Below are 57,095 nucleotides of genomic sequence, written 5' to 3'. Positions count from 1 at the left end.
CGCACGGCGTCTTATCGGCAATCCTGCTGAGGATTCGCCTTATCGCCCCACGGCGTGCAGGGCGCCGCCGTGGTCGCGCAGCCATTTGCGCCAGGGTTTATGGTCCCCGACCAGCCGTTCGACCACCGACCAATAGGCCGGGCTGTGGTCGGCGTGGACCAGGTGGGCGACCTCGTGGGCGGCCAGATAGTCGATGACCGGGGGCGGGGCCATGACGACGCGCCAGGAATAGCGGATAGTGCGGTTGTGCGGGCTGCACGAGCCCCAGCGCGAGCGGGTGTCGGCGATGGAGACCTGGACCGACCTCTGGCCCAGCGTCCGCAGATGATGGTCGGTGCGCTCGACCAGGGTCTGGCGCGCCTCGCGTTTCAACAGGTTCTCGACCCGGCGGGCATAGGCCTCGCCCTCGCCGCCCGAGCGGATGACCGTTCCCTCCTCGACCAGGCGCGCGGCCCCGGCGCCGGGGACGGCCTCCAGCCGCACGGGGCGGCCGCGCAGAGAGATGACCTGACCCGGCTCAAGCGGCCGACTCTTTGGGCGGACCGCCAGCCGTTCGCCGATCCAGACGGCCTTGGTGCGGGCGAAGGCGACGGCCTGGGTCAGGCCGCGTTCGGTGGGGGCGATCACCACCGCCTCGCCCGCGCGCGCGTCGATCCGCACCGACAGGCGCCGGGCGCGCGGATTGACGGACAGTCTCAGGATCGGGCCGGAACCTGAGTCCCCGCCCGCCGCGTCAAGCGGCAGTCGCTGACCGTTGCGATACGCCACTCAGGGCCTCGTTCTGGGCGATGAAATCGCGGACGCGGGGATAGATCTCGTCGCGGAAGCGACGGCCGTTGAACACGCCGTAGTGGCCCACGCCCGGCTGGACGTAGAGGACGCGGCGATCCTGGGGGATATTGGAGCACAGGCCGTGGGCGGCCTGGGTCTGGCCGACGCCGGAGATGTCGTCCTTCTCGCCCTCGACCGTCATCAGGCCGATGTCCGTGATCCTGGTCAGATCGACCTTGCGTCCCCGGTGCTCCAGCAGGCCCCGCGCCAGCAGATGCTGCTGGAACACGATGTCGATGGTCTGGAGATAGAATTCCTCGGTCAGGTCCAGCACCGACAGATACTCGTCGTAGAATTCCTCGTGCTTCTCCACCCCGTCGCCGTCGCCGGCGATCAGGCTGTTGAAATAGTCCCAGTGGGCGTCGCGGTGGCGCGCCTCGTTCATCGACATGAAGCTGTAGAGTTGGACGAAGCCCGGATAGACCCGCCGCCCGAACCCCGCATAGGGCAGGGGCACGGTGTGGATCATGTTGGACTTGAACCAGGTGAAGGGTTTTTCCTCGGCCAGTTGGTTGGTCACGGTCGGGGACAGGCGGGCGTCGATGGGCGAGCCCATGAAGGTCATGGACAGGGGCCGGTTCTCGTCCCCGTCCTCGGCCATCACGGCGGCGGCGGCCAGGACGGGCGGGCCGGGCTGGCAGACGCCGACCACGTGGGGGCGGCCGCCCATCTCGGCCAGCATCAGCCGGATGTGGTCGATATAATCGAAGAAGTCGAACCGCCCCTCCAACACCGGAACCTGCCGGGCGTTGGTCCAGTCGGTGACATAGACGTCGTGGTCCTGAAGGAAGGCCTCGACCGTGCCGCGCAGCAGGGTGGCGTAGTGGCCCGACAGCGGCGCCACGATCAGGACCGCAGGTCCGGCGGCGGACTTTCCAGCGCGTTTCAGGTCGCCGATGTTGCGCGCGAACCGGATCAGGCGGCACCAGGGGCTTTGCCAGATGACCTGCTCGGCGGTGCGGACGGCCTTGCCGCCGATCTCCAGCGTCTCCAGCCCCCAGGCCGGCTTGCCGTAGCGCCGCGTCACGCTTTCGAACAGTTCGGCCGAGGCGTAGGCGGTGCGGCCGATGGCGGTGTCGGCCGCCGGATTAAGCGGCGAGGTCCAGAAGCTTCGGGCCATCTGGGCGCCGATGCGGAACGGCAGGGCCGACTGGTAGGCGAGTTCGTGAAAGGCGTAGAGCATGACGATCCGTTACGGCCTGGCGCCGCTCTGACGCAGGGCAACATAGAACGCATCGTCCTGCAAAAGGATTATGGGGTGGGCCTTATCCCCGCGCCATGGCCTGTTCGATGATCCTGGTCGTCTTGTCGGGTCCCATTCCATAGGCGACGGCCGTGCGGAACCGTCCGTCCGGCCCCATCAGATAGACGGTCAGGGAGTGGTTCATCGTATAGGTCTCGCCCTCGCCGACCTTCTGGTAGAAGGCGCGATAGGCCTTGGCCGCCTGGGCCACCTGTTCGGGCGTGCCTGTCAGACCGATGGTCCCCTTGGGAAAGCCGTCCGACGACAGATAGTCCTTCAGCATCTGCGGCGTGTCGCGCTCGGGATCGACGCTGACGAAGACGATCTGGAGATCACGCGCCTTGTCGCCCAGCCGCTGCTGCACCGCAGCCAGTTCGGCCAGGGTGGTGGGGCAGTATTCCGGGCAGTAGGTGAAGCCGAAGAAGACCAGGCTCCATTTGCCGTTCAGCATCGTCTGGTCGACCGTCCGGCCGTCCTGGTTCACGAGCTGGAAATCGCCGCCGATCAGGGGTTGTCCGGTCGAGGCGATCTCGGCGCCGTTCGACGGGCCGCCGCGGCCGCTGACCACCACCACGGTGACGATGGCCAGGGCGACCGCCACGGCGATGCAGGCGCCGGCGAACAGCAGTATGGAACGACGCGGCATGACGACCCTCTCACGAAACGGCTTCGACCGGTCTATAGAAGTCGCGTGACCTCGACAGAAGCCCGCATCGCGCCGCATGGCGCCTCATCGCCCCAGGCTTTGGCGCCCTTCGCCCTGGCGTCCGATCCGCTGGAGGGGTGGCGCGACGCGCCGCGCCGGGGGCGGGGATTTTCGCTCAGGACGCTGATCGTGCTGCGCTGGCTGACCATTCTGGGCCAGAGCGCGGCGATCCTGACGGCGCACCAAGTGCTGCACTTCCCCCTGCCGCTATGGCCCTGCCTGATCGTGATCGCCGTCAGCGCGGCGGTGAACGTGGGGGCCATGGCGCGGGTCAGGAGGCTGGAAGCGAGCCTGCCCGACGGCAAGCAGACCGCGATCCACCTGGGCTTCGATATCTTCCAGCTGGGCGTGCTGCTGGCCCTGACCGGGGGGCTGGAAAACCCGTTCTGCCTGCTTCTGGTGGCGCCGGTGACGATCGCGGCGGCGGCCCTGCCGGCGCGCCAGGCCCTGATGCTGGGGGTGCTGGCCCTGGTGGCCGTGGGCGTCCTGTTCTTCTGGTCCGAGCCGCTGCCGTGGCGGCCCTACGAGGATTTCCACCTGCCCCTGCTCTATCGGCTGGGCATGGCCATGGCGCTGGTGACGGGGGTGGTGTTCACCGCCGGCTACGCCTGGCGGGTGGCGGCCGACGCGGAAAAACTGGAGTTGGCCCTGGCCACCACCCAGGACGTGCTCCAGCGCGAACAGCGGCTGGCGGCCTTGGGCGGACTGGCGGCGGCGGCGGCGCACGAACTGGGCACGCCGCTGGCGACCATCCAGGTCGTGGCCAAGGAGCTGCAGCGGGCCTCGGCGCCCGACAGCGACGCGGCCGAGGACGCCGCGCTGATCCTGCAACAGGCCGAACGATGCCGGGGCATACTGACCCAGTTGTCGCAACAGCCCGAGGGCGACGACGCGCTGTACGCCGACGTGTCGCTGAAGGCCCTGCTGGAAGAGGTGGTGGAGCCGCACCGGGGGTTCGACCTGGCCTTCGACGTCCTGGTCAAGACCCCGCCCGGCCAGCCGGCGCCGCGCGTGCGGCGGATGCCCGAGGTGGTCCACGGCCTCTCCACCCTGGTCGAGAACGCCGCGGACTTCGCCGCGACCACCGTGCGGGTCCAGGCGGTGGTCGACGCCGGCTGGATCGAGATCGACATCCTGGACGACGGGCCGGGCTTTTCCAGCGACATCCTGCCCCGGCTAGGCGAGCCCTATGTCACCAGCCGGCCCCAGGGCAAGGCGCGCCAGGCCCTGGCCGCCCAGATCGCCGCCGCCGCCCGTTCGTCCAGGCGCCGCGCCCCCGCGACGGGCGGTCTGGAGGCCCCCGTCGCCCCCAGCCAGGGCGGCATGGGACTGGGCTTCTTCATCGCCCGCACCCTGTTGGAACGCACCGGCGGATCGGTCAGCGTCGGCCAGGGCCTGCCCCAGCCCGGCGCCGCGCCCGAAGCCAAGGCCGTCCCGCGGGGCGCGCGCGTCGCGGTGCGCTGGGCCAGGCCCGCGCTGGAGGTTGCGGCTTGACCGGACGCTGGGTCGAAGCGTCGCAGGCCAAACCCCGGCCTTGACCCGCGCGTCGCCGCTCCCGACTTGAAGAGGCAGGAGAAATCACGACCATGTCCGAACTCGAAACCCGCATCGCCGCCCTGCCCGACAAGTCGCTGTTGCTGCTGGACGACGACCAGGCCCTGCGGACCCGAATGGGCCGGGCGCTGGAGGCGCGGGGTTTTCAGGTGACTACCGCCGAGTCCGTTTCCGAGGCGACGCAGCTGTTGCGCGACGCGGCCCCGGCCTTCGCCGTCCTGGACATGCGGCTGGAGGACGGCAACGGATTGAAGGTCGTCGAGGCGGTGCGCGAAAAGCGTCAGGACGCCCGCATCGTCATGCTGACCGGCTATGGCGCCATCGCCACCGCCGTCGCGGCGGTCAAGGCCGGCGCCGTCGACTATCTGTCCAAGCCCGCCGACGCCGACGACGTCGTCAAGGCGCTGCTGGCCTCAGGCGAGACGCCCGAGCCGCCGGAAAACCCGATGAGCGCCGATCGGGTCCGCTGGGAGCATATCCAGCGCGTCTATGAATTGTGCGACCACAATGTCTCGGAGACCGCGCGGCGCCTGGGCATGCACCGCCGCACCCTGCAACGCATCCTGGCCAAGCGCGCGCCGCGATAAGCGGGTTCAGTCTTCGTCATCCACCGCGTCTGGGATTTCCGGCGTGACGACGGTCGGGGCGATGGTCCTGATCTCGCCCAGCTTGGCGCCGGGGAAGGCCATGAGAACGGCCTGGACGAAGGGATTGGCCTCCACCTCCGCCCGTTCGGCGGCGCGGGCCTTCTTCTGCTGTTCGATCAGGGTCTCGCCGCCGCCCTGGCCGTTGGCGGCGATCAGCCATGTCCGGCCGGTCCATTCGCGCAGGCGCGCGGCCAGTTTGCGCGCCAGTTCGACCGGCGCCCCCTGGACGCTTTCGTAGACGATGGCGCCGGGCTTGAACGAGACCGGCTTGACGAACCGCTCCACATCCATCTGCAACCCGACCTCGCGCTTTTCGCCGATCAGGGCCACGACCTGTTCGAAGGTCTGCGGATCGGGCAGAGCGGGGGCCATGACCGGGCGCGCCGCCAGTTGCGCCGAGGTTCCGCCGCCTCCGCCTGCGCCGCCGCGCGGGCTTGCGCCGCCGCCCAGCGGTTCGCCCGACTGAAGCCGTTTCAGCGCCTCTTCCGGGCCGGGCAGGTCGGCGGCGTAGGCCAGGCGGACGATGGCCATTTCGACCGCATCGGCCGGATTGGGCGCCCGCCGCACCTCGTCCAGCGCCTTCAGCAGCATCTGCCAGGTGCGCGACAGGGTCGCGGCCGGAATGGCCGCGCCCAACGCCGCCAGCTTCTGCGCCTGGTCGTTCGGCAGCCGCGTCGCGTTCGGCCCCAGCATCTTGGCGACCGAGGCCGCGTGGCAATGCTCCAAGAGGTCGTTGGTCACCTGAACCGGATCGGCGCCGAAGCCGTACAGGGTGCGGAAACTCTCCAGCGCCTCGGGCGTGCGGCCGGCCATGACGCTTTCGAACAGGGCGATGGTCTGGGTGCGGTCGGCCAGCCCCAGCATGTCGCGCACCGTATCGGTCTTGACCGTCTCGCCCCGCTCGGCCTGGACCAGGGCCTGGTCCAGCAGCGACAGGCCGTCGCGCACCGACCCTTCCGCCGCGCGCGAGATCAGGGCAAGCGCATCGGCCTCGATCTTCATGCCCTCGCGGTCGGCGATCCGGCCCAGGTGTTCGACCAGTATCTCCGGCTCGACCCGGCGCAGGTCGAACCGTTGGCAGCGGCTCAGGATCGTCACCGGAACCTTGCGGATCTCGGTGGTGGCGAAGATGAATTTGGCGTGGGGCGGGGGCTCCTCCAGCGTCTTCAGCAGGGCGTTGAAGGCCTGCGTCGACAGCATGTGGACCTCGTCCAGCACATAGACCTTGTAGCGCGCCTCGACCGGCGCATACCGAACGCTTTCCAGAATGTCGCGGATGTCGTTGACGCCGGTGTGGGACGCCGCGTCCATCTCCATCACGTCCATGTGCTGGCCGGCCATGATGGCGGCGTCGTGCCGGCCGTGGGCGGTCAGGGCCAGCGACGGCTTGTCGATGGTCTCCGTCTCGTTGTTCAGGGCGCGGGCCAGAAGGCGGGCGGTGGTCGTCTTGCCGACCCCCCGCACCCCGGTCAGCATGAAGGCGTGGGCGATGCGGCCGGTGGCGAAGGCGTTGGTCAGGGTACGGACCATCGCCTCCTGCCCGATCAGGTCCTCGAAGGTGCGCGGACGGTATTTGCGGGCCAGGACCTGATAGGCGGCGCCGTCGTCAGGCGTCGGCTCGGGAGACGGCTTGGCAGGCGCGGAGGCGACGGCGGGCGCAAGCGTTTCGGGCGCGGCGGGCGGCGCGCCGAACATGTCGTCGGTGTTCTGATCCCGCTCGGCGACCTCGTCCTCTTCCCAGGGCGGGCCGTCCAGATTCGTATCGCTGTCCGTCATGGCGACAGTCTTACAGCGGGTCAGGTGCGGGGCGAAGCGATTCCCGTCTTCTTGGACGGCTCGATGGCGGCGTCAGAGATCAAGCGCGTGCTCGGCGGCCAGATCGGCCAGCCTGACCATCGGCCGTGGACCCCAATGGGCGATGACCTCGCTGGCGGCCAGGGAGCCCAGCTTTCCAGCCTGTTCCAGGGGCAGGCCGCGCGCCAGCCCAAGCAGGAAGCCGGCGGCGTACTGGTCGCCGGCGCCGGTTGTGTCGATCACCTTGTCGACCGGGCAGGCGGCGACGGCGACGCGATCGTCGCCCCGGATCACCACCGAGCCGGCCGCGCCGCGCGTGACGGCGGCGATCTCGACGATGGCGGCCAGTCGCGCGGCGGCCGCGTCGAAGTCCTCCGTCTCGAACAGGGCGCCCAGTTCGGCCTCGTTGGCCAGGACGATGTCGGCGGACTGTTCGATGAAGGCGAGCAGTTCGGCGCGCCAGCGGGCGACGACGAAGGTGTCGGACAGGGTGATGGCGACCTTGCGGCCCGCCTTGTGCGCGGCGGCGGCGGCGCGTTCGAAGGCGGCGCGGGCGGGCGCCGGATCGAACAGATAGCCTTCCAGATAGACGATCTCGCTGGCGCCGATCAGGGCCTCGTCGATATCGTCGGCGTAAAGCTGGTTCGCCGCGCCCAGGAAAGTCGCCATGGTGCGCGCCCCGTCGGACAGGACGTTGATCAGGCAGCGGCCGGTGCCGAAGCCCTGGTCGGCGCCGCCGGTCAGGACCGGCGTGTCGAAGTGGACGCCCGCCGCGCGGATGTCGTGGGTGAAGACCTGGCCCAGCACATCGTCCGCCACCTTGCCGATATAGGCCGCGCGGCCGCCGAAGGAGCCGACGCCCGCCACGGTGTTGCCGGCCGAACCGCCCGAGGCCTCGACCCCCGGCGCCATGGCGTCGTACAGGGCGGCGCTGCGTTCGGCGTCGACCAGTTGCATGGAATTGGGCGCCAGGTCCTGGGCCGTCAGGAAGGCGGCGTCGCAGGGGCTGAGGACGTCGACGATGGCGTTGCCGACGGCGCAGACGTCGTATCGGGCGGTGTTCTGAGTCATGGTCGCGCCTTAGCCTGCGGCGGGCCTCGCGTCATCCGAAATCATATAAGGAAGCCCTTATATGGCCGACCCCGCTCCGGTATGAGGACGCCATGACCCAGATCGCCGTCCTGATCCCCGATCCGTCCGACCGCTCCTATATCGGTCGCTGGCCCGAGGTGCTGGACCGGCTGAAGGCGGTGCTGGAGCAGACGGGCGCGACCGTCACGGCTATACCCTGGACCGATCATGTCGAGGACGCCGCCTTGCTGGGCGACTATGATCTGATCCTGCCGGTCATCGCCTGGGGCTATCACCGCGATCACCCACGCTGGCTGGCGGCGTGCGGGACCTGGAGCCGGGCGAGCCTGCCGGTCGCCAATCCGGCCGAGGTGCTGCGCTGGAACTCGGACAAGACCTATCTGGCCCGGCTGGCCGACAAGGGGGCGCCGATCCCGCCGACCCGCTGGACCGACAGCGTGACCCCGGACCAGGTCGCCGCCGCCTTCGCCGAGACGGGCGCGCCGATGCTGATCGTCAAGCCGACGGTGTCGGCCGGGGCGTTCCGCACCCTGCGCCTGTCGCCGGGCGAGCCCCTGACCGAGCCGCCCCAGGGCGCGGCGATGATCCAGCCCTATCTGAAATCCATCGAGACCGAGGGCGAGACCTCGCTGCTGTTCTTCGGCGGTCGCTTCAGCCATGCGGTCAACAAGCGGCCCGTGCCCGGCGACTTCCGCATCCAGATGCAGTTCGGCGGCCTCTATCGGGCCGTGACCCCCGACGCCGAGGCGATGGTCTTGGCCGAACGGGTGCTGGCCGCCATCGCCGAGCCGCTGCTCTACGCCCGCATCGACCTGGCGCGCGACGACGCCGGGCGCTGGGTGCTGATGGAGGCCGAACTGATCGAGCCGGACTTCTATCTGGACCACGACCCATCGGACGGCGCGGGTCTGGCCCAGGCGGTCGCAGAGCGTCAGACCGCGAAAGAGCGGGCCCGAGGCGCGCGGGCGTCTTGATCTGGGGCAAGGCCGCCCCACCTCAAGCGTGGCAGTGAAGTCGGTATTCAAGGGGCGAACGACCATGACCACCTCCTATCGCAAGATCGCCGTCTTTGCGGATGCGACGCCCGAGGGCCTGCGGCTGTTCGGCCGGGCGGCGCTGCTGGCCAGGCGTCTCGGCGCGGAGCTTATCGCCGTCTATGGCGGAGAACGCAGCCCGCTGACGCCGGACGAGACCTTCACGCGGGGAATGAAGGCGATCACGGAGGTCGTCCGACGCCACGATGCGGCCGACCGCGCACACGCGGCCGAAGAAATGGAACCTCTGCGCATGGCCGCCGAGGCGCTGGGCCAACCCGTCGAATTTCAGGTGGTCTGGTCGGGCGGCGAGGACGAGGCGCTGCGCTTTCTGGACTGCGATCTGATGGTCGCCGCCCATCCGTCGCCGCCTCATCTGCCGCCCAGCTGGACCGCCGAACGTCTGCTGAGCCTGAACGGCGGGCCGATGCTGCTGCTTCCGTCGGTCTGGCCGGGCGATGACCATGGCCGTCACGTCGTCATCGCCTGGAACGGCAGCCGCCAGGCCCGGCGGGCCGTTACCGAGGCCCTGCCCCTGCTGTCGCGGGCGTCTCGGGTCACGATCCTGGTGGTCGACGGCGACCGATACGCCCTGGAGGCGGGCCATGTCCCGGGGCAGGATCTGGCCGAGTATCTGGCCCGGTTCGACATTCAGCCGGTCCTGCATTCGGTCGCCTCGGGCGAGGCCGGCATCGCCGATACGATCACGCGCGAGGCCGTCGGCCTGGGCGCGGACATGGCCGTCATCGGCTGCTACAGCCGCTCGCGGACCCTGGAGACCATTTTCGGCGGCGTCACCCGCACCCTCTTGCGCGACACGACCATGCCGCTTTTCCTGTCGTTCTGACCCTCAGCGCCCAGGATCCGGCGCCGTTTGACCAAGGACGGCCAGCCCAGCCCGAGACGGACACAGGTCGGCGATGACGCAGGCCAGGCAATTCGGCCTTCGGGCCGTGCAGGTGTAGCGGCCATGCAGTATCAGCCAGTGGTGCGCCTTGGGCAGCCAGGGCTCGGGCACGACCTTGAACAGCTGCGCCTCGACCTTGTCGGGTGTTGCGGCGTTGGCGAGGCCCAGCCGGTGCGAGACGCGAAAGACATGGGTGTCCACGGCGATGGCGGCCTCGATCCCCAGTTCGTTCAGCACCACCGAGGCGGTCTTTCGTCCCACGCCGGGCAGGGCCTGCAGGTCGGCGCGGTTCAGCGGGACCTGGCCGCCGTGCTGCTCCAGCAGGATGCGGCTCAGGGCGATGACGTTCCGGGCCTTGCCGCGATACAGGCCGATGGAGGCGATGTATGGGATCAGCCCTTCTTCCCCCAAAGCCAGCATCTTCTCGGGCGTGTCGGCGACCTTGAACAGCCGCTCGGTCGCCTTGTTGACCGAGACGTCCGTGGCCTGGGCCGACAGCGCCACGGCGACGACCAGAGTGAAAGGATTGGAGAAGTTCAGCTCGGTCCTGGGGTCCGGCATGACGCCGGCCAGCCGTTCGAAAATGCGCTCCACCCGGTCCTCGTCGGGCGGCCAGCGCAGGATGGGTATGGCCGCCCCGGTCATCACCGACGGCCGTTTCGGCGCCGGCCTCGACAGGGGCCTTACGGGCTTCGGCGATTTCACGACGGGACCTCGCCCGGGTCGCACGGCGCAAGGCCCAGGGCGGCCAGGGCCGCGTCGGCCGCGCGTCGGCCCTCCATCCAGGCGCCGTGGGCCGTGCCGTAATAGACCGGCGCCGTCGCCTCGCCGGCCAGGAAGATGCGATCTTCGACCGGAACGCGCAGCCGGGCGCGATCCGCCGCATGGCCCGGCAGGGCGTGGGAATAGGCGCCCCGCGACCAGGGATCGACGCCCCAGCCGCTGACGGCGACCGCCTCCAGCCGCCGCCGCATCCCCGACCCCAGGGCGGAAACCAGTTCGGAGGCGGCGAAGTCGAACAGGGCGGCCGGGCCGTCGGCCTCCAGCCCCCAGGCCAGGTCCGCGCCGAAATAGGCCTCGATCATCGGCCGGCCGAAGGGGCGCAGATGGTAGCCGCCGGTCTGGGCCGTGTCGGTGCGGGTCCAAAGCTGGGTGTCGGGCTGGAAGTCTCCCGCGCCGCGCACCGTCATATGCACCTTGGACGCCAGGCCCAGCGGCACGCCGGCCGTCGCCTCCAGCAGGGCCGGAACCGGCGGACCGATGCGAATGGTCTCGTCGGCGATCAGACTGTTGGGGACCGTCAGGATCACGATCCGCGCGGTCAGGGCGCCCCGGCTGGTCTCCAGCCGCAACAGGGGCCCGGAGCGGTCGATGCGGCGCACGGCGCAGTCCGTCGCCGTGACCGGCGACACCGCCTCGCCCAGCCGTTCGATCAGCCGGCCATACCCCTCGCGCACTCGCCAGTTCACGCCCGTATCGCCATAGGCGTCGTAGTCCAGGCTGGAGACCTCCGCGAACCGGGCGCCGTTCAGGGCGCCCGATATGGCGTCCATATGGGCGTTCCAGCGACCGTCGGGATCGAAGAAGTCCGAGGCAGGACGATCCTCGCCCCGCGCCGCCGCCTCCGACACCCGCCGGTCGAACGCGGCGAACGCCTGGCCGAAGGCGTCCTGATCGGCCGGCGTCATCTGATGGTCGAAGGCCTGGGTGCGCCAGGGCGGCGGGGTCCGGTCCAGCGTCAGCCCCTCCGCCTCGACGCGGGCGGCCAGAACGTTGTCGTCGGCCGAGTGCAGCCAGCCGCAGCCCATATCCAGCCCTTCGCCTTCGGCCCGCTGAGTAAAGGCTCGGCCGCCGATCCGATTCCGCGCCTCCAGCATCAGTATCGACAGGCCCCGAGAGGCCGGATTCGCCCGCATCATCCGGCGGGCGGCGGCGATGCCCGCCGCCCCGGCGCCGACCACGACCACGTCGACCTGGGACGGCAGGGGATTGGAGGCCTTGGAGAAGTCGGTCATGCGGTGGCGAAGATACACGAAATCCCGCCCGCCCCGGCAAGCCGCAAAACATTCGCGCGGCGGCCCATTGATTTCTGGACGGCGCAGTCCATTTTAGCGCCGCTTCAATTGGTCGCACCCTTTGCGGATTTCGTCATGTCGCCTGAACTCAAGAAACGCCTGCCGCTGATCGCGGCGGGGATCGTCGGCCTGGCGCTGATCGTCGGCGGGGCGATCTGGTGGCTGAACGGCCAGCGTTGGGAGAGCACCGACAACGCCTTCGTCCAGGCCGACACCACCCTGGTCAGCCCGCAACTGTCGGGCCGCGTGACCGAGGTTCTGGTCGGCGACAATCAGCGGGTCGAGGCCGGGCAAATCCTGGTCAAGCTGGACGATTCCGACGAAAAGGCCCAGCTGGCCCAGGCCGAGGCCAATCTGGCGGCCGCCATCGCCGCCGTCGGCCATGTCGACGCCCAGGCCGAACAGGAAAAGGCCACCATCGCCGCCCGCGCCGCCGCCGTCAGCCAGGCCCACGCCCAGGCCGGCCTGGCCCGCGCCGAGGTCGACCGCTACGGCAAGCTGGCCGAGCAGGGCTGGGTCTCCCAGCAACGCATCCAGACCGAGCGGGCCAGCGCGGCCACCGCCGCCGCCAGCGTCGAACAGGCCCAGGCCGCCCTGGTCGCCGAACAGCGCACCGCCGGCGTGCTGGGCTCGACCCGCCAGCAGAGCGTCGCGGCCGTTGAACAGGCCCGCGCCGTGGTCGATCAGGCCCGCATCGCCCTGGACCGCACCGTGATCCGGGCGCCCGTGGCCGGCGTGGTCGGCGCCCGCAGCGTGCGCCCCGGCCAGTTCGTCAACGCCGGAACGCAGCTGCTGTCCATCGTGCCCCTGAGCCACACCTATATCGTCGCCAACTTCAAGGAGACGCAGCTGGACAAGGTGCGCCTGGGCCAGGCGGTCGAGATTTCCGCCGACGCCTTCCCCGGCCGCAAGATCGAAGGCCGCGTCGACAGTTTCGCCCCCGCCACCGGCTCGGAGTTCGCCCTGATCCCGGTCGAGAACGCCACCGGCAACTTCACCAAGATCACCCAGCGCGTGCCGGTGCGGATCGTGGTCAGCGGGGCGGATCGCAACCTTGCCCTGCGGCCGGGCCTGTCGGTCGACGTCAAGATCGACCTGAAGAGCCAGGGCGGTCAGAGCTTCGCCGAAGCCTCGACCGGAGCCGCGAACGGCGCGAACGGAGCCGCAGGCCAGTGAACGCCGCCAACCCCGCCGCGGTTCCCGCTGCGGGCGGGGGGCCCGTCGCCGGCCATCCCGAGATCAACTGGACCATGCTGCTGCTGGGTTTCGCCGGCATGGTGGTGGGCCAGTTCATGGCCATTCTGGACATCCAGATCGTCGCCGCCTCCCTGCCCCAGATCCAGGCCGGGGTCGGCGCCTCGGCCGACGAGATCAGCTGGATTCAGACCGCCTATCTGATCCCCGAGGTGGTGATGATCCCCCTGTCGGGCTTCCTGTCGCGGCTGTGGGGCACCCAGCGGCTGTTCCTGGCCTCGTGCGCCGGTTTCGTGCTGATGAGCATCGCCACGGGCCTGTCGTCGTCGATCGACATGATGATCCTGTTCCGGGCCATCCAGGGCTTCGTCGGCGGGGCCATGATCCCGACCGTCTTCGCCGTCGCCTTCACAGCCTTTCCGCCGGACAAGCGGGTCACGGCCAGCGTGGTCATGGGACTGATCGTCACCTTGGCGCCGACCGTCGGCCCGACCCTGGGCGGGCACCTGACCGAATGGCTGAGCTGGCGCTGGCTGTTCTTCATCAACGTCGGGCCGGGGCTGATCGTGCTGTTCCTGGTCGGACGCTACGGAAACTTCGACAAGGGCGACCCGTCCCTGGCCAAGGGGTTCGACTGGTGGGGGCTGGGTCTGATGGCGGCCTTTCTGATGTCGATGCAGTTCGTGCTGGAGGAAGGCGCCAAGAACGACTGGTTCGACGACACCCACATCCTGCTGCTGACCGTCGTCGCCGTCGTCGCCGGGCCGATCTTCGTCTGGCGTTCCCTGACCTATCGCCAGCCGATCGTGGAACTTCGGGCCTTTGGAAACCGCAACTTCCTGGTCGGTTTCATCATGACCTTCATCGTCGGTTTCGCCCTGTTCGGCGGCACCTTCCTGCTGCCGCTCTTCCTGGGCCGGGTGCTGGGCTATTCCTCGGCCGAGGTCGGCACCACCATGGTCGTCTCGGGTCTGGCCATGTTCGCCACCGGCCCCTTCGCCGGGCGGCTGGTGCGAAAGCTGGACGCGCGGGTTCTGATGTTCGGCGGCTTCATGATGTGCGCCTGGGGCATGTGGGAGGCCCGCCTGGTCACGGAGAACTGGGGCTTCTGGGAGTTCGCCTCGGTCCAGGCCTTCCGCGGCGTGGGCGTGATGCTGGCCATGATCGCCTCCCAGCAGGTGACGATGGCCACCTTGCCGCCGCACATGGTCAAGAACGCTTCGGGCCTGGTCAATCTGGCGCGCAACGTCGGGGGGGCCTTCGGCCTGGCGATCCTGAACACCAGCCTGACCTCCAACACCGCCCTGCACATGAGCGAACTGACCAGCGCCATCGGTCAGGGCGATCAGGCGATGCGCCAGATGATGGCCGGCATGGCCCAGCGGTTCTCCGGCTCCATCGATCCGGCCGCCTCGGCCATGAAGGCCATCTATGGCCTGTTGCAGAAACAGGCGACGACGATGGCCTTCGGCGACGCCTTCGCCCTGTTGGGGATATTGTGCGCCGGCGCGGCCTTCGTGACCCTGATGGCCCAGCCGGTCCGGGCCCAGGCCGGCGCCCCGCCCACGGACGCCCACTGATGGCGCGCCGCCGCGGTCAGGTGGATGAACGAAAGAGCGAGGCGATCCTGGACGCCGCCGCCGCCCTGTTCGCCGACAAGGGGCTGCAGGCCAAGATGGACGAGATCGCCAAACTGGCCGGGGTGTCCAAGCAGACGGTCTACAACCGCTTCGCCTCCAAGCTGGACATCGCCCAGGCCCTGGCGAGCAAGAGGGTGGAGGACATCGTCGCGCCCCTGCGCGCGGCGGGCGATCCGCAGACGGTGCTGGAGGCTCTGGCCCTGACCCTGCTGAACCGGGTGTGCAGCGCCGACAAGGTCGGCTCCATGCGCGGGGTGGCCCTGATCTCGACCGAGGCGCCCGAGATCGCCCACGCGATCTATGAGGCCGGACCGCGCCGCAGCCTGCGCGAAATGGCCCTGTGGCTGGCGGAACAGACGCGGCTGGGGCGGCTGGCGGTCTCCGACCCCGAACAGGCGGCAGAGATGTTCTCGGGCCTGGTGCTGGGCCACGCCCATCTGCGGGCCATGCTGGACGTGCCGCAACTGGCGCCCGACAAGCGCGCGGCGCGCGCCAGGGAGGCGGCCCGCATCTTCGTCGCGGCCCATGCGCCCGTCCCGCCGCCGTGCGAGACTTCCTGAGCCGGGCGCGCTAGACCTCCCGCCGTCCTGTAGATTGCGAGCGTCTCCATGCTGATCCACCTGTCCTCCTGGCCCGAGATCGACGCCCGCCTGAACGACGGCGGGCCGTTGTCCAGGACCGTGGTCGTGCCCATCGGCTCCAACGAACAGCACGGACCGACCGGCCTTCTGGGCACCGACTGGCTGTGCCCGGAGATCATCGCCCATGCGGCCGAGAAGACCGACGCCAACCTGATCGTGGCGCCGACCTTCAACATCGGCATGGCCCAGCATCACCTGGCCTTTCCCGGCACCATCTCTCTGCGCCCCTCGACCTTCATGGCCGCGATCACGGACTGGGTGTCGTCCTTGAGCCGACACGGGTTCGAGCGGATCTATTTCCTGAACGGTCACGGCGGCAACGTCGCGACCATCGAGGCGACGATCTCGGAGATCTACGCCGAGTGGAGCTTCGTCGAGGACAGCCCGCCCTTCATCCTGAAGCTGAGGAACTGGTGGGACCTGTCCGGCGTCAACGGCCTGTGCAACCGGCTGTTTCCGACCGGCCACGGCATGCACGCCACCCCTTCCGAGATCGCGGTGACGCAGGCCGCCTATCCAGAGCGGATCAAGACGGCCGACTACAGCCCCCGGATCGCGCCCAGCGGCCCGATCCGCGACGCCCTGGACTATCGCGCACGCTTCCCCGACGGCCGGATCGGCTCGGACCCGGCCCAGGCCAGCCCCGAGAAGGGTCAGCAAATCATCGATGCGGCGATCCCCGCCCTGCTGAGCGACGTCGCGGCCTTCGCCGCCGAAGCCCGACCGGAGATCGCGTCCTGAGCCGGCGGCCCCCCACGGTCGCGGACGCCGCCGTGGTCGGCGCCGAACTGCTGGCGGCCTCCGCCGAGGTGATCGCCGTCCGCACCGGCCGGATCGCGCACAGCCTGGCCGGCGCCAGGGGACCGGACCTGAAGGAACTGTCGCTGATGGGTTCGGAAAAGGCCGAGGCCCTGGCCGCCTCGGCCGGGGCGGCCCTCGCCAACGCCGAGGCCATCGGCCGGCGGCTGGGCCGGGCGGCGATGGACGAGGGCGCCCATGCGCTGCACGCCGCCGCCGCCATCGGCCAGTCGCGCACCCCGGCCCAGGCGGCGGAGGCCCAGTTCACCTATGCGATGGGCTGGTGCAGCCGGGCCGCACGCCAGGCCCTGACGCTGAACGACGCCTTGCTTACGGCCCAGGCCGAGACGGTGGCGCCGATCCACCAAACAGCCACGGCCAACGCCAAAAGGCTGCGCAAGACGACCTAGCGGGTTCCCGCTATCGGCCGAGCTAGACCGTCTCCACCACCTTCAGCTTGGGCTTCTTGATCTTGACGGGCTTGGCCGGGCGTTCGGCCTTTCGGGCGGCCTTTTCGGCCTTGCGGGTCTCTTTCTCGGCGGCTTTCAGGGCTTTTTTAGCGGCCTTGGCCTCGGCCCTGGCGGCGTCGGGGGCGGCGTCGGCGGCGGCGGCCAGTTCGGCCAGCTGAGACAGGAAGGCGTCGCGCTGGCTCTTGGGCAGCAGGCCCATGATCCGCTTGTCGGCCGCCTCCACCCGGGGGCGGGCGGCCTCCAGGCGGGCGGCGCCCTCCGGGGACAGGCGAACCGCCTTGGCGCGGGCGTCCACCGTCGAACGCTCGCGCTCCAACAGCCCCTTGGCGGTCATGCGGGCGACCAGGTCGGCCAGGGTCGAGCGGTCGATGCCGGTCATGCGGACCAGTTCGGTCTGGGTCAGGCCGGCCTTCAGGGACACCGCCTCCAGGACCGCGAACTGACGCTGGGTCAGGCCGTCGGCGCCGGTCTCCTCGGCGTAGATATCGAGCGCGAGCTGAAGGGCGCGGTGCATCAGATGGCTGGGCGACGTACCCAGCGGCCCCACCTTGCGCGCCGACTTGCCAGGCTTCACCATCGAACCGCTCCCCTTCAGTTTCGTCCGAACACGTATCAGCCCAGCTTTACGATTTGACGGGAAAAGCGCGTCGTTTCCGTGACAGTTCCGCTTGCCGATCTACAGGCCTGGATCGGGGGAGATCGGCCCCGGCGGCTCTTCCTTGATCATGTTCCTCATGATCAGCGGCACCTGCGACAGGCCGAAGACGGAGGCGGCGATCCACAGAACGCCCCGAAACCCGGTCCAGACGTCGTTGGGATTGGGCGTGTCGCGCCCCAAGGCGTGCCAGATCGCGGTCACGGCCTGGGGACTGCGGAACACTTCGTTCAGCACGGCGACGGTCAGGAAATACAGGCCGTAGCGCAGGGTCAGGGTGCGCCAGGCCGCGTCGTTGACCCGGATCGCCGAGCCCAGAAGGGCCTTGAACGGATACTTCTTCAGCGGGATCGACCCCAGCAGCACCACGGCCAGCAGGCCGTTCTGGACCGTCAGCTTCAGCTTCACGAACAGGTCGTCGTGGGTGAAGATGGTCAGAAGGCCGAACACCAGGGCGAACAGGCCGGTGATCAGCGGCAGGGGGGCGAAGCGCCGCTCGACCGCATAGCCGACCACCAGGGCCAGCGCCGAGGCGCCGACCAGCACCCAGGTCGCCAGGATCATGTCCCGGGTGACGAAATAGCTGACCATGAAGGCCGCCAGGGCGCCGAAGTCGACGGCCTGGCGGATCCACTGGCGGTTCTTCCGGGGGGCGGGCGCGGGGGCGGCGTCGGTCATCTCAGTCCTCCAGCCCCACCAGCGAGCGCGAGAAGGCGCGGGCGTCGAACGGTTGCAGGTCCTCCACTCCCTCGCCCACGCCGATCAGCATCAGCGGGGCGTCGGACGCCTGGGCCACCGGAACCAGGACGCCGCCGCGGGCGGTGCCGTCCAGCTTGGTCATGACGACGCCGGTGACGAAGGCGGTGCGGCCGAAAATCTGCTCCTGGGCCAGGGCGTTGCGCCCCACCGTGGCGTCCAGCACCAGAAGGGTGTCGTGCGGCGCCTCGGGGTCGATCTTCTTCAGCACCCGCACGATCTTGAGCAGTTCGTCCATCAGGGCGGACTTGTTCTGCAAACGCCCGGCCGTGTCGATCAGCACCACGTCGAAGCCCTCGGCCCTGGCCTTCTGATAGGCGTCGAAGGCCAGGCCGGCGGCGTCCGCGCCGTCGCGACGGCTTTCGAAATGGGCGCCGGCCCGTTCGGCCCAGACCTTCAGCTGCTCGCGGGCGGCGGCGCGGAAGGTGTCGCCGGCCACGACCATCACCTTGGCGCCCTTGCCCGTCAGGTCGGCGGCGATCTTGCCGAGCGTCGTGGTCTTGCCCGAGCCGTTCACCCCCACGAACAGCACGACATAGGGTTTGGGGCCGTTCAGCGGATCGAAGGTCGCCTGGCGCGGCGAAAGCTCGGCCGCAACCGCCTCGGCCAGCGCCTCCTTGACCTCGCGTTCCTGGGCATCCTTGCCGAACTTCAGGCCGCGAAACCGCTGGACGATCCGGGCCGAGGCGGCCGGCCCCAGATCGCTTTCCAGCAGATGCTCCTCCAGCTGTTCGAGCGAAGCCTCGGACAGGGGTTCCTTGACGAAGGTGGCGACGACCTGGTCGGTCATCTGCTTTGAAGAGCGGGAAAGCCCAGCGGACAGGCGCTGGAACCAGCCCTTTTTCGGCGTGTCGTTCATCAGATGGCTTTAGCCGGGGCGAAGGCGGACGTCATCCGCATTCGCAAGGACCGCAGGCGGACAGATCGACCGGGGCGCGCGGACGGAATTTCGAGCCTGGCCGGAAAAAGAGAGTCTGAATGGTGTGAATAGTGTGAAATCGCCGGCCGACGGCCCGATGCGTCGCCGCCGCGCCACGGACGCCCGTCGGAAAAAGAGACGACGCCTGTCGGGAAAACTGAGTCCGAATAGTGTGAATGGTGTGAAATCGGTTCTCCCCCCACCCCCGCTGCGTGCGGTCGTGCGCGCGACAGTATGGGGCGCCGGGGAGGGGCGGGCAGGAAGCGGACGAAAGAAATCGGCAAGGCGTTGAAATCCTTGGGACGGGACCAGCGTCATTGTGCGGGCTGAGGCTGATCTGATCTTTCGCCATCCCCCTGGTCGCGGCGCGCTGGAGGATGACGAAGGATACAGGCGCGAAGGAGGGATTCCGTCCCTTGGTCTTTCGCGCCTATATGAAGGCCGACGACCGGCGCAGGCCGGATGATGCGGACGATGCCATGGCCGAGCCACTTCCCTTTTTCTCGCCCAAGACGCACGGCTTCGTGCGCGTGGCGGCGGCGACGCCGGTGGTTCATGTGGCTGACCCCAAGGCGAATGCGCAGGAGCATCTGGCCCTGATCCGTCAGGCGGGCGAACAGGGCGTGGACCTGATGGTCTTTCCCGAACTGTCGCTGTCGGCCTACGCCATCGACGACCTGCACATGCAGGCGGCCCTGCTGGACGAGGTGGAACGCCAGATCCCGGTCCTGGCCGAGGCGACGGGCGAGCACGATCTGATCGCCGTGGTCGGGGCGCCGATCCGCAGCGGCGACGCCCTGTTCAACTGCGCCGTGGTGATGGGCGGGGGCGAGGTTCTGGGCGTGGTCCCCAAGACCTATCTGCCCAACTATCGCGAATACTATGAGAAGCGCTGGTTCGCCCCGGCGACCGCCCGCGCCGAGGACGTGATCCGGCTGAACGGCGAGACGGTCGATTTCGCGCCGGGCCTGGTGTTCGAGGCGGCGAACCGGCCGGGCTTCGTCTTCTCGGTCGAAATCTGCGAGGACTATTGGGCGCCGCTGCCCCCCTCGACCCGCGCGGCCCTGGCGGGCGCGCGGATTCTGCTGAACCTGTCGGCGTCCAACATCGTCATCGGCAAGGCCGACGAGCGGGCCATGCTGAGCGCCAGCCATTCCGCCCGGACCCTGTCGGCCTATGTCTTCACCGCCGCGGGCTGGGGCGAGAGCACCACCGACCTGGCCTGGGACGGCCAGGCCACCATCCATGAACTGGGCGCGGCCCTGGCGCAGGGACAGCGGTTCGCCCTGGACGGCCATCTGACGATCGCCGACGTGGACGTGGACCGGATCGGCCTGGACCGGCTGAGGAACGGCACCTTCGCCGAATGCGCGCGCAACGAGGGCGAGACGGCGACGGTCGTGCCCTTCCTGGCGCGCGCGGACCAGACCGAGAGCGAGCTGATCCGGCCGCTGGATCGCTTCCCCTTCGTGCCCGACCAGCCGGCGCGGCTGGACCAGGATTGCTACGAGGCCTTCAACATCCAGGTGCAGGGCCTGATGCGGCGGATGCGGGCCACGAACGGCGAACGGCTGGTGATCGGCGTGTCGGGGGGGCTGGATTCCACCCAGGCCCTTCTGGTCGCGTGCCGGGCCTTCGACCGGCTGGGCCTGCCGCGGACCAATATCCTGGGGTTCACCATGCCGGGCTTCGCCACGTCGGAGGGGACCAAGTCCAACGCCTGGGCGCTGATGAAGGCCCTGGGGACGACGGGAGCCGAGATCGACATCCGGCCCGCCGCCGAACAGATGCTGCGCGATATCGGCCATCCGTTCGCGGACGGTCAGCCCGTGCACGACATCACCTTCGAGAACGTGCAGGCGGGGCTGAGGACCGACTATCTGTTCCGCCTGGCCAACCAGAACAGGGCCTTCGTCCTGGGCACCGGCGACCTGTCGGAACTGGCGCTGGGCTGGGCCACCTATGGCGTGGGCGACCACATGAGCCACTACAACGTCAACGGCGGAGTGGCCAAGACGCTGATCCGCCACCTGATCCGCTGGGTGGCGTCGCGCGAACTGGTCGGGGCGGCGGCGACGCCCACGCTGCACGCCATATTGAACACCGAGATCTCGCCCGAACTGGTGCCCGCCAAGGACGGCGCGATCCAGTCGACCGAGGGGACGGTCGGCCCCTATGCGCTGAACGACTTCTTCCTGTTCTACATCAGCCGGTTCGGGCTGAAGCCGTCCAAGGTCGCCTATCTGGCGCACCAGGCCTGGGGCGACGCCGGCGCGGGCGAATGGCCCGAGAACACCCCCGAGGACGAGAAGGTCGAATACGACCTGGCGACCATCAAGGCCTGGTTGCGGAAGTTCCTGATCCGCTTCTTCCAGACGGCCCAGTTCAAGCGCTCGGCCCTGCCCAACGGGCCCAAGGTGGTCACGGGCGGCTCGCTGTCGCCGCGCGGCGACTGGCGCGCGCCCTCGGACGGTGCGGCGCGGGCATGGCTGGACGAACTGGACGCCAATGTGCCGGACTGACGCCGCCTGACGGGGCGCGGCCGGGTCGCGGCCTATCCCGCCGCGAATTCGCTCAGGGCGTCGATGACGGCACGGTTCTGGTCTTCGGTGCCGATGGTGATGCGCAGGGCCTGGGGCAGGCCGTAGCCGCCGACGGGGCGCACGATGACGCCCTTCAGGTTCAGATAGTCGTTGGCGGCGGTCGCCTCTTCCGGCCCCTCGAACACCACCAGGACGAAGTTGCCGGCGCTGGGCAGGACCTCGAAGCCGAAGCCGCGAAGGGCCTGGGTCAGGCGCGGCTTCCAGGTCGCGACCAGGTCGCGCGACGCCGCCTGGTGGGCCGTGTCGGACAGGGCCGCCGCCGCCGCCTCCAGGCCCGGAACGGAGACGTTGAACGGCAGGCGGATGCGGTCGACGGCCTCGGCGACCGCGACGGGCGCATAGCCGAACCCGATGCGCAGGCCCCCCAGGCCGTGGATCTTGGAGAAGGTGCGGGTCACGACGATGTTCGCGGCGTCGTGCGCCAGGGGGAAGGCGGTCTCCCAGTCGGCCTCGGTCACATATTCCGCATAGGCCTCGTCGATCACCAGGACGACATGGGCGGGCAGGGCGGCGTGCAGGCGGCGGATTTCCTCGCCGGTGTTGTAGCTGCCGGTCGGGTTGGACGGATTGGAGACATAGACGATCCGGGTCCGCTCATCGACCTGGGCCAGGAGGGCGTCGACCTCGGCCTTGAAGTTCGGCTCGGGCGCCAGCTTGACCTCGGCCTCGCAGGCCTTGGCGCTGATCCGGTAGGCCAGGAAGCCGTACTGGCCGCAGACGATGTTGTCGCCGGCCGTCAGATAGGTCTGGTTCAGCAGGGCGAAGACCTCGTCCGAGCCATTGCCGAAGATCAGCCGCTCGGGCTCCAGGCCGTGGGTCTCGGCGACCGCGGCGCGCAGTTTGGCCGCGCGGCCGTCGGGATAGACGTGGATGTTCCTGACCGCCGCCTCATAGGCCGCGCGCGCCTTTTCGCCCGCGCCCAGCATGTTCTCGTTGGAGGACAGCTTCATCGGCTCGGCCACGCCGGCGATGGACGACTTGCCGCCGACATAGGGGGCGATGTCGAGGATGCCGGGCTTCGCCACAGGGCCGTGAGGAGCGGTCGCGTCGGTCATGGAAAGCCTTGATCTCAGAAGATGGGGGCGGCGCCGATGACGCCGTTCAGACGGCCGGGCGCGCTCTTCAGCCGCCCGTCGTCGGCCTGCACATAGCCCGTCAGCACGAACAGCTTCAAGCCGCCCGCCGCCGCCAGGAGGTCCGCGGCCAGCCCGGCCTGGCCCAGGGCGTCGACGATCTTGCCCTCCGACCAGCCGCTGTCCGTGACCCAGAAGCTGCGGTCGTCGCCGGTCGGACCGGAGGCGTCCCTGGCCACGACGAAGGCCTGGGGCCGGCCGCGCCGGTCGTCGGGCAGGGCGGCGACGATCCGAAGGTCCGGCCGCGCCAGAAGCCGCCCCCACCAGGGCCGATCCGGCGTCAGGTCGATCACCGCGCGCGATCCGGCGTCCGCCGCTTTCAGCGCCTCCTCGGCCGACAAGGGGCGCACGCCCAGGCCGAACCGATCCGTGGCCAGGGCCTGGGCCACCCCGCCGCTGGCGACCAGGGCCGGGCCGGTCGCCGCCTCCAGCCGTCCCCAGACCGTCTTGATCACCCCGACCTGGGCCGGGGTTAGTCCGTCCAGCAGCGAGCGCAGGGCGATGGCGGCGGCGTCCAGGCGATCGCGCGGCCCGGCGGCGAGCCGCGCCGCCACGGCCTGGGCCACCGCACGGTCCAGCGCCAGCAGATCGTGGTCCATCTGCGGTTCGTCCAAAAGGGTCATCAGAACAGCTTCGGCGCCGGGGCCAGGGGGAAGGGCCCCAGCCAGGTCCGCCCGTCGCGGAACACCAGCGTCAGCGGAAGCTGCTCCTGCCCCGTCGCCTGAGCCGCGCCGGCCGCCGCAGCCGCCCCCGCCGCGCCGATCCGGTTCACCGCCCCCTGGCGCGTGGCCATCAGGCCCGACAGGGCCGGCAGCGGCTTCTGCGCCTGAAGCGCCACCTGGCCCGTCAGACGACCGTCGGCGTCGGCCTTCAACAGGTCGCTGGTCAGGGTCGCGCGGCTGTCGCCGGCCTGAAGATCGCCGCGCACGTCGCGAAAGGCGCCGCCTCCCTTGGTCCAGGCGGAAAAGACCCCGCCGGCGTCCCCGCCGGTCTTCAGCAGACCGGCCTGGCCGATCACGGCCTCGATCTGGGTGGTCAGATAGCCGTCCTGCGCGAAGCCTTCCACCGGCCCGTCGGCCCGGCCCTGGCCGCCGACCAGACGGAACATCACATCGACGTCGTCGGCCGGCGCGACGGAGCCCTCCAGATGCGGGCGGGCGTAGATTTCGATGCGTTCGGCGCGGGCGATGGGAAAGGGCTCGGCGCCCGTCTGGGTCGTGAAGACCGGATTGACCATCTCCAGCGCCAGATTGGGCCAGCGTTGGTCGACGCCGCTGGCGCTCATGCGGATGGCGTCGCCCTTGACCGCCACCTCGCCCTTGCCGGCGCGCGTCAGGACCAGTCCCTGCGGCGCCACGACCACCCATTTCGTCGGCTGATAGGCGTTGGCCTCGGCGGTCAGTTCCGGCGCGGCCAGGGCGTGGCCCGACGGCATGCCCACGACCAGCCGATCCAGAACGACATGGGTGCGGAAGGGCCAGCCCGTGATCGTCTTGTCGTCATAGCGCACGGTCCAGCCGCCCTGGCGCAGGGCCTGGACCTGGGTCTCCAGGCGGGCGTCGATCTGGCGCGTCAGATAGAACCACCAGCCGGTCCAGCCCGCCAGGACGATCAGCACCAGGACGAAGGGCGCATAGAGGCCCGCTCGGCCGTGTCGCGGGGGCTGGGTTCGGGTCATGCAGGCTCCGGTGTTCACCGTCCTATACCGCAGGGGAAGGACGGGTTTCTAGGCGGTCAGGTCGGCCAATACGGCGCCCGTCGCCCGCCGCGCATCCTCGGGCGCGATCTCCAGCAGCAGGCCGCGCTGGCCGGCGTTGATCAGGATGCGGTCGAACAGGATCGCCGTCTCGTCGAGGGCGGTCCTGACGGCCTTCCTCTGGCCGAACGGACTGACGCCGCCGACCTTGAAGCCGGTCAGGCGCTCGGCGTCGGCGGGTTTCATCATCTGGGCCGACTTGCCGGCGAAGACGGCCGCCAGCTTCTTCATGCCGACCTCGCGGTCGGAAGGAACCACCACGCAGGCCGGCGCGCCGTCGACCAGGGTCATCAGGGTCTTGAACACCTGCTCCGGGTCGCAGCCCAGCGCCTCGGCCGCCTGCAAGCCCGCGCGCGGCGCGTCGGGATCGTAGTCGTAGGGGTGCAGGTCGAAGGAAATCCCGGCGCGGATCAGGGCGACGGTGGCGGGGGTGGTCTTGGACATCGCTCAGCCTGGATGGGGGTTCAGGAATTTGCGGGTCAGTTCCACAGCATCGGCCAGACCCATGCGCTGCACCTCGGTACCCGGCGGCAGGCTGGCGAAGAGGCGGGTGGGGGTGGCGGCGTCCAGCATCAGAAAGACCCCCTTGTCGTCGCCGCGCCGGATCAGCCGTCCGAACGCCTGGGCGATGCGGGCGCGGGCCAGGGCGTCGTCATAGCCTTTGCCTTGCGAGAATTGGCCGCCCAGCCGTTCGCGCCGGGCCTTGTGCAGCAGGTCCGGGCGCGGCCACGGCACGCGGTCGAAAGCGAGGACGCGAAGGGACCGCCCCGGCACGTCCACCCCGTCGCGCACGGCGTCGGTGCCCAGAAGGCAGGCGTTCTCCTCGACCCGGAACATGTCGACCAGCGCCCCGACCTCCAGCGGATCGACGTGCTGGGCGTAGAGCGGCAGACCTGCCTTGGCCAGGTCCGGCCCCAACCGTTCATAGACCGCCTTCAGCCGGCGGATGGCGGTGAACAGGCCCAGCCCTCCGCCGCCCGCCGCCAGGAACAGTTCGCGCATCGCCGCCGCCGTCTGGCGCGGATCGTCCTTCGTCAGGTCGTTGACGACGACGACCCGGCTGTTGGCCGCATAGTCGAACGGGCTTTCGACCTTCAGGGTGCGCGGCGGCTCGATCAGCCGCGCCGATCCGGTTCGCAGCCGCGCCAGGTCGAACGGATCCTCCTGCAACGGGTCGGACAGGGTGGCGGACGTCACCAGCACGCCGTGCGACGGCGCGATCACCGCGGCCTCCAGCGGCACGGTCGGGTCGATCCAGTGGCGGCGCAACGCGACATCGTGGATGCGGCCGAACGCCGTCTCGGCCGACAGCCAGTCGACGAAGTCGGGGTCCGGCTGATCGCCCCCGTCCTCCAGCGCCGCCAGCATCGACCGCCAGCCCGGCAGGGTCATCCGCGCCCGCCGGTCCAGACCGCGCAAGGCCCCCTCGATCCGCGACCGTTGCGACCCGTCCAGTTCGGCCGCCTCGTCGTCGAGAATGTCTTCCAGATGGCGCGACAGGGCCAGCAAGGGCGCCTCGATGGCGGCCAGGGCCTGAGCCGCCGCGCGGGCGGTCTCGGCAACCGGATCGGTCACGGGCTTCAGGGCGCACTCCATGCCGAACTCGGGCCCGCCATATGTGCTGGTTTCGGCCGTGCGGGCGCGCAGCTGGTCCAGGGCGGCGGCCAGGAAGGCCTCGATCGGCCCGATGGGATTGACCTCGCCCGACGCCGGGGCGACCCGGCCCGACACGCCCTCGCCCGGCAGGGCGGCGGCGGCGCGGATGGCGTCCTGAAGCGCTTTCAGCGCCGCCTCGTTGTCGTTGACCATGTCGCCCAGCCGCTGCTCCAGCCCGCGTCCGCGACGGCCCCGCCCCTCCGGCCCTCTGATCCAGCGACGCAGCTCGGCCGCCTCCTGGCCCGACAGGCAGGCGGAAAAGGCGCTGTCGGCGGCGTCGAACAGATGGTGGCCCTCGTCGAAGACGATGCGCTTCAGCGCCGCCGTCTCCCCGTCCGACCGCTGGCCCCGCGCCGAGCGCGCCCCATCGAACGCCGCCTGGGTCAGGACCAAGGCGTGGTTGGCGATGACCAGATCGGCCCGGCGGCTGGCGCGGATGGTCTTTTCGACGAAACAGGTGCGGTAGTGCGGACAGGCGGCGTGCACGCACTCGCCCCGCCGATCCACCAGATTGGCCGCCCCCGCCGCATGGGCCGCCGGCAGGGCGAACAGGCCGGGCAGCCAGCCGGGAAAATCGCCCCCGGTCATGTCGCCGTCGCGCGTGTGAAGCGCCCAGCGCCCGGCCAGGGCCAGGCCGATCAGGTCGCCGTTTCCCAACTGGGCCGCCTGCACCATATCCTGCAGGTTCAGGACGCACAGATAGTTCTCGCGCCCCTTTCGGATCACCGCCTTCTTCTTGCGCTCGGCCGGATCGGGCCACAGCGAATGGCTTTCGCGGTCGATCTGGCGCTGCAGGGCGCGGGTGTAGGTCGAAATCCACGCCGCCCCCTGGTTCCGCTCGGCCCACAGGGAGGCGGGCGCCAGATAGCCCAGGGTCTTGCCCGTGCCGGTCCCCGCCTCGGCCAGCAGGACGCGCGGCCGCCCCTCCTCGTTGCGGGGCGAAAAGGCGAAGGCGGCCTCGGCGGCGTAGTCGGACTGGGTCGGGCGGGTCTCGTCCAGGCCCGAGGCCTGGAGCAGTTTTTCCAGCCGGATGCGCGCGGATTCCGAATCGACCGGCGCCGAGCCCGCCTCGCCGCGCGGCGCCTCGTCCTCCCATTCGGTCAGGCGCGACCAGACGTCCAGGCCCGACCCGCGATGCTGGCGCGCGCGCACGCCGCCGGCCTCCAGCGCCTGGGCCACTCGCTCGCCCCAGGCCCAGCCGGCGCGCTGCATCGTCAGGCCCAGGACATAGGCCGCCTCGCGCTCTGGATAGGCGGGCTCGGCCAATTCGCGCAGCAGCAGACCCGCCGCCTCGCGCAGCGCCGCCGCCTGCGCCTCCGCCGACTTCGGCTCGGCCAGGCCCAGCGACAGGGCCAGCCCGGTCGGCGACGGCGCGCAGAACCGCGCCGGCCGCACGAAGGCGTACAGTTCCAGCACATCCATCAGATCGGGCGACCGCGGCGGCGGCGTCAGCCCCAGCCGCCGCGCGGTCAGCGAGGCATGCGCCACCATCGCCGGCCCGGAGCTGAAGAACCCCTCGGCCGCACCCCGCCCGATCTTCCGGGCGCCCTGATCGTCGCACACCGCCCCGGCGCCGGGCGGCGTGGCGAGCGCCGGCGGCAAGTCCGCCCAGGGCTCGGCACCTGTGACGGTCCTAGGCGTCGAGATTTCGGCGATGACGGATTCGTCGGACACGCCGTGAATATAGCGAGCCGCCCAGCGAAACGGAACGGGAACATCTGGTTTCGAGCGCGTTATGGCTCTATACGTCGAGAGAACAAGGAGATCGCCGTGAACAAGCCGATTGATCCCACGGATTGGCTAGCCGCCATGGCCGCCAAGATCGAGGCCGAAGGGCCCCAGACGGTGGACGTCGCCGGCCACGGCCGCGTGACCTTGGTCGCCGAGGCCGAGTTCAGGCGATTGAGCGAAAGAAAGCCCAGTTTCAAGGAATGGCTTCTGACAGGTCCACGGCTTGACGACGTTGAGATCGAGCGCGATCCCCGCCCCAGCCGAGACTTCTCTTTTTGAAGTATCTTCTCGACACCAATGCGATCAGCGAAACGCTGAAATCCCGTCCAGATGAAGGTTTTCTCGACTGGCTCGACACGGTCGTCTCGCCGCCGGAAGACCTCGACGACACCCTATATGTCAGTGTTCTATCCTTGGCCGAGATGCGTCGCGGCGCCCTGAAACTAGCGCCCGGTTCGAGACGCGAGGTTATCGAAAAGCGGATCACGGAGATGGTCGAAGACTACAACGACCGCCTTCTCGCCGTAGACCTCGCAGTCGGAGAACGGTGGGCCGTTTTGGCTGAGCATTACAAACGGAACGGGATCACGGTCGGGTTGATCGACGAATTGATCGCTGCGACCGCCCATGTTCATGGTCTGACGCTGGTCACACGCAACCTGCGCCATTTCGAGCATTCGGGCTGTCGCCTGCTGTCGCCGTGGAGCGCGTGAGAACGCTTCCTCCGCTATTCGCCGACTGGTTCGCGGGGCGCGGCTGGTCGCCTCGGCGGCATCAGCTGGAGATGGTCGCGGCGGGCGAGGCGGGATCGCACGCCCTGCTGGTGGCGCCGACCGGCGGGGGCAAGACGCTGGCGGGGTTCCTGCCTAGTCTGATCGATCTGGCGGAGCGTGGGCCCAAGCCGGCGATCGGGCCGGGATCTGGGATTCACACGCTTTATCTGTCGCCGCTGAAGGCGTTGACCACCGACGTCGAGCGCAATCTGACGACGCCGATCCGCGAGATCGGGCTGAACATCCATGTCGAGACGCGCACGGGCGACACCAAGCCATCCAAGCGCCAGCGGCAGCGCGATTTTCCGCCCGACATCCTGCTGACCACGCCCGAACAGCTGGCCCTGTTCTGCGCCTGGGAAGGGGCGCGGGCCTATTTCGCAGACCTGAAATGCGTGGTGCTGGACGAGGTCCACGCGATCTGGAGCGGCAAGCGCGGCGATCTGCTGTCGCTGGGGCTGGGGCGATTGCAGCAATTCGCGCCCGGGATGCGGCGGGTGGGGCTGAGCGCGACCATCGAGGACCCCGATTTGATCCGGGCGTGGCTGGCGCCGCGCGGAGGAAAGCTTGACGCCGTCACGCTGGTCCGGGGCGATCCCGGCGCGCCGGCGGTGGTCGATGTTCTGATCTCCGAGGGTCAGGTTCCCTGGGCGGGCCACACCGGCCGGCACGCCATCCCGGAGGTCTACGCCGCCATCCAGCGATCGACCCTGGCCCTGATCTTCGTCAACACCCGCTGGCAGTCGGAGTTCGTGTTCCAGCAACTGTGGGCGATCAACGACGACAATCTGCCCATCGGCCTGCACCACGGCTCGCTGGCGGCGGAGCAGCGGCGCAAGATCGAGGCGGCGATGGCGCGCGGCGACCTGCGGGCCGTGGTCTGCACCTCGACGCTGGATCTGGGCATCGACTGGGGCGACGTGGACCTGGTGATCCAGATGGCGGCGCCGAAGGGATCGAGCCGCCTGGTCCAGCGGATCGGCCGCGCCAACCACCGGCTGGACGAACCGTCGCGCGCGCTTCTGGTGCCCGCCAGCCGGTTCGAGATGCTGGAGTGCCAGGCGGCGCGCGAAGCCGTGGCCGCCAACGCCTTCGACTGGGAGCCGGTCCACATCGGCGCTCTGGATGCGCTGGCTCAGCACGTCATGGGCGTGGCCTGTTCGGAGCCGTTCGACATGCCGGCCCTGTACGACGAGATCGTCGGCTGCGGCCCCTATCGCGACCTGACCTGGGAGCAGTTCGAGGAGGTGGTCGATTTCGTCGCCACCGGCGGATACGCGCTTAGGACCTATGACCGCTTCGCCCGGATCGTGCGCATGCCCGACGGCCGCTGGAAGGTCAGAAACCAGCACATCGCCCAGCGCCACCGGATGAACGTCGGCGCGATCGTTTCGGCGGGCACCCTGAACGTGCGGGTCGCCAGCCGCCGGGGCGCAACGTCGCGCCAGCTGATCGGCGGCCGCAAGGTGGGCGAGGCCGAGGAATGGTATTTCGAGCAGCTGACACCCGGCGACACCTTCCTGTTCGCCGGCCAGGTCTGGGCCTTTCAGGGCATCGTGGGGACCGACGCCCTGGTGACTCACGCGAACGACAAGGAGCCCAAGATCCCCTCCTGGGGCGGGTCGAAATTCCCGCTGTCCACCTCGCTGGCCGACCGGGTCCGGGCCATGGTGCAGGACCGCGATCACTGGCGCGTCCTGCCGCCGGACGTCCAGGAGTGGCTGGAGCTTCAGGAGACGCGCTCGGCCATTCCCGAGGCCGAATCCATGCTGGTCGAGACCTTTCCGCGCGGCAGCCGCCATTTCCTGGTCGCCTATCCGTTCGAGGGCAATCTGGCGCACACCACCCTGTGCATGCTGCTGACGCGGCGGCTGGATCGGATGGGCGTCGGGCCGTTGGGGTTCGTCGTCACCGACTATTCGCTGGCCATATGGTCGATTCGACCGATGGACAGGATCGACCTGGACGCCCTGTTCCAGCCCGACATGCTGGGCGACGATCTGGAGGCCTGGCTGGAGGAAAGCTTCATGATGAAGCGGTCCTTCCGCAATTGCGCCCTGATCTCGGGCTTGATCGAGCGCCGCCAGCCCGGCGCCGAGAAGACCGGCCGGCAGGTGACGTTTTCCACCGACCTGATCTACGACGTGCTGCGCCGCCACCAACCCGATCACCTGCTGCTGAAGACCGCGCGCGCCGATGCGGCGCGCGGCCTGTTGGACGTGGCGCGCCTGGGGCAGATGCTGACGCGGATCCAAGGGCGCATCCGCCACCAGCCCCTGGCCCGGCCCTCGCCCTTCTGCGTGCCTGTGCTGGTCCAGATCGGGCGCGAGCGGGTGGGCGGGGACGCCGCCGAGATGATCCTGGACGAAAGCGCCGAAATGCTGATCGCCGAGGTGATGGACGACGACGAACCGGACACGCACGCTGGCGGCCGGGCATGAACGCCGCCCTGCGCCGGACCCTGGCCCCCGCGCGCCGGACCTGCGGCGCGTTGAGCGTGCGGATCGCGGGCGAGGCCTGCGTGCTGCGCTGTTCGGGGGCGATGTGGGTCCCGGCCCACGGCGCCCTGATCGTCGCCGACCTGCACCTTGAAAAGGGCTCGGCCTTCGCCGCGCGCGGCCAGATGCTGCCCCCCTACGACAGCCGCGCGACCCTGGATCGGCTGGAGGCCGAGATCGAGGATCTGGCCCCGTCCCTGGTCGTGTTGCTGGGCGACAGTTTCCACGACGCCAAGGCCGTGCCGCGCATGGCGGCGGACGACCGGATGCGGCTGGATCGGCTGGCCGCCGGGCGCGACTGGCTGTGGCTGGAGGGCAATCACGACCGCGAGGCCCTGAACCGGGATGCGCGGAGCATCGGCCGGCTGCCCGGCCGGATCGTCGGCGACATGACCCTGGGCGCGCTGCGCCTGACGCACGAGCCGGGGGCCCTGTCGGCCGACGACGACCGCCGGGGCGAGGTGGCGGGCCATCTGCATCCGGCCGCCCGCGTCGCCGCCTATGGCCGGGGGGTGCGCCGGCCCTGTTTCGTCACCGACGGGGGCCGCATCGTCCTGCCGGCGTTCGGCGCCTTCACCGGCGGGCTGAACGTGCGCGATCCGGCCATCGCCGGCCTGTTCGCCGCCCCGCCCCTGGCCGCCGCCCTGGGCCGCGACCGCGTCCACGCCCTGGACTGGTCGGTGCTGCGCTGAAGATTTCGGGGTCGAGGCGTTCGCAAAGCGTTCAGCACGTCGCTTCACCTCGTCTTGGTTCGGGGCGTGCACGATGGAGCAGGATCGACTTCAGGAACGCCGCCAAATGTTCACGCCGCGCCAGATCGTCATGGCCGCCCGCCTGATCTTCGTCGCCGCCAGCCTGGGCATGGCGATCTTGATGCTGGGGCCGTTCCAGGGGCTGGAGCAGATGTTCGGCCTGGATGACAAGGCCGCCCATGCGGTCGCCTTCTATGGCGTGGCCAGCGGCCTGTTCCTGATCGCCCCGCGCCAGAGACGCGACGACCTGGCCCTGTTCGTCGTGGCCGCCGCCTTCGCCGCCGAACTGTTGCAGGCCCTGACGGGACGCAGCGTCTCCATCGTCGACTTCCTGGCCGGCTCGGCGGGCGTATCCGCCGCCTGGGCGCCCGGACGCATCGAACAGCTGCGTCACACCTTCCGCCGCTCGCCGGACCAGACGCTGGGCGAGATCGCCCGCGCCGACCGCCGCCTGCGTCGCCGACGCGCGGCGGCGCAGGCGGCGCAGGCGGCCAAGAGGCCGTCCCTGCGCCTCGTCCCGCGCGACTGACTAGCCCTGAGGCGCGATGCGCCAGACGGTGTTGGACAGGTCGTCGGCGACCAGCAGGATGCGCTTGTTCGGATCGAACGACACGCCCACCGGGCGCCCCCGCGCCTTGCCGTCCTTCAGGAAGCCCGTGGCGAAATCGACCGGCCGACCCGCGGGACGGCCATTGCTGAACGGCACGAACACGACCTTGTAGCCGGACGGATCCTGACGGTTCCAGCTGCCGTGCATGCCGATGAAGGCCCCGTTGGCGAACGCGCCGCCGAAACCGCCATTGCGGGCGAAGTCCAGGCCCAGGGCCGCGACGTGCGAGCCCAGCGCATAGTCCGGCTTGACCGCACGCGCCACTAGATCCGGCTTCTGCGGCGTCACGCGCGGGTCCAGGTTCTGACCCCAATAGCTGTACGGCCAGCCGTAGAAGGCGCCGTCCCGCACCTGGGTCAGATAGTCCGGGACCAGTTGCGGACCCAGTTCGTCGCGCTCGTTGACCACCGACCAAAGCAGGCTCGTGCCAGGCTCGATAGCCAGCGCGGTGGGGTTGCGGATGCCGGTTGCGATGGTGCGCCGCGCCCCGGTCGCCCGGTCGATCTCCCACACCACGGCCCGCTCCTCCTCGACCGCCATCCCGCGCTCGCCGACGTTGGAGTTCGAGCCGATGCCGACATAGAGCTTGGTCCCGTCGGCGCTGGCCGTCATGGCCTTGGTCCAGTGGTGGTTCAGGCGCGACGGCAGGTCCGTCACCCGCTCGGACGGCGCAGCGATGCCGGTCTGGCCCGGCTGGAACGGGAAGCGGACCAGGGCGTCCTGTTCGGCGACGTAAAGATAGCCGTCGACCCAGGCCAGGCCGTAGGGCGCATTCAGATTGTCGACCAGAACGGTGCGCAGTTCCGGCACGCCGTCGTTGTCGGCGTCGCGCAGCAGGGTGATGCGGTTCCCGCCTTCGATCTGGGTGTTGCCCCGCTTCTTGATGACGCCGGCGATCACGTCCTTGGGCCGCACGGCCGGCGCGCCGCCGCCCCGCCCCTCGGCGACCAGCACGTCGCCATTGGGCAGAACCAGCATCTGGCGCGGAATCTTCAGGTCGGTGGCGAAGACGGAGATGGCGAAGCCCTGCGGCGCCGTCGGCGTCTCGCCGTTCCAGCCGGCCGGCGGACTGATCTTCAGCGTCGGCGTCAGGGTCTCGTGAATCCTGGGCAGGTCCGGCGCGGCGCCGGTCTGGTTCAGCTTGGGATCGCTGGTCCTGCCGCAGGAGGCGACGGTCAGGGCCATGGCCAGGGTGGCGGCGCTGGCGGCGAGAAGGTTCTTGTTCATCGGACGATCTCCCGCGAGGCATAGGCGGTCCAGCCGGCGATCAGGACCAGCAGCGTGCAGAGAAGGGACAGGGTCAGGCCGAAGGCGCCGACCGAACTCCAGGCGTCCTGGCTGTGCTTGAAGGCGTTCACCAACCCGAGGACCCAGGCCAGAGCCAGGGTCGCCACATGGACCATCAGCCAGTTCGACCGGCCACGGCGCAGCGACAGAACCAGATCGACGATGGAGAAGACCCCCGCCACGCCGCCGAACACCAGAGCGCCCGCGATCAGCCAGGCCGAAAAGTTCGACCACTGCATCTCGGCCGTCCGAAGATAGGCGATGTCGGTGAACAGGGCGATGGTGAACAGGGCGATCGGAAACGCCAGCAACAGCCTGTGCAGCGGTCGCGCCACCGCCCCGGAAATCTCGTGGGTGTTCATTCCAGCCCTCATCCCTGTGTCCAGGACGGGCTAACCGCCTGACGGCCAAATGGTTCACCGGACGGCCGCGCCAGCCGTGCGTCATTTCGCTGCGCCGAGCCTCAGCGCTCCAGTCTCGGCGGCGATTGGCCGGGACGAGACGCGAACTCGGATCATCCGCCGGCGATCCAGTGAAGCCCCCGCCTGATCGAGTGCGCGCTCGATGACGAGAAAGGCGTTGCGTGCCTGAGAGCCGCGCGAAGAAGCGCCATGGGCGTCAAGCCCGAGGGGGACCGACATCAAGGCGTGAGCGCCGCCTTCAGCATGGCCTGCGGGATGGGCGTCAGCCGGGGGCCGTCGGTCCACACCAGGGCGGCCTCGACCGGCCGGTCGGGATAAAGGCGACGCAGGACGGCCGCATAGACCGCCGCCTGAAGCACATAGGCCGGGTCGACGCCGTCCAGCGTGTCGGGCGCGGGGCGGTTGGTCTTGTAATCGACCACCAGCACCCGTTCGGGCGTGACCACCAGCCGGTCGATCCGGCCGCTGATCGTCACCCCGGCGGGCAGGTCGGGGGCCGAACCCGTCAGGGCGACCTCGGCGCGGGAGCCGAGGCCGAAGACGGGGGCGAACCGGGCGTCGTCCAGCACGGAGAAGGCGGCGGCGATCATTTCGGCGCGTTGATCGTCGTCCAGATCGGTCTCGCGCGACAGCAGGCGGCGGGCGGCGTCGGGCCGGTCTTCGGGAGCGATCTCGGGCAGGCGCTCCAGCAGCCGGTGGATCAGGTCGCCGCGCCGGAACCGCCCCAGGGCCGCGCCGCCCGCCTGGGTCTTGGCCAGGGGCGAGGGGGCGGGGATGCGGATCGCGCCGCCTTCCATCCGCGACGGGGCGGCGAAGCGGGCGGCGGCGTCGGCCGGGGGCGCGGCGGTCGCCCAGGCCGGAAGCGCGGTCGCGGCCGGGGACGGCGTCGACCCCGCCGCGCCGGTTTGCGGGTCCGGCCCGAACCGCAGCCGGTCGCCGGGCAGGTCGCGCGCCCGGCCCTCGGCCTTCAGACGGTCGAAGGTTCCCGCGATCACGTCCCACCAGCTGCCGGCCTCGTAGCCCGCCTTGGGCGACCGGGTCTTTCGGCCCATGACGATCAGCCGGTCGCGCGCGCGGGTCAGGGCGACATAGAGCAGGCGCAGGGATTCCTCGTCGGCGCGGTCGATCCGCGCCTGGCGCACGGCGGCCGAGACGGCGCAATCGGCCCTGGCGCTGGACGGGCACATCAGCCAGGCCTCGCCGCCATGGTCCAGGGCGGCGGCCATCAGGGTCGGCCCCTGGGGTTTGGCCCGGGCGGTGGTGTCGGGCAGGACGACGATGGGCGCCTCCAGCCCCTTGGAGCCGTGGACGGTCATGACCCGCACCTCGTCGCGGGCGCCCTCCATCTCGCGCTTCACCTCGACATCGGCCTGTTCCAGCAGTCCGAGACAGGTCTCCAGATCGCGGCCGCCGCGCTCCTCGGCCGCCAGCACCTGGGCCAGGCTTTCGTCTATGGCTTCTTCCGCCTCGCGGCCCAGCCGGTCCAGGATGCGCGCCCGGCCCGACCGGCCGTCGGGGCCGACGCGGTTCAGCGCCAGCGAGAAGAAGGCGAACGGATCGCGGTCGCGCGCGGCGATCAGATCGTCCATCAGGGCGCGGGCCTGGCCCCAGGCCGGATGTTCGCCCGAGCGGCGCTGCAGTTCGCGCCACAGGCTGCGGCCCTGGCGCTCCACCTTGTCCGCCAGCGGATAGAGGGCGTCTGCCGGGCCGAAATCGGCCACGTCGCACAGCGGGCTTCGCAGGATTTCGGCCAGCGACAGATCGTCGTCGGGATAGAGGGCGAAGCGCGCCAGGGCGATCAGGTCGTCGAAGACGATGTGGCTGGACAGTTTCAGCCGGTCGGCGCCGGCCACCGGAACGCCCTCGGTCTTCAGGGCGCGGATGATCTCCTCGAAGGTGGCGTCGCGGCGGCGCACCAGCACCAGGAAGTCGCCGTAGCGGACGGGGCGCATCTCGCCGCGCCTTTTCGGATCGTGGATGGCGACGTCGTCGCGGACCTGGGCGGCGATGTCGCGCGCCAGGGCCTGAGCCAGCTGTTTGCGGGCGCTGCGGCTGTCCTCCTTGTCGACCGGGGCGTTCCAGGCCTCGCGGTCGGGGGCGGCCGGGTCTTCGAACAGGGGCCACAGATCGACCGATCCATGCTGGCCCAGGCGGGCGGGGCGGTGCACGGCCATGTCGCCCGTCTCGCCGACCAGGGCGCGGGCGCGGTCGGGCCCGTCGAAGGCGGCGTCGACGAAGGCCAGAACCTCCTCCGTCGAGCGGAAGGAGGTGTCCAGCGGAACCTCGCTGAAATCCGCCCCCGCCCCGCGCGCCAGGGCGTCATAGACGCGCGCCTCCTGGCGCAGCCGCTCGGGCCGGGCACCCTGGAAGGAATAGATCGACTGTTTTTCGTCGCCCACGGCGAAGACGGTGCGGGCGATGGCCGGTTGGCGGCGTTCGGCGCCGGCGCCGGAAAAGAAGGGTTCGGTCAGGGCGCGCACGATGTCCCACTGGTCCGGCGCCGTGTCCTGGGCCTCGTCGATAAGAACGTGCTCGATCCCGCCGTCCAGCTTGAACAGCACCCAGGCGGCGGTGGCGCGCTTCGTCAGCAGCTCGACCGTGCGCCCGACCAGGTCGGTGAAATCCAGGGCGCCGCGCGCGCGCTTGGCCGTTTCGTAGAGGGCGGCGTGGACGCGGGCCAGGGTCAGCACCTTCTGCGTCTCGTCGGCCACCCGGGCCGCGCGCATCCGGTCCAGGGCCGAGGCGTATTTCAGCGAGACGTCGGCCAGATAGGCCGCGGCGCCGGGCGGGGCCTTGGCCGTGCCGAACCTGTCGCGGGCCACGCCCTTGGAATCGACGAAGATCCGCGTCATGGCGGCCAGCGTCGTCTCGGGCGGGACGGCGGCGCGCATCTGGGCCGCCAGCTTCTGGTCGTTGGCGCTTCCGGTCGCGAAACCATCGGCCGCCGCCAGCCAGTCGGCGGGGTTCAGCCAGGCCATGAAGTCGCCCTCTATGGTCTGGGGCGTGTCGTCCGTCGTCACCCCGCACAGGGCGTGCGGCCCCGGCGTGGTCCCGGCGTCGATGCGGGCCAGATAGTCCAGAAGCGGCTCGCGTTTCGCCTCGATCACATCCAGCAGGGCGTGAAAATCGCTCCAGGCCAGTTCGACGGCGAAATGAGCGTAGGCGGCGCCGACCGGGCCGTCCGCATCGTTCAGCGCATAGCGGGCCAGGTCCTCGCGCGCGGCGTGCGACAGGGCCAGCGCCGCCTGATCCTCCAGCACCTCGAAGCCCGGCGCGACCCCGGCCTCCAGCGGGAAACGCCGCAACAGCTTTTCGCAGAAGGCGTGGATGGTCTGGATCTTCAATCCGCCCGGCGTCTCCAGGGCGCGGGCGAACAGGACGCGGGCCTCTGACAGTTCGGCGTCGCTCAGGGTTTCGGCGTCGCGCCCGTCAAGCCTGGCCAGGTCGTCGGCCAGGGCGCGGTCGTCGGCCACCGCCCATTCGCCCAGCCGCTCGAACAGCCGCGCCTGCATCTCGGCGGCGGCGGCCTTGGTGTAGGTGACGCACAGGATTTCGCCGGGCTTGACCCGTTTCAGCAGCAGGCGCGCCACCCGGCTGACCAGGGTGGTGGTCTTGCCCGATCCGGCGTTGGCGGTGACGAAGACCGACAGGGCCGGGTCGGCGGCGGTCGCCTGATGGGCGCGGGCCATATCCACCGGAGAGAGATCGGTCATTCGGGCGCCTCGTCCTCGCCGCCGACGACGTGCCATTCCCACACGCGCGCCAGATGGTCGTAGTTGCCGCCGAAATTGCCCATGAACTGGGGCGCGACCCAGGAGGCGTAGGGCGTGGCCGGGTCGTCGAAGGCGGCGACCCCCTGTTTCAGCCGCTCCAGCTCGCGCGCCGCCAGATGGGCGGCCGACAGGCTGTTGCCGCGCCCCAGTTTGGCGACATCCGTGACCACGCCCGGTTCTCGCCGGCCTGTGACCTTGACGTAGAGCAGTTCGGTCGCCTCGGTCGGCGGGGCGGGAAAGCCGCCCTCGGCCAGGATGGCGGCGGTCAGGGTCAGTTGCGGCGCGAACCCCTGGACCACCTGTTTCTGGCTGGGCGTCGATCCGGTCTTGAAGTCGATGACGGCGGCGCCGGCCGCGTCCAGCTCGATCCGGTCGGCGCGGGCGGTCAGGGTGAAGGGACCGGCCGGTCCGTCGAAGGTCAGGGCGCCCGACTGTTCGATCAGCAGGGTCGCGCCGCGTTCGCGCCGCTCGCGCTCGAACCGCTCCAACCAGCGGGCGCAGTTGCGCGCCAGGGGGCGTTCGCGGGCCAGGGCCGCGTCCTCGAACCCGGCCTCGGTCATGGCGTCCATGATGAAGCCCTCGATCTGGTCGGCGCAGTCGTCGGGCAGGGCGTCGGGCCAGGTGCGGACCACCTGTTCGATAGCGGCGTGGACGGCGTCGCCGCGCGCCATCGCCTCGGCCGAGGCGCCGGGCCGTTCCAGAACCTTCAGCCCCAGGATGCGCTGGGCGTAGACGGCGTAGGGGTCGCGCACCCAGCGTTCGACCCCGGTGACGGGCAGTTTGCGCGGACGGCGGTCCACCGGCGGGGTCGGCGCCGGGCGGCGGGCGTAGTCGGGCGTGGACCGCGCCGGGGCGTCCAGGGCGCGGGTCCAGTCGGCGACATGGGCCGGGCTGGCGACGGCGACCGGCGTATCCCGGGTGTTCGCCCCGCGCGTCAGCATGTCCAGCCGCCACAGCCAGCGCGACCGCACCGACGGCTGGCCGCCGCGTCTTTCGGTATGGACCAGGACGGCCTCTTCGGCGCAGGCGGCCTGGACGAAATCCTGGGCGCTCTGGCCGATGCGGCGCTCGGGCGGGGGCAGGCCCAGGGCCGCGCGCATCGGCCGCGACAGGAAGGGATCGACCGGCGCCCCCTGGGGCCAGACGCCTTCCTCCAGACCGGCCAGGATCATCCGGTCGGCCCGCACGAGACGCGCCTCGATGGCGCCCAGGATGCGCAAGGACGGATGGGTCGCCCCGCCGGTCCGCACCACCGTATCGGCCAGCAGCCCCTGCACCAGCTCGACCAGATCGCCCGGAGTCGCCGCGCCCAGCGCCGCCCCGCCCGCGATCAGATCGGACAGCAGGCCGGCGGCGGCCTCTCCGTCCGGCCCGGCCCAGGCATTCTGGCCGGCCAAGGCCTCGATCAGGGCCGTCAGGCTGCGGGCGGCGGCGTCCAGGGCGGCCGACGAGTCGGGTTGGGGGGCGAAGACCGCGCGCGCGGTCGCGACCAGCCGCTCCAGACGATCGGCCAAAACCTTCGCCAGGGCGTGGCGGCGCGTCCGGCTTTCGGAGGGGGCCGACCCGTCGCGGTCGTCGGACAGCGCCTTGTCCAGCCGGGCGTTCAGCCGGGCGAAGCTGGACACGGGCGGGCCGCGCAGGCCCATCCCCTCCAGCGCCGCGGCGGCGCGTTCGACGTCGATCTCGCCCAGGTCCAGTCGGACCAGCGGATGTTTCAACAGGCCCAGGATCGCCTGCGGATCGGCGGGGGCCGCCATCCAGCGAACGCACAGCTCGACCAGGACCCCCGCCGGCATCCGGTTCAGCGGCTGGCCCGCCGAGGCGTCCGGCCTGATCCCCCAGCGTTCCAGCCGCGCGGCGACGCGGCGGCCCAGGGCCTGGTCCGGCGTGACCAGGGCGCAGGTCTTTCCGGGAGTTTCCAGCGTTTCGCGCATCATCAGGGCGATGGCGGCGGCGGTCTCCTCGTCGTGGCGCAGGGTCAGGACCGACAGCCCCTCCAGCCCCTGGGCGATGGGATCGGCTCCGGCGCCGGCCGCTGCGGCGCGGGCGCGGATGGCCTGGATGGCGGCGCGCCAGTCCCCGGTCGCATCGGCCGGTCGCAGGGCCTCGTTCAGCAGACGCTGGCGGGCCAGGCCGCGCTGCTCCGCCCGGACCGCGACCGGGTCCGCGACGGGGTCCGCAACGGGGGGGCGGAACCAGGGGCGGACGGCGGCGCGGGCGACGTCGTGCCGCTCCAGCAGGCGTTTCAGCGCCCGTTGGGGATGCTGTTCGTTGTCCGCGTCGATCTGGCGCCAGACCCGCTCGTCCAGATCGAGGTCCAGCCCCGGCAGGACCACGCAGCCCAGCGGCGCGCGCGCCACGGCGCCCAGGACGTCGGCGGCGGCGGGCACGGTGCCGGTCGAACCGGCGGCGATGACCGGCTGGCGCGGCGGATGGGCGTCCCACAACTCGGCCAGGCGGCGCAGCAGGGTCGCGCGGCGCCAGGCCGGATCGACCAGGCCCAGTTCCTTCAACCGCTCGGGCCAGGCCTGGACCGCCAGACCCAGAAACCGGGCCGACCGTTCCCAGTGTTCGGCCATCTCGCCCTCGACCAGACGGGCGACCCGCTCAGGCTCGGGGACTTCCTCCAACTGGCAGGAATCGAGGAAGCCGCCCAGGGCGTCCGCCAGGTCCAGCGCCCGCAGCGGCGTCAGGTCGGGATCGAACCGCTCCACGATCATCCGCGCCATTTCGAAGCGGCGCGTCAGGGGGGCGATGGCGGGCGGCAGGTCCAGACCCAGGGCGCCCGGCGTGAACGGCGGCTCGTCCTCCTCCAGATCGCCCAGCGGCCGCACCTGAGGCAGCAGCACCGGCCGCCCTTCGGACCGTTTCGCCAGGGCCTCGGCGAAGGCCCGCGCCGCCCGGCGATTGGGCAGCAGTATGGTCGCGTCCGACAGGGTCTCGGGCGGCAGGGCGCCCAGCCAGGCCAGAACGCCCGCCGCCAGGTCCTCCAGGAACGGACGATACGCCGGTATGGCGCACCAGCGCGGTCCGGGTCCGGCGAAGGGGTCCCACTTCGTCACACGGCCCCCGCCAGTTTGGCCTCGGCTCGATCCCGCGCCTGGGGATCGCCGACGTGCATCCAGTCGCCGTCCAGAACGCAGCCGAACAGACGGCCCTCGGCGGCGGACTTGCGCCACAGGGGGCTGAGGGAGAAGGGACCGTCGGGGCCGTTGTCGGCGTATCCGGGCCGGGTGATGTGGACGCCCATATAGGCGAAGGGGGCGGAAGCGGCCGCGCCGCGGAAGGCCAGGCCGCCGCCGTCGCGCAGGAAGAAGTCGCCGTCGCCCTCGAAACCGATGGAGCCTTCGCGGCGGGCCAGAAGCAGGGCCGCGTCCATCGTCTCTGGGTTCCACAGGCGGACCAGATCGGCCAAGGCCCCCCCAGGCGTCTTGGTCCGGTCGATCCAGACGCTGTCGATATTGGCCACGAAGACGGGATCGTCGCCCAGCAGGGGATGGGCCTTCTTCAGCCCGCCGCCGGTCTCCAGCAGTTCGGCGCGCTCGTCGGAGATCAGGATGTCCGGTCCCTGTCTGCGGGCCTTGAGATGGCTTTCCAGCCGGTCGGCGAACCAGTGGACGTTGACCACCGCCGTCTCGACCCCCGCATCGGCCAGCCGGTCCAGCAAATGGTCGATCAGGGCGCGGCCGCCCACTTCGACCAGGGCCTTGGGCCGGTCGTCGGTCAGGGGGCGCATCCGGGTGCCGAGCCCTGCGGCCAGGACCATCGCCGTTCGCGGGGCGCGGGTCATGCGCGTGCCTCGGCGGGCACATGGCGGTCGAACCAGCGGGCGACGGGGGCAAGCGCCGGCTGTTCCAGATTGGCGTTCAGATGGCGCCACATCCGGGGCAGGAACGCCCGATAGCGCGGCTTGCCGTCCCGCGCGATCAGCCGGGCGAATATCCCGATGATCCGCGCCTGGTTCAGCGCCGCCAGCCCCGCGTAGTCGGCCATGAAGGCCGCCCGGTCCACGCCGGGGCGCAGGGCGAAATAGCGGTCCAGGGCCTGGGCCTCCAGGGCGGGGGAGACGTCGCGGCGGGCGTCCTGAAGCAGGGAATGCAGGTCCCAGGACGGGTGGGCGCGCACCGCGTCCTGGAAGTCGATCAGGCCGACGCGCGCGGCGCCCCCGCGTTCCGGCAGCCAGATCAGGTTCTCGGCGTGATAGTCGCGGTGCGCCATGACCGAGGCGCCCCTGGCCCCGGCGGCGACGATCGGCGCCCAGGCCCCGCGCCAGTCGGCGACGGCGGCGGCGTCGAAGGCCATGCGGTCGTCCAGCCTGGGCAGCCATTCGACGAACAGATCGGCGCCCCCCTGCAAGGCCGTCTCGTCATAGGTCAGCATCGGCCAGTCGCCGCCGGGACCCCGCAGGGTCTCGGGTGGATCGCCCGCCGCGTGCAGGACGGCCAGGGCCTCGATGGCGGCCAGGTAGAGCGGCGTCTCGTCGGCGCCGTCCGCGATCACGCGGGCGAACAGAGCGTCGCCGAAATCCTCCAGCACCGCCAGGCCGTTCGGTGCGTCCAGTGTCGGGATTTCGGGGGCGGACAGGCCCAGGCGTTTCAGATGGGCGGCGACGGCGGCGAAGGCCTCGATCCGGCCGGCCGACAGGCGGGCCACGGCGTTCCACCCGGCGGCCCGACGTTGCTCAGGCGTCCAGGCCGGGTCGCACGGCGGACTTTCGGCGGCCGGCGCCTGGTCCATCAGCATCAGGGTCGGGCCGGCCGCGGGCGTCAGCCGCTCGTAGCGCCGCGTCGAGGCGTCGCCGGGAAGAGGCGCGCGCGCGGCTCCGGCCAGGCCGGCGGCCTTCAGGAAGTCGAGACGGAGGGTTTCGCGGTCAGACATGCAGTTCCTTCAGCCTCGCCTCCCATGCGCCTACGCCGGAAACGGTCGCAAGCCTTCCTGGCGAAGCCCTATCATCGGGCTCGCGGAGCCCGACTGCTTGAGGGCGTTCCGAATGCGGATCGAGCGCGATCTCGGACAGGTGTATGATCAGCCGGTCCGGCCCCAGGAACCGCCCCGGATCGTCGCCCAGCCGCTCGGGCCATTCGATGATCGCGCAGCCCTCGTCCAGCGCCTCGTCCAGGCCGATCTCGAACGCCTCGTCGGGCCGGGTCAGGCGATAGAGGTCGAAATGGGCGACGGGCGGGTCGCCGTCGTAGAACTGGACCAGGGTGAAGGTGGGGCTGGGCACGTCCTCGTCCGGCGTGGTCAGGGCGCGGATCAGGCCGCGCGCCAGGGTCGACTTGCCCATGCCCAGCGGTCCGTAAAGCAGGACGCTGTCGCCGGCCGCCAGCAAGGGGGCGACGGCCTGGCCCAGGCGAGTCGTGGCCTCGGCGTCGGGCAGTTCGATCTTCATAGGAACACCGCGTCATGGTCGGCGGCCAGGGTGCGTTCGGTGAACCGTTTCAGCGCCTCGGTCGCCTTGGCGGCGTCCGGGTCCAGCCGTTCGGCGGGGATGGGCAGGCCCACGTCGACGACGAACCGCTGGCCCTTCTTGTTCAGCAGTTCGTGGAACAGGGTCACGTCGCGCAGTTCCTGCGAGACCTTGTCGAACAGGTGGAACAGGCGGCTGTAGGGGCCGGCGACATAGATCGGGACCACCGGCGCATCGTATTTGCGCGCCAGGGAGGCGGCGGTCGGCGCCCATTCGGGATCGGTGAGAACGCCATTCTCCACCCGCGCCAGACGGCCGGCCGGGAACATGACGACGCAGCGTTCGGCCTCGAACGCCTCTCTGGCCGCGTTCAGGGTGGCGCGGGTCTTGTCGCGCGTGCGTTTCTCGTGGACCCATTCGACGGGGATGATGGTCTCGACCAGGCGGGGCGAGACGCGGATGGCGTCGGCGTTGGCGAAGAAGATCATGTCGCCGCGACGCCGTTTGATCGCATCGAACACGGCGACCCCGTCGGCGATGCCGGTGGGATGGTTGCACACCACGATGCATCGGCCGGTCGCGGGCAGGCGGTCCAGGTTGGTCGCCGCGACCTTCAGGCTCAGCAGGCCGGACACATGGTCCAAGGTTTCCGCCCCCGACAGGGGCCGGATCGCATCGGCCATCCGCACCGCCGCCCCATAGCCCAACACGGCGTACAGCGCCGGCCGAATCCAGGGCCACAGGGGCGAGGCGGTCAGGCGCGGCGCGCGCTCGGCGATCAACACATCGACGATGTGGGGCGGGCGTCTGGCGGGAAGGGCGGGTGAATCCATGGAAGTCCGCTTGTCGCCGGTTCGCAGGGACGGGGCAAGATGGCGCAGCGGCCGGCGCCGACCCCGTCCGTCCACGGCAACTTTCGCCCGGCCGGCGGCGGTGCTACGCCTTGCCGCAGCCTGATCGCCGAGGAAGAACCCATGCGCCACCGTTCCCTTCTGTCCGCCGCCTGTGCGGCTATCGCCTTGATGGCCGCCGCGCCCGCGCTGGCGCAGGTTCCGCCCGCGCCCCAGCCGGCGGCGGCGGCGACGTCGGACGCCTTCACCTATCAGGACATGATCTCGGCCAACCGTCTCGGCGATCCGCAGGTGTCGCCGGACGGGCGCTATGTCGTCTATTCGGTGACGACGACGGACGTGGAGGCCAACCGCCGCACGGGCAGCCTGTGGATGCTGGACCTGAACACGCCGGACGCCGCGCCGCGCCGCCTGGCCATTTCGGACCAGGGCGCCAACACCGCGCGTTGGGGCGGGGACGGCAATCTGTATTTCCTGTCGGGCAAGTCGGGGACCAGCCAGGTCTGGCGCGTCGCCTCGCCCACGGCGGCGCCGGTGCAGGTGACGAACCTGCCGCTGGACGTGAACGCCTATCGGATCAGCCCGACCGGCGACAAGGTGGCGGCCTCTCTGGCGGTCTATCCGAACGCCGCCGACCTGAACGCCTCGGTCGAGATGGGCAAGGCCGCCGCCGATCGGAAATCGACCGGCCAGGTCTATGACCGGATGTTCGTGCGCCACTGGGATGCGTGGAACGACCACACCCAGAACCATCTGTTCGTCCAGTCCATCGGCCGCGACGGCAAGGCGACCGGAACCCCGGCCTGGGTGACGAAGGGCTTCGACGGCGACACGCCCTCCAAGCCGTTCGGCGACGAGAGCGATTTCGTCTTCACCCCGGCGGGCGACGCCGTGGTCTTTTCCGCGCGTCTGGCCGGCCAGACCGAGCCGTGGAGCACCAACTTCGACCTGTGGAAGACCAACGGCCTGACCGGCGACGGGACCTTCACCAACCTGACGGCCGACAACAAGGCCTGGGACGCCGGCCCGGTCTTCTCGCCCGACGGCCGCACCCTGGCCTATCGCGCGATGGCGCGGCCGGGCTTCGAGGCCGACCGCTATCAGATCGTGCTGATGGACGTGCAGACGGGCCAGAAGCGCGAGATCGCCTCGAACTGGGACCGTTCGGCCGATACGCTGCAATGGTCGCGCGACGGCCAGACCCTGTACACGACCGCCGGCGACGTGGGATCGACCAAACTGTTCGCCGTGGATACGCGCAACGGCGTGGTGACGCCGATCACGGGCGCGGGCCACGTCTCGGCCTTCCAGCAGACGCCGTCGGGCTTCGTCTTCGCCCAGGACAGCCTGCACGAGCCGGGAGACCTCTATTTCAAGACCTTCCTGGGCCGCGAACTACCGCGCCGCCTGACCCAGTCCAACCCCGCCTTCGCCGCCAAGGCGTTCGGCGAATACGAGCAGTTCAGCTTCGCCGGCTGGAACAACGAGACGGTCCACGGCTATGTCATCAAGCCGGTCGGATACGTCGAGGGGCGCAAATATCCGGTCGCCTTCCTGATCCACGGCGGACCGCAGGGGTCGTTCGGCGACGGCTGGTCCTATCGCTGGAACCCCGAGACCTATGCGGGCGCGGGCTATGCGGTGGTGATGATCGATTTCCACGGCTCGACCGGCTACGGCCAGGGCTTCACCGACGCGATCAGCCAGCACTGGGGCGACCGCCCGCTGGAAGACCTGAAGAAGGGCTGGGCAGCCGCCCAGCAGAAATACGGCTTCCTGGACGGCCAGAACGCCTGTGCGCTGGGCGCCTCCTACGGCGGCTACATGATCAACTGGATAGCGGGGAACTGGTCGGACGGGTTCAAATGCCTGGTCAACCACGACGGCGTGTTCGACACCTTCGGCATGGGCTATTCGACCGAGGAGCTTTGGTTCACCGAGTGGGAATACGGCGGCGCCCCCTGGGCCAATCCCGAGGGCTATCAGAAGTTCAACCCCGCCAACCACGTCGAGAACTGGAAGACGCCGATGCTGGTGGTCCAGGGCGACCGCGATTTCCGCATTCCGACCGCCCAAGGCCTGTCGACCTTCACCGCCCTGCAGCGGCGCGGGATCGACAGCCGCCTGATCGTCTTCCCCAACGAGAACCATTGGGTGCTGAAGCCGGCCAACAGCCTGCAATGGCACGACGAAGTGTTCGGCTGGCTGAACAAATATCTGGCGCCCGCGCGCTGATCGGCGCATCGGACAAAGACGAGGGGGCGTGGTCGGGCGACCGCGCCCCCTTTTTCATTGCGGTTCTCGGCGCGTCAGAGCGAGGCGCGCTGCACGGCCGGGCCGGCCAGGCGGTCGTACTGGTGCGCGGTCATGCAGCGCGGCGCGGCCCAGCGTCGGCCCGACTGGCGCGCGGCCAGGGCTTCCTGGGCGGTGACGAAGGCCGGGGGCGCGCCATAAGCCTGCTGATAGGTCCGTCGCGCCTCGATGTCGCTGGCGCAGACCATGACGGACCGCAGGGTCTCGGCGCGCAGCGTCCGGGGCGACACCTCGCGCGGCGTCTGAGCCGTTGCGGGAACGGCGGCGGCCGTCAGGACGGCGGCGATCAGGGCAGGCGCAGCGAAACGGGTCATCGGAACCTCCTCCAGCCCCGGATTAGATCAGGGCCCGGACGAAATATGCGCCGATCCGTTCGATTGTAAAGAATATACGACAGTTCGACGTCAGATCGGCGACAAGCGAGGCCATGTTGACGCTGCGGCGCCAAACCGCCCTTGGCGCGTTTGTTTTCCCAAGATGGAGGCGTGCGCTTGTCGAAACCCCTGAATTGGCGAGATTTCGGATCGGACTTCCACCGTCGGGCCGTGGCGCCGGCGACGGCCAGGGCGCGCGTCTGGCGCGACTGGGTGCGCGACAACGACCCGGTCTATGCGGCGGCCCGCCATCCGGGGAGGCCGGAGAAATGGGCGCTGGGCCTGGTTCTGACGCTGACGCTGGCGGTGGCGCTGTTCCTGGCCCTTTTCGACTGGAACATGCTGCGCGGACCCATCGGCCGCTGGGCCTCGGCCAAATACGACCGGGAGATCGCCCTGACCGGGGATCTGGACGTCGATCTGTTCAGCTGGACCCCTTCGGCGGTGGTGCGCGGCCTGAAGATCGGAGGCCCCGACTGGGCGCGCCAGGAAGACACCGCAAACGTGGACGAAATCCGCGCCTCGGTGCGGTTGCGCAAGCTGCTGGCCGGCCAGATCGAAATGCCGCTGTTGAGCTTCACCCGGCCCAAGGTGGTGCTGATCGCGACCAGGGACGGGCGAAAGAGCTGGCAGCTGAACCCGAACAAGCCCGACACGGGCGAGGGGATGAAGCTGCCGGTCATCCAGCAGTTGGTCATCACCGACGGCCAGCTGTCGTTCGACGAGCAGCGGCGGCGCATGACGCTGCAGGCCGCCGTCGACGCGCGCGAGGGGGCGAACGGCGATGCGGGCTTCCTGCTGGAGGGGCGCGGCGCGGTCAACGGCTCGCCGCTGAAGCTGAAGATCCAGGGCGGTCCCTTCATCAATATCCGGCGCAACCGGCCCTATCATTTCCAGGCCGATGTCAGCGGCGCAGGATCGTCCCTGAGCGCCAGGGGCGCCATCACCCGCCCGTTCGACCTGGGCCGGTTCGACGCCACATTGACGATGCAGGGGCGCGACCTGTCGGACCTCTATCTGCTGACCGGCGTGACCCTGCCCAACACGCCGCCCTATCGGCTGTCCGGGGCGCTGAACCGCAACGAGCGGGTCTGGACCTTCAGGGATTTCGACGGCCGGGTCGGGGCGTCGGACCTGTCGGGCGAGGTGCGGGTGGACGCCGCCCAGCGCCTGCGCGTGGACGCCGAACTGCGCTCGCGCCGGCTGGACATCGACGACCTGGCCGCGGTCCTGGGTGCGCGGACCCGCACCAATGCGGCGGGCACGGACACCGAGGCCCCGGTCGTGGTCGGCGGCAAGCTGCTGCCCGACGCCAAGCTGCAGACCGAACGGCTGCGGACGATGGATGGAACCCTGACCTATCGCGCGACCTCGGTGAAGGCGAACGAGTTCGACGTGCGCGCGGTCGACCTGGGGGCGGACCTGAAGGATGGGGTGTTGAAGCTGGATCCCATCAGCTTCAACTTCAATCGTGGCGAACTGAACGGCACGGCCCGCATCGATGCGACCAAGGACACGCCGTACAACGCCGTGGATCTGCGCCTGGCCGGCTATCCGCTGGAATCGATCGTGCCCGCGCGCAACGGATCGGTCCCGCTGAGCGGTCGCGCCCTGGGCCGGGCGCGGCTGGAGGGGCCGGGCGCCTCGATCCACGACTTCGCCGCCGCCTCGAAGGGCTCGCTGAGCCTGGTGGTGCCGAACGGACGGATGCGCGCCGCCTTCGCCGAGCTGCTGGGCATCAACGCCAGCGCGGGTCTGCTGAAACTGCTCAGCGGCGACCAGTCGGAAAGCCGGATCCGCTGCGCCGTCGCCGATTTCGGCGTCAACAACGGCACGGCGACCGCTCGGACCTTCGTGATCGACACCGACGTGGTCCTGGCCCAGGGCAAGGGGTCGATCGACCTGGGCGCCGAGACGCTGAACCTGCGCATCGACGGCGAATCCAAGAAGCCGCGACTGCTGCGGCTCTGGGCGCCGATCACGGTCTCCGGCCCGCTCACCGCGCCCAAGGTGGGGGTCGATGTGGGCGAGGTGGTCGGACAGGGCGGGCTGGCCGGTCTGTTGGGAGCGGTGGTGGCGCCGGTGACGGCCCTGTTCGCCTTTGTCGATCCGGGCCTGGCCGAGGACGCCGACTGCGGTCGACTGATCGCCAGCGCCAGGTGATAGGAAATGCGGCGGCGGCGACGACCGAATCGGCCCGCCGGACGTATCGAGGCCCATGAGAGATCACGCATGACCCGCCGCGGCCTGTTCGCCCCCGCCCTGGGCCTGGTCGCGGCGGCCTGTTCGCCGCTGAACCTGTTGAACGCCCTGGGGCCGCGCGATCCCGGGGTGCGCCGCGTCGCGCGCGACATCGCCTATGGCGACGAGTCCCGCCAGCGCCTGGACCTTTACGCCCCCACGGCGCCGGGACCGTATCCGACCCTGGTCTTCTTTTACGGCGGGGGTTGGGAATCCGGCTCGCGCGACCAGTATGGCTGGGCGGCCCAGGCCCTGGCGGCCAGGGGGTTCGTCGTGGCCCTGCCGGACTATCGGATCGCGCCCCAGGTCGCGTTTCCGGCCTTCATCGAGGATGCGGCCGCCGCCACGGCCAGGGCGGCCGAAGTCGTGGGCGCTCATGGCGGCGATCCGGCGCGTCTGGGCGTGCTGGGCCATTCGGCGGGGGCGCATCTGGCGATGATGATCGCGCTGGACCGGCGCTACATGGCCGCCGTCGGCCGGCCCGGCCTGATCAGGGCGGCGGCGGGCCTGGCCGGACCTTACGACTTCCTGCCCCTGGACGTGGCGGCGTCGAGGAACGCCTTCGGCCGGGCGCCGGACCTCACATTGACCCAGCCCGTGACCTTCGTGCGCGCCGACGCCCCGCCGATCTGGCTGGGCCACGGCACGGCCGATGCGGTGGTGCACGACGAGGACACGATCATCCTGGACCGACGGATGCGGGCCGTGGGCGGCCGGTCGGAGGCGAAACTCTATCCCGGCCTGGACCACGCCGACCTGATCGCGACCTTCTCGCCCCTGTTCCGCAAGAAGGCGACAGTGCTGGCCGACGTGACGGGGTTCTTCCACCGGCAGCTGGGCTGAACCGGCGAAGAGTGGTGCGGGCGGCCGGGGTCGAACCGGCACTCCTTTCGGAACTGGATTTTGAGCGGCCCAAAGGACGATATTCTAAACACCGCCGATTGCAAGTAAAAGCGCGAAAACCTACTACGATCAATGATTTAGCTTGACCATCGTAGGCTTCAAACTTCTCCATACTTGCCGGCAATAGCCGGGAATCGTGCTCCTAGACACCCTCGCGCGACTCCTACGACTAACGTGTTTGGAGACCTCTGATGGCCAAAATCAAACTCACCAAGACGGCTGTGGACGCCGCGCGCCCGAAGGAGCGCGAATACGAACTCCGCGATACGATCGTACCGGGCTTCATGCTGAAAGTCACACCGTTCGGCGGCAAGATCTTCATGCTCGCCTACGTGACCAATTCCGGCGTCCGCCGGAAGCCCGCGCTAGGTCGATTCGGAGAACTCACCGTCGATCAGGCCCGCAACCTGGCACAGGACTGGCTCGCGGAGGTTCGTTATGGACGCGACCCGTGCGCGGAGAAGACAGCCGCGCGCGCAGCACCGACCATGAAGGAGCTGTGCACCAAGTTCATCGAGGAGCACTCGAAGCTTCACAACAAGCCCTCCACCGTCGCGACGAACGAACTGAACATCAAGAACCACATCCTTCCGCGCCTGGGCCGCTACAAGGCTCATGAAGTCACCCGCGCCCACATCTCGGAATTGATGACCGGCATGGCCGACCGGCCGGTGAACGCCAATCGAACGCTCGCTGCCCTTCGGAAGATGTTCAACCTCGCCGAACTGTGGGGATATCGGCCAGACGGCTCCAATCCGTGCAGGCACGTCCAGAAATTCGCGGAGAACGGATCGACCCGGTTCATCACCGACGAGGAGATGCGCAAGCTCTTCGCCTATCTCGACCGCTCGGACCGGGAGGGCCTGGAGCATCCCTTCATCACCCTCGCCATCCGGCTCCAGTTCGAGCTGGCGGCGCGCAAGTCCGAGGTGCTTACGCTCGAATGGGCCTGGATCGACCTCGAACGCCGGCGCGTGACCTGGCCTGACAGCAAGACGGGAGGAATGACGAAGCCTCTCAGCGACGAGGCTCACCGGCTGCTCAGCAAGGCTCCGCGCTTCGAGACGTCGCCCTATGTGTGCCCGTCGATCTTCGATCCCTCGAAGCCGATGACGGACAATACCTATCAACACGGATGGCGGCGCATCCTTGCCCGAGCGGGCGTCCCCCATGTCGGTACGCACGGCATCCGCCATCGCGCCGCAACCGATATCGCGAACTCGGGCGTGCCATTGAAGGTCGGTATGGCGCTCACGGCGCATAAGACCGTCACCATGTTCATGCGCTACGTTCACAACGAGGAAGACCCGGTGCGCATGGCTGCGGATGCGGTCGCCGCGCGCAGGCGCATCGTCGTCGGCGCCGAAGCCCCGGTCGCTGAGGAACCGTCGACAGAGGTCGAGATCGAGGTCGGCGCCGCGCTGGAAACAGCGGACGTTGCCGAGCCCGCGTCGCCGCCTCCCGGCCTGGAAGACGGCAAGTATTCGTCGCGCACCAAGGTCGGAAACTATCGGCCATTCCGCCATCGCAACGGGGCCAATCGCGCCACCCCGCCCGGCGCCCGACATGATGAAAACAGGGAGGCAACGCGATGAGCGCGCCCCGTTTCACATCGATCCCTGCCGAAGCACGAACGGAGGTGCGTCATGTCGCGACCTAACAACCGAGCAAAATGGCCGTCCGCAGACCTCCTCGCGCGCGCGGTCTACGTGGAAGATGCTGGCCCCGTCCGCTTTGTCGATACAGACGCAGCGGCAAGATATCTGGCGCTCGATGCCCATACGCTCGAATGCTACCGATCTCTCGATACGGGGCCGGCATTCTACAAGTTCGGACGCTACGTCCGGTACGCGGTCGGCGACCTTGATGCCTGGGCGGAAAGCTGCCGACGTTCGACGACCGCTTCTCCGGAAGCACCGCGCATTCTCCCTCTTAATCGAACATAGGTTTGAGGCTATGTCTCTTGGAGGGGCACGCTCACTCTTCCTTCGAGGATGAGATTCGAGCCTTTGACCGAGAGTTCTGAATCGCGTTGGGGTTCGCACGCGGCGAAGGAAGCTTCTGAGTTTTGTAGATCGGGTTCAGCGTTAAGTAGTCTTGGGGGGAACGGAAAATGTCGACTTACGTCGTTTTCGATGGCGATAACGACCAATGGGCTTACCGGTATGTCCGGGGGTGGCATGCCAACCCCAGAATACCGTTCCAGTTCGTGGACTCTCATGATCTCGACAACATGACGTCGCGTGCTCAGAATGAGGATTACGTAAAATCGAAATTGCGGGAGCGAATGCGACAATCGACAGCAGTTATGGTGTTGATTGGAAACTCGACCAAGAATCTTTTCCGCTTTGTAAGGTGGGAGCTAGAACTCGCGTTGAGCTTGGATCTGCCGATTATTGCCGTCAACCTCAATGAAAGCCGCGTACAGGACAGTTTGTGCCCGCCGATCATTAGGGATCATTGTGTTGTACACGTACCATTCAAACTGAAGGCCATAGAACATGCTATAAGACATTGGCCAACTGAATTCCAACATTTGAGCCGCACCGAAAGGGCCGGGGGAGCACGGCACTACGGCACGGATCAGTATCGTAGCTGGGGCCTGTAATTTAACGCGGAGGGGACGTCGATTTTCAATCTTTTGATGTTTAATGCTGATTGGCCATCGGGAAGAGTCACTGTGCCGATCGGCCGGATGTTCGAATATACGGAAGCGCATATCGCCGAACTATTCAGATTGAACAATACGCCACTTCTGGACAAACTTACGGCTCTGCCTTGTCTCTTCTGCGAAGAGGGGACCGGCGATGAGTCCGCGTATGTCGGGCAGATAAACCGGGCGCGCATCGTAGGGGGCGAAGTCTCACTCGAGGTAAGCTTTGACCCCGACGTTCCTCCCCTAACAAACTCGCTGCTTTATGATAGCCGGGCTGAACTGGACATGCCCCGAGATTTCGAATTCTCTCGCAACCATTGGGCCGTGAAAGAGGTCGACTTGTACCGCTTTTTACTTCGCCAGGTACGCCCCCGGCGACAGCGGCCAACGGTCTTCCCATTGGCCGAGCATGAGAATTTAGACCCCCATCTTGCATCCGCCATGATGCCCTTCGATGCGGCGTTTAATCCTGTTTTTGATGCTATCCGAAACGCTGCTCAAGGTGTCGGACTTCGTTGCCGACGGGCGGACGACATCTGGGAGAATGCGTCAATTATTCAGGATGTCGTTTCCCTGATTGATCGTTCGCGCATCGTGATCTGTGACTGCTCAGGTCGAAATCCGAATGTATTTTACGAAGCCGGGATTGCACACACCTTAGGTCGAGAGGTCATCCTCATTGCACAAAGCGATCACGATATCCCGTTCGACCTGCGCCATCTCCGATATGTGCGCTACCTCAACAACGACCAAGGTCGGGCCGAGTTGTCCGCGACGCTACTAGCCCGCATGCAGACAATCATCGGCCATTAGCTGGACGTATGCATCATGCAAATCGCAGGTGGACTATATCGCGAATTGTGCGAAACGCCGAAGTGGAACGCACAGTTTGGCTCGGGCGGGCGCGCGGCGGCAGCCGTCAGTGCTCTTTCGCCAGGGAGCACTCTTCACACCTATGCACGGGACGAGAGCAGCCCGGGAGCGGACGAACTGTCGGACCTCGGTGTGCGGCTATCCCGCACCCATTCCGATATTGCGATCGCATTTGCGTACTTCCACCCACTGTCTCAACCACACATCGAGCCGCGACCTGGGTCATTTCCTCAGCAGCCTCCGATACATGTTTCGGGAGATGTGGTCCTGAGATTCGGGTTCCTGGAAGGATCTGCCATCGTGCACGCTGTCCGCGCGATTTACGATCCTCAGACAGCTGTCCGTCCTGAGCCATTTGGAGCCAATGGCTCGACAGCGAAACGGCTTGCTTTGGTTATGAATGAGCTAGAGCTCTGCCGCTATGCGGGTTGCACCGACTTGGCGACTGCCGCCGCGAAAGCCATGTCGCATGGCGATCGGGTGACTGTGATAGTCGTAAAAAGAGGGGTGCGGGGGGTCACCGTCTTTGAGCGTCATGCCGAACCTAATACCATTCCCGCATATTATTCATCTCGGGTCTTCAAGATCGGAACAGGGGATGTCTTCAGTGCCGTGTTTGCATATCATTGGGGCGAAGCCGGAACTTCCGCGGCCGAAGCCGCGGACCTCGCCTCCCGATCGGTGTCCGCCTACTGTGAGACAATGACCCTTCCGGTGCAAACCGACTTGCTCAGTAGCCGCGAGCCCATAACAGGGCAGGCACCAAACCGGATTGTTCTGCATGGCTCAACATCTACAATCGGAAGGCGGTATACGCTTGAGGAGGCGCGCTTCCGCCTGAAAGAGCTTGGTGTTGAAGTGCTCTCACCTCAACTCGATGAGGTCCCAGATTCATTCCTCGAAAATGCACCTTCACTTCTAGTGGCGGACGGATTGAGCACAACGGAAATTCGACGACTCTGCGCAACGCGATCTCACCAAAATATTGTAATACTGGACGAGGAGCAGCGGTCCGATATCGCTGCACTCTCCGATCTCGGCGTTACGATTGTTCCCGACTTCGCCTCGTCTTTGTACCGAGCTGCCTGGCCTCGTGCATCTTGCCGTAGCCTAGACAGTTGCGGCGACGCATAATTTGTGAGACTTCTGATTCACTACTCTGGGGGGAGTAATTACGTATGTCAGACGTCTACATAGTCTATTCACGAGAAGATGTCGGACAGGCGGAGAGATTAGTAAAAACACTTTCAACCCGATGGGATGTTTGGTGGGACGATAAAATCGTCGGCGACTTCTCGACCGTGATCGAACGTGAAATCCAGAATACAAAATGCGTCGTTCCGCTCTGGTCGCCGACAGCTAAGGACAAGAGTAATGTAAAGGACGAACTCCGCTTAGCTGAGCAATATAATATTCCGATTATTCCCGCTAAGATCATTCCGACAAATGCGCCGTACGGCTTTAACGGCTATAGTGCGGTTGATCTTCTGGGCTGGACCGGAGAAGACGATCATCCTGGTATCCAGCACCTGATGCGCAAGATTTCGACTGTCGTCCCGCCGAGGATGGCGCCAACCCGCCCATCAGCCATCGCTGCGGGTAGAGTCCCCCTTCCGAGCTTGTTCCTCTCCGTGTCATCACACGAGACACAACTCGTTCCTCTCGAAGCTCTTAAGGCTCTTCGTCTCTTCGGTACATCGACGGTCCTTGTCTCCGCCTACGACCTGTTTCCACCCCGCCGCCCTCGAGGTATCCAGCAGGAGCTGAAGCGTATCCGCGCGCAAGGCGGATTTGTCCTCGTCGATTCAGGCAATTATGAAGCGACGCGACGCGACGACGACAGCTGGAAGCCCCAAGATTTCGAATTGGCGCTGGAAGGGATTTCACACGATTGGGTGTATTGCTTCGACGAGATGGATCCGTCGAGGGACAGAAAGCGTGCGGTTGGGCAAGTCATTGCAGCGGTCGAACGAGACAGGAAGTTCACCAAAGCCCCCGTCCTTCCAATCATTCATGCTCCCGCCACTAGGTCGAAAGGGTACGATCTTACTATTCTCCCCGAGGTCGTGCGGGATGTCGCCGACCAGCTCCAGCCACCGATGATCGCGCTGGCGGAGCGCGAGTTGGGCCGAGGGCTGATCCAGCGCGCACAGACCATGAGGCGCGTCCGGAACGAGCTTGATCGCTTATCCTTTTATCAGCCGATCCATCTCTTGGGTACGGGAAATCCATGGAGTATAGCGATCCTAACGGCAGCTGGAGCAGACAGCTTCGATGGGTTAGAGTGGTGCCGGGTTGCCGTTGACCGACAGCAGCACAGATTAAATCACTACCAACATTTCGATTTTTTCGCATACCAGGCGCAGATGGCGGCTTCGGCCATCACTGTTTCTGCGCTCTCCGACGATAATATAGACTACGCAGGTAAAGTTGCCTTCCATAATTTGGACTACTATCGGGAGCTAACCCACGACTTGCAGGCTGCCGCTTCAACAAATCGCTTAGAAGCATTTGCCGTCGGCCTGTTGGGCCAATCCAATTCAAAACAACTTAGGGATCAAATGCCGGATTTGTTCAGATGAGAAACGATGCTGCCAGGCTGGAGCACGCCGTTGCCGCAATATGCCCGGAGATTGAAGAGCGGGCTAAGCGCTCTCAGAGTGCGCTTGACGAGCGAAATCTCTGGTGGGAACTCTCATGCTGCCTGCTCAGCAGTCAAGTACCGTATGGGCTTGCCGTAGCCACCGCCGATGCTTTGGATAAACGGCAGCTTCTCCTCAACACATCGGCACCCCGGGCCGAACTCGCCGATGAAATCCTCGGGGTTCTCCGTCAACCTGTACTGGTGAACGGCAGCCTTCGAAATTATCGCTTTCCTCGATCAAAGTCGATGCAATTGGCCTCTGCGCGCGAATCGGTCTCGCAGGAAAGCGGGGACCTGTGCTCACTCGTGCATGCCTTCGGAGATGCGGCAACCGCTCGCTCGTGGCTTGTGTCGAACGTAGCTGGAATCGGGCCAAAGCAGGCGAGTATGTTCCTGCGTAACGCAGGTATCAGCTACGATCTCGCAGTCCTGGATCGCCACGTATTGAACTACATGACGATTATTGGACTCTACACAGGGGCCGGCCGAGCCATCTCGAAGCTTTCACACTATCACATGCAAGAAGATAAACTGATTTCACATGCAAATAGGCTCGGATTTGCAGTCGGCCTTATGGATTGGGCGATCTGGATAGTGATGCGGGTTGCGGGTTCTCAAGATACGGAGCGCGCGTTAGCATGAGCATTGTCACTCTCGTTTCCGGTGGGCTTGATTCCACGCTGGTCGCCTACCTCGCAAAAGAGGAAGGGATTCAGCAATATCCGATTTTCATCGACTATGGGCAGCGATCCCGCGATCGAGAGCACGCGGCTTGCCGGTCAGCGATGGCCAAGTTGCAGCTACCAGATTTGGAGGTGGCCGACCTGTCGGGCTATGGCCGCCTCATTAAGTCCGGGTTGACGGACCCGAACCAGCGAGT

The 57,095-nt window shown here is 68.5% G+C and carries 49 protein-coding genes (1 of these 49 only partly in view); 25 read left to right on the top strand and 24 right to left on the bottom strand.

Annotated features, from left to right (window positions below):
• Positions 1-39: 39 nt before the first annotated feature.
• The 3 genes from AC0L6G_RS10115 to AC0L6G_RS10105 all read right to left on the bottom strand — a co-directional run bounded on the left by AC0L6G_RS10115 (position 40) and on the right by AC0L6G_RS10105 (position 2,720).
• Entirely contained in the window at positions 40-768 is a 729-nt protein-coding gene (locus AC0L6G_RS10115; RefSeq protein WP_473252096.1) for a M48 family metallopeptidase, read from the bottom strand.
• On the bottom strand, positions 734-2,014 hold the full coding sequence (locus AC0L6G_RS10110; protein WP_473252095.1) for a polyhydroxyalkanoate depolymerase: 1,281 nt from the start codon (positions 2,012-2,014) through the stop codon (positions 734-736). Before AC0L6G_RS10110 ends, AC0L6G_RS10115 begins: the two co-directional genes overlap by 35 nt.
• Before the next feature lie 82 nt (positions 2,015-2,096).
• Positions 2,097-2,720: an SCO family protein gene (locus AC0L6G_RS10105; protein WP_473252094.1), complete on the bottom strand. Its 624-nt coding sequence runs from the start codon at positions 2,718-2,720 to the stop codon at positions 2,097-2,099.
• A gap of 45 nt (positions 2,721-2,765) precedes the next feature.
• Here AC0L6G_RS10105 and AC0L6G_RS10100 point away from each other — a divergent pair, with 45 nt between their 5' ends.
• Complete coding sequence (locus tag AC0L6G_RS10100; RefSeq protein ID WP_473252093.1) at positions 2,766-4,274, top strand: ActS/PrrB/RegB family redox-sensitive histidine kinase; 1,509 nt, start codon at positions 2,766-2,768, stop codon at positions 4,272-4,274.
• 92 nt (positions 4,275-4,366) lie between these two features.
• Positions 4,367-4,921, top strand: coding sequence for an ActR/PrrA/RegA family redox response regulator transcription factor (locus AC0L6G_RS10095; RefSeq protein WP_473252092.1), 555 nt, complete (start codon positions 4,367-4,369; stop codon positions 4,919-4,921).
• A 6-nt stretch (positions 4,922-4,927) separates the two neighbouring features.
• Here the strand turns inward: AC0L6G_RS10095 and AC0L6G_RS10090 are convergent, their stop codons facing one another.
• Positions 4,928-6,757, bottom strand: a complete 1,830-nt coding sequence (locus AC0L6G_RS10090) for a DNA polymerase III subunit gamma/tau (protein ID WP_473252091.1) — start codon at positions 6,755-6,757, stop codon at positions 4,928-4,930.
• A 72-nt stretch (positions 6,758-6,829) separates the two neighbouring features.
• Positions 6,830-7,846, bottom strand: coding sequence for an adenosine kinase (locus AC0L6G_RS10085; RefSeq protein ID WP_473252090.1), 1,017 nt, complete (start codon positions 7,844-7,846; stop codon positions 6,830-6,832).
• A gap of 92 nt (positions 7,847-7,938) precedes the next feature.
• Here AC0L6G_RS10085 and AC0L6G_RS10080 point away from each other — a divergent pair, with 92 nt between their 5' ends.
• The gene (locus AC0L6G_RS10080; RefSeq protein WP_473252089.1) at positions 7,939-8,841 is read left to right on the top strand and encodes an ATP-grasp domain-containing protein; all 903 of its coding nucleotides are present in this window, start codon (positions 7,939-7,941) and stop codon (positions 8,839-8,841) included.
• A gap of 64 nt (positions 8,842-8,905) precedes the next feature.
• Complete coding sequence (locus AC0L6G_RS10075; protein WP_291539801.1) at positions 8,906-9,748, top strand: universal stress protein; 843 nt, start codon at positions 8,906-8,908, stop codon at positions 9,746-9,748.
• Positions 9,749-9,751: 3 nt separating this feature from the next.
• Here AC0L6G_RS10075 and nth read toward each other — a convergent pair whose 3' ends face one another.
• Positions 9,752-10,453, bottom strand: a complete 702-nt coding sequence (gene nth, locus AC0L6G_RS10070; protein WP_293825941.1) for an endonuclease III — start codon at positions 10,451-10,453, stop codon at positions 9,752-9,754.
• A 56-nt stretch (positions 10,454-10,509) separates the two neighbouring features.
• Complete coding sequence (locus tag AC0L6G_RS10065) at positions 10,510-11,841, bottom strand: flavin monoamine oxidase family protein (RefSeq protein WP_473252088.1); 1,332 nt, start codon at positions 11,839-11,841, stop codon at positions 10,510-10,512.
• Positions 11,842-11,958: 117 nt separating this feature from the next.
• Between AC0L6G_RS10065 and AC0L6G_RS10060 the strand changes: the two genes are divergently transcribed.
• Genes AC0L6G_RS10060 through AC0L6G_RS10040 form a run of 5 tightly spaced genes read left to right on the top strand, consistent with a single transcriptional unit; the run spans position 11,959 to position 16,566 of the window.
• Positions 11,959-13,059: an HlyD family secretion protein gene (locus AC0L6G_RS10060; RefSeq protein ID WP_473252087.1), complete on the top strand. Its 1,101-nt coding sequence runs from the start codon at positions 11,959-11,961 to the stop codon at positions 13,057-13,059.
• On the top strand, positions 13,056-14,657 hold the full coding sequence (locus AC0L6G_RS10055; protein WP_473252086.1) for a DHA2 family efflux MFS transporter permease subunit: 1,602 nt from the start codon (positions 13,056-13,058) through the stop codon (positions 14,655-14,657). Before AC0L6G_RS10060 ends, AC0L6G_RS10055 begins: the two co-directional genes overlap by 4 nt.
• Positions 14,657-15,277, top strand: coding sequence for a TetR/AcrR family transcriptional regulator C-terminal domain-containing protein (locus AC0L6G_RS10050; RefSeq protein ID WP_473252085.1), 621 nt, complete (start codon positions 14,657-14,659; stop codon positions 15,275-15,277). Before AC0L6G_RS10055 ends, AC0L6G_RS10050 begins: the two co-directional genes overlap by 1 nt.
• Before the next feature lie 48 nt (positions 15,278-15,325).
• The gene (locus AC0L6G_RS10045) at positions 15,326-16,099 is read left to right on the top strand and encodes a creatininase family protein (protein WP_473252084.1); all 774 of its coding nucleotides are present in this window, start codon (positions 15,326-15,328) and stop codon (positions 16,097-16,099) included.
• A 32-nt stretch (positions 16,100-16,131) separates the two neighbouring features.
• Entirely contained in the window at positions 16,132-16,566 is a 435-nt protein-coding gene (locus tag AC0L6G_RS10040; protein ID WP_473252083.1) for a phasin family protein, read from the top strand.
• 22 nt (positions 16,567-16,588) lie between these two features.
• Here the strand turns inward: AC0L6G_RS10040 and AC0L6G_RS10035 are convergent, their stop codons facing one another.
• The 3 genes from AC0L6G_RS10035 to ftsY form a co-directional block, all read right to left on the bottom strand.
• Positions 16,589-17,203: a MarR family winged helix-turn-helix transcriptional regulator gene (locus tag AC0L6G_RS10035; RefSeq protein ID WP_473252082.1), complete on the bottom strand. Its 615-nt coding sequence runs from the start codon at positions 17,201-17,203 to the stop codon at positions 16,589-16,591.
• A 99-nt stretch (positions 17,204-17,302) separates the two neighbouring features.
• Positions 17,303-17,959, bottom strand: a complete 657-nt coding sequence (locus tag AC0L6G_RS10030) for an inner membrane-spanning protein YciB (RefSeq protein WP_473252081.1) — start codon at positions 17,957-17,959, stop codon at positions 17,303-17,305.
• Position 17,960: 1 nt separating this feature from the next.
• Positions 17,961-18,896, bottom strand: a complete 936-nt coding sequence (gene ftsY / locus AC0L6G_RS10025) for a signal recognition particle-docking protein FtsY (RefSeq protein ID WP_473252080.1) — start codon at positions 18,894-18,896, stop codon at positions 17,961-17,963.
• Positions 18,897-19,435: 539 nt separating this feature from the next.
• Here ftsY and AC0L6G_RS10020 point away from each other — a divergent pair.
• Positions 19,436-21,478: an NAD(+) synthase gene (locus AC0L6G_RS10020; RefSeq protein ID WP_473252079.1), complete on the top strand. Its 2,043-nt coding sequence runs from the start codon at positions 19,436-19,438 to the stop codon at positions 21,476-21,478.
• Between the two features lie 32 nt (positions 21,479-21,510).
• Here the strand turns inward: AC0L6G_RS10020 and hisC are convergent, their stop codons facing one another.
• The 5 genes from hisC to AC0L6G_RS09995 are packed head-to-tail and all read right to left on the bottom strand — an operon-like array spanning position 21,511 to position 27,778.
• Complete coding sequence (gene hisC / locus AC0L6G_RS10015; RefSeq protein WP_473252078.1) at positions 21,511-22,614, bottom strand: histidinol-phosphate transaminase; 1,104 nt, start codon at positions 22,612-22,614, stop codon at positions 21,511-21,513.
• A 14-nt stretch (positions 22,615-22,628) separates the two neighbouring features.
• The gene (locus tag AC0L6G_RS10010; protein WP_293825928.1) at positions 22,629-23,315 is read right to left on the bottom strand and encodes a hypothetical protein; all 687 of its coding nucleotides are present in this window, start codon (positions 23,313-23,315) and stop codon (positions 22,629-22,631) included.
• On the bottom strand, positions 23,315-24,370 hold the full coding sequence (locus AC0L6G_RS10005; protein WP_473252077.1) for a DUF2125 domain-containing protein: 1,056 nt from the start codon (positions 24,368-24,370) through the stop codon (positions 23,315-23,317). Before AC0L6G_RS10005 ends, AC0L6G_RS10010 begins: the two co-directional genes overlap by 1 nt.
• A 48-nt stretch (positions 24,371-24,418) precedes the next feature.
• Positions 24,419-24,892 carry a Cys-tRNA(Pro) deacylase gene (gene ybaK, locus AC0L6G_RS10000; protein WP_473252076.1) on the bottom strand — a complete coding sequence of 158 codons (474 nt, stop codon included), beginning with the start codon at positions 24,890-24,892 and terminating at the stop codon, positions 24,419-24,421.
• Between the two features lie 3 nt (positions 24,893-24,895).
• Positions 24,896-27,778: an ATP-dependent DNA helicase gene (locus AC0L6G_RS09995; protein ID WP_473252075.1), complete on the bottom strand. Its 2,883-nt coding sequence runs from the start codon at positions 27,776-27,778 to the stop codon at positions 24,896-24,898.
• 96 nt (positions 27,779-27,874) lie between these two features.
• Between AC0L6G_RS09995 and AC0L6G_RS09990 the strand changes: the two genes are divergently transcribed.
• From AC0L6G_RS09990 to AC0L6G_RS09970, 5 genes are all read left to right on the top strand, one after another.
• Positions 27,875-28,114 carry a hypothetical protein gene (locus tag AC0L6G_RS09990; protein ID WP_291539832.1) on the top strand — a complete coding sequence of 80 codons (240 nt, stop codon included), beginning with the start codon at positions 27,875-27,877 and terminating at the stop codon, positions 28,112-28,114.
• Positions 28,111-28,548, top strand: coding sequence for a type II toxin-antitoxin system VapC family toxin (locus AC0L6G_RS09985; protein ID WP_291539834.1), 438 nt, complete (start codon positions 28,111-28,113; stop codon positions 28,546-28,548). The genes AC0L6G_RS09990 and AC0L6G_RS09985 overlap by 4 nt, the downstream gene beginning before the upstream one ends.
• Positions 28,536-31,049, top strand: a complete 2,514-nt coding sequence (locus AC0L6G_RS09980) for a ligase-associated DNA damage response DEXH box helicase (protein ID WP_473252074.1) — start codon at positions 28,536-28,538, stop codon at positions 31,047-31,049. The genes AC0L6G_RS09985 and AC0L6G_RS09980 overlap by 13 nt, the downstream gene beginning before the upstream one ends.
• The gene (gene pdeM / locus AC0L6G_RS09975) at positions 31,046-31,798 is read left to right on the top strand and encodes a ligase-associated DNA damage response endonuclease PdeM (RefSeq protein WP_473252073.1); all 753 of its coding nucleotides are present in this window, start codon (positions 31,046-31,048) and stop codon (positions 31,796-31,798) included. Before AC0L6G_RS09980 ends, pdeM begins: the two co-directional genes overlap by 4 nt.
• A gap of 106 nt (positions 31,799-31,904) precedes the next feature.
• Positions 31,905-32,387: a hypothetical protein gene (locus tag AC0L6G_RS09970; RefSeq protein WP_473252072.1), complete on the top strand. Its 483-nt coding sequence runs from the start codon at positions 31,905-31,907 to the stop codon at positions 32,385-32,387.
• On the opposite strand, the gene AC0L6G_RS09965 is transcribed toward AC0L6G_RS09970, so the two are convergent.
• From AC0L6G_RS09965 to AC0L6G_RS09930, 8 genes are all read right to left on the bottom strand, one after another.
• Positions 32,388-33,695 (bottom strand): PQQ-dependent sugar dehydrogenase, encoded by a 1,308-nt coding sequence (locus AC0L6G_RS09965; RefSeq protein ID WP_473252071.1) that lies wholly within the window; start codon positions 33,693-33,695, stop codon positions 32,388-32,390.
• Positions 33,692-34,117, bottom strand: a complete 426-nt coding sequence (locus AC0L6G_RS09960) for a DUF2231 domain-containing protein (RefSeq protein WP_473252070.1) — start codon at positions 34,115-34,117, stop codon at positions 33,692-33,694. Before AC0L6G_RS09960 ends, AC0L6G_RS09965 begins: the two co-directional genes overlap by 4 nt.
• A 278-nt stretch (positions 34,118-34,395) precedes the next feature.
• Positions 34,396-37,890 (bottom strand): double-strand break repair helicase AddA, encoded by a 3,495-nt coding sequence (gene addA, locus AC0L6G_RS09955; RefSeq protein WP_473252069.1) that lies wholly within the window; start codon positions 37,888-37,890, stop codon positions 34,396-34,398.
• On the bottom strand, positions 37,887-41,012 hold the full coding sequence (addB, locus tag AC0L6G_RS09950; RefSeq protein WP_473252068.1) for a double-strand break repair protein AddB: 3,126 nt from the start codon (positions 41,010-41,012) through the stop codon (positions 37,887-37,889). The genes addA and addB overlap by 4 nt, the downstream gene beginning before the upstream one ends.
• A complete protein-coding gene (gene murU, locus AC0L6G_RS09945; protein WP_473252067.1) occupies positions 41,009-41,740 on the bottom strand; it encodes an N-acetylmuramate alpha-1-phosphate uridylyltransferase MurU in 732 nt (243 codons plus the stop codon). Before murU ends, addB begins: the two co-directional genes overlap by 4 nt.
• Complete coding sequence (gene amgK, locus AC0L6G_RS09940; protein WP_473252066.1) at positions 41,737-42,828, bottom strand: N-acetylmuramate/N-acetylglucosamine kinase AmgK; 1,092 nt, start codon at positions 42,826-42,828, stop codon at positions 41,737-41,739. Before amgK ends, murU begins: the two co-directional genes overlap by 4 nt.
• Positions 42,821-43,342 carry a tRNA (adenosine(37)-N6)-threonylcarbamoyltransferase complex ATPase subunit type 1 TsaE gene (tsaE, locus tag AC0L6G_RS09935; RefSeq protein ID WP_473252065.1) on the bottom strand — a complete coding sequence of 174 codons (522 nt, stop codon included), beginning with the start codon at positions 43,340-43,342 and terminating at the stop codon, positions 42,821-42,823. The genes amgK and tsaE overlap by 8 nt, the downstream gene beginning before the upstream one ends.
• Positions 43,339-44,193, bottom strand: coding sequence for a GNAT family N-acetyltransferase (locus AC0L6G_RS09930; protein ID WP_473252064.1), 855 nt, complete (start codon positions 44,191-44,193; stop codon positions 43,339-43,341). The genes tsaE and AC0L6G_RS09930 overlap by 4 nt, the downstream gene beginning before the upstream one ends.
• 141 nt (positions 44,194-44,334) lie before the next feature.
• Between AC0L6G_RS09930 and AC0L6G_RS09925 the strand changes: the two genes are divergently transcribed.
• Complete coding sequence (locus AC0L6G_RS09925; protein WP_473252063.1) at positions 44,335-46,446, top strand: S9 family peptidase; 2,112 nt, start codon at positions 44,335-44,337, stop codon at positions 46,444-46,446.
• A gap of 74 nt (positions 46,447-46,520) precedes the next feature.
• On the opposite strand, the gene AC0L6G_RS09920 is transcribed toward AC0L6G_RS09925, so the two are convergent.
• Positions 46,521-46,838, bottom strand: a complete 318-nt coding sequence (locus AC0L6G_RS09920; protein WP_291540284.1) for a hypothetical protein — start codon at positions 46,836-46,838, stop codon at positions 46,521-46,523.
• Positions 46,839-47,015: 177 nt separating this feature from the next.
• On the opposite strand from AC0L6G_RS09920, the gene AC0L6G_RS09915 reads away from it, so the two are divergent.
• The 9 genes from AC0L6G_RS09915 to AC0L6G_RS09875 all read left to right on the top strand — a co-directional run.
• Positions 47,016-49,061 carry an AsmA family protein gene (locus AC0L6G_RS09915; RefSeq protein ID WP_473252062.1) on the top strand — a complete coding sequence of 682 codons (2,046 nt, stop codon included), beginning with the start codon at positions 47,016-47,018 and terminating at the stop codon, positions 49,059-49,061.
• A gap of 69 nt (positions 49,062-49,130) precedes the next feature.
• Positions 49,131-49,982, top strand: coding sequence for an alpha/beta hydrolase (locus AC0L6G_RS09910; protein ID WP_473252061.1), 852 nt, complete (start codon positions 49,131-49,133; stop codon positions 49,980-49,982).
• 251 nt (positions 49,983-50,233) lie between these two features.
• A complete protein-coding gene (locus AC0L6G_RS09905; RefSeq protein WP_003497302.1) occupies positions 50,234-51,637 on the top strand; it encodes a tyrosine-type recombinase/integrase in 1,404 nt (467 codons plus the stop codon).
• A 518-nt stretch (positions 51,638-52,155) separates the two neighbouring features.
• Positions 52,156-52,650, top strand: a complete 495-nt coding sequence (locus AC0L6G_RS09900; RefSeq protein WP_024896892.1) for a TIR domain-containing protein — start codon at positions 52,156-52,158, stop codon at positions 52,648-52,650.
• Between the two features lie 87 nt (positions 52,651-52,737).
• Entirely contained in the window at positions 52,738-53,511 is a 774-nt protein-coding gene (locus AC0L6G_RS09895) for a hypothetical protein (RefSeq protein ID WP_199777866.1), read from the top strand.
• Between the two features lie 15 nt (positions 53,512-53,526).
• Positions 53,527-54,705: a carbohydrate kinase family protein gene (locus AC0L6G_RS09890; protein ID WP_003497300.1), complete on the top strand. Its 1,179-nt coding sequence runs from the start codon at positions 53,527-53,529 to the stop codon at positions 54,703-54,705.
• A 44-nt stretch (positions 54,706-54,749) separates the two neighbouring features.
• Complete coding sequence (locus AC0L6G_RS09885; protein WP_003497299.1) at positions 54,750-56,153, top strand: toll/interleukin-1 receptor domain-containing protein; 1,404 nt, start codon at positions 54,750-54,752, stop codon at positions 56,151-56,153.
• Positions 56,150-56,857 carry an 8-oxoguanine DNA glycosylase gene (locus AC0L6G_RS09880; protein ID WP_024896894.1) on the top strand — a complete coding sequence of 236 codons (708 nt, stop codon included), beginning with the start codon at positions 56,150-56,152 and terminating at the stop codon, positions 56,855-56,857. Before AC0L6G_RS09885 ends, AC0L6G_RS09880 begins: the two co-directional genes overlap by 4 nt.
• A protein-coding gene (locus AC0L6G_RS09875; RefSeq protein WP_024896895.1) for a 7-cyano-7-deazaguanine synthase crosses the window boundary here: on the top strand, positions 56,854-57,095 show its 5' portion. It continues 349 nt past the right edge of the window; only the first 242 of its 591 coding nucleotides appear in the window; its start codon is at positions 56,854-56,856; its stop codon lies beyond the right edge, outside the window. The genes AC0L6G_RS09880 and AC0L6G_RS09875 overlap by 4 nt, the downstream gene beginning before the upstream one ends.

The organism is Brevundimonas sp. D3-1P (assembly GCF_055809335.1).
The sequence above is the reverse complement of the archived record's forward strand: the minus strand, read 5'-3'. Positions and strand labels throughout refer to the sequence as shown.

What these genes read in the sequence shown, in the direction of transcription:
- AC0L6G_RS09905 (WP_003497302.1), top strand. Translation starts at nt 50,234, where the DNA reads ATGGCCAAAATCAAACTCACCAAGACGGCTGTGGACGCCGCGCGCCCG.
- amgK (WP_473252066.1), bottom strand. Translation starts at nt 42,828, where the DNA reads ATGTCTGACCGCGAAACCCTCCGTCTCGACTTCCTGAAGGCCGCCGGC.
- AC0L6G_RS10110 (WP_473252095.1), bottom strand. Translation starts at nt 2,014, where the DNA reads ATGCTCTACGCCTTTCACGAACTCGCCTACCAGTCGGCCCTGCCGTTC.
- AC0L6G_RS09910 (WP_473252061.1), top strand. Translation starts at nt 49,131, where the DNA reads ATGACCCGCCGCGGCCTGTTCGCCCCCGCCCTGGGCCTGGTCGCGGCG.
- murU (WP_473252067.1), bottom strand. Translation starts at nt 41,740, where the DNA reads ATGACCCGCGCCCCGCGAACGGCGATGGTCCTGGCCGCAGGGCTCGGC.
- AC0L6G_RS10035 (WP_473252082.1), bottom strand. Translation starts at nt 17,203, where the DNA reads ATGGTGAAGCCTGGCAAGTCGGCGCGCAAGGTGGGGCCGCTGGGTACG.
- addA (WP_473252069.1), bottom strand. Translation starts at nt 37,890, where the DNA reads ATGACCGATCTCTCTCCGGTGGATATGGCCCGCGCCCATCAGGCGACC.
- AC0L6G_RS10105 (WP_473252094.1), bottom strand. Translation starts at nt 2,720, where the DNA reads ATGCCGCGTCGTTCCATACTGCTGTTCGCCGGCGCCTGCATCGCCGTG.
- AC0L6G_RS09960 (WP_473252070.1), bottom strand. Translation starts at nt 34,117, where the DNA reads ATGAACACCCACGAGATTTCCGGGGCGGTGGCGCGACCGCTGCACAGG.
- ybaK (WP_473252076.1), bottom strand. Translation starts at nt 24,892, where the DNA reads ATGTCCAAGACCACCCCCGCCACCGTCGCCCTGATCCGCGCCGGGATT.
- pdeM (WP_473252073.1), top strand. Translation starts at nt 31,046, where the DNA reads ATGAACGCCGCCCTGCGCCGGACCCTGGCCCCCGCGCGCCGGACCTGC.
- AC0L6G_RS09965 (WP_473252071.1), bottom strand. Translation starts at nt 33,695, where the DNA reads ATGAACAAGAACCTTCTCGCCGCCAGCGCCGCCACCCTGGCCATGGCC.
- AC0L6G_RS10050 (WP_473252085.1), top strand. Translation starts at nt 14,657, where the DNA reads ATGGCGCGCCGCCGCGGTCAGGTGGATGAACGAAAGAGCGAGGCGATC.
- AC0L6G_RS10010 (WP_293825928.1), bottom strand. Translation starts at nt 23,315, where the DNA reads ATGACCCTTTTGGACGAACCGCAGATGGACCACGATCTGCTGGCGCTG.
- AC0L6G_RS09895 (WP_199777866.1), top strand. Translation starts at nt 52,738, where the DNA reads ATGTTCGAATATACGGAAGCGCATATCGCCGAACTATTCAGATTGAAC.
- tsaE (WP_473252065.1), bottom strand. Translation starts at nt 43,342, where the DNA reads ATGAAGATCGAACTGCCCGACGCCGAGGCCACGACTCGCCTGGGCCAG.
- AC0L6G_RS10060 (WP_473252087.1), top strand. Translation starts at nt 11,959, where the DNA reads ATGTCGCCTGAACTCAAGAAACGCCTGCCGCTGATCGCGGCGGGGATC.
- AC0L6G_RS10085 (WP_473252090.1), bottom strand. Translation starts at nt 7,846, where the DNA reads ATGACTCAGAACACCGCCCGATACGACGTCTGCGCCGTCGGCAACGCC.
- hisC (WP_473252078.1), bottom strand. Translation starts at nt 22,614, where the DNA reads ATGACCGACGCGACCGCTCCTCACGGCCCTGTGGCGAAGCCCGGCATC.
- nth (WP_293825941.1), bottom strand. Translation starts at nt 10,453, where the DNA reads ATGACCGGGGCGGCCATACCCATCCTGCGCTGGCCGCCCGACGAGGAC.
- AC0L6G_RS09930 (WP_473252064.1), bottom strand. Translation starts at nt 44,193, where the DNA reads ATGGATTCACCCGCCCTTCCCGCCAGACGCCCGCCCCACATCGTCGAT.
- AC0L6G_RS10045 (WP_473252084.1), top strand. Translation starts at nt 15,326, where the DNA reads ATGCTGATCCACCTGTCCTCCTGGCCCGAGATCGACGCCCGCCTGAAC.
- AC0L6G_RS09880 (WP_024896894.1), top strand. Translation starts at nt 56,150, where the DNA reads ATGAGAAACGATGCTGCCAGGCTGGAGCACGCCGTTGCCGCAATATGC.
- AC0L6G_RS09970 (WP_473252072.1), top strand. Translation starts at nt 31,905, where the DNA reads ATGTTCACGCCGCGCCAGATCGTCATGGCCGCCCGCCTGATCTTCGTC.
- AC0L6G_RS10090 (WP_473252091.1), bottom strand. Translation starts at nt 6,757, where the DNA reads ATGACGGACAGCGATACGAATCTGGACGGCCCGCCCTGGGAAGAGGAC.
- AC0L6G_RS09920 (WP_291540284.1), bottom strand. Translation starts at nt 46,838, where the DNA reads ATGACCCGTTTCGCTGCGCCTGCCCTGATCGCCGCCGTCCTGACGGCC.
- AC0L6G_RS10030 (WP_473252081.1), bottom strand. Translation starts at nt 17,959, where the DNA reads ATGACCGACGCCGCCCCCGCGCCCGCCCCCCGGAAGAACCGCCAGTGG.
- AC0L6G_RS10080 (WP_473252089.1), top strand. Translation starts at nt 7,939, where the DNA reads ATGACCCAGATCGCCGTCCTGATCCCCGATCCGTCCGACCGCTCCTAT.
- AC0L6G_RS10020 (WP_473252079.1), top strand. Translation starts at nt 19,436, where the DNA reads ATGGCCGAGCCACTTCCCTTTTTCTCGCCCAAGACGCACGGCTTCGTG.
- AC0L6G_RS09925 (WP_473252063.1), top strand. Translation starts at nt 44,335, where the DNA reads ATGCGCCACCGTTCCCTTCTGTCCGCCGCCTGTGCGGCTATCGCCTTG.
- AC0L6G_RS09890 (WP_003497300.1), top strand. Translation starts at nt 53,527, where the DNA reads ATGCAAATCGCAGGTGGACTATATCGCGAATTGTGCGAAACGCCGAAG.
- AC0L6G_RS10075 (WP_291539801.1), top strand. Translation starts at nt 8,906, where the DNA reads ATGACCACCTCCTATCGCAAGATCGCCGTCTTTGCGGATGCGACGCCC.
- AC0L6G_RS10005 (WP_473252077.1), bottom strand. Translation starts at nt 24,370, where the DNA reads ATGACCCGAACCCAGCCCCCGCGACACGGCCGAGCGGGCCTCTATGCG.
- ftsY (WP_473252080.1), bottom strand. Translation starts at nt 18,896, where the DNA reads ATGAACGACACGCCGAAAAAGGGCTGGTTCCAGCGCCTGTCCGCTGGG.
- AC0L6G_RS10095 (WP_473252092.1), top strand. Translation starts at nt 4,367, where the DNA reads ATGTCCGAACTCGAAACCCGCATCGCCGCCCTGCCCGACAAGTCGCTG.
- AC0L6G_RS09900 (WP_024896892.1), top strand. Translation starts at nt 52,156, where the DNA reads ATGTCGACTTACGTCGTTTTCGATGGCGATAACGACCAATGGGCTTAC.
- AC0L6G_RS09885 (WP_003497299.1), top strand. Translation starts at nt 54,750, where the DNA reads ATGTCAGACGTCTACATAGTCTATTCACGAGAAGATGTCGGACAGGCG.